Source organism: Cereibacter ovatus (genome assembly GCF_900207575.1).
GTDB classification, from domain to species: Bacteria; Pseudomonadota; Alphaproteobacteria; order Rhodobacterales; family Rhodobacteraceae; genus Cereibacter_A; species Cereibacter_A ovatus.
In genome coordinates, this window is sequence record NZ_OAOQ01000017.1 from 1 (window position 1) to 55,492 (window position 55,492).

A 55,492-nucleotide genomic window follows, 5' to 3' on the forward strand; every position below is an offset into this window, starting at 1 on the left:
CGTCAGCGAGCCACGGCGCTTCAGCGCTTCGTTATAGGCCGGCCAGTTCCTGGTCTTGTAGCTCGGGGGGGTCGGTCTGCTCATGCGGCCCTGCTACCACGCCGGATAACACCAGATGAATCCCTCACGTGATTTGTGCAACAGAGCCACTCCGGATGTAAAAAACCCTCTACCGCGCTGGCGGTAAAGGGTTTCTTCGTTCAAAATTTCCGGTCCGGAAGTTAAACCGTCAGAACGGGATCTCGTCGTCAAGGTCGGGGCGGCGGGCGCTGCCGCCCATTCCGCCGCCCGACGGGGCGGAACCGCCGCGGGCCGGGGCGGGGTTGCCGCCGCCATAGCTGTCGTAATTGTCATAACCGCCGCGATCGTCATAGCCACCGCCGGCGCTGCTGCTGGCGCCTTCGGACCGGCCGCCCAGCATTGTCATCGTGCTGCGGAACGGGCGCAGCACCACTTCGGTGCTGTAGCGGTCCTGCCCCGACTGGTCCTGCCATTTCCGGGTTTCAAGCTGGCCCTCGATATAGACGGTCGAGCCTTTGCGCAGATACTGCTCGGCGACGCGGGCAAGGTTTTCATCGAAGATCGCGACAGAATGCCATTCCGTGCGCTCTTTCCGTTCGCCCGACTGCTTGTCTCGCCAGTTTTCCGAGGTGGCGATCCGCAGGTTCACCACCTTGCCGCCGTTCTGGAAGCTGCGCACCTCGGGGTCGCGGCCGAGGTTGCCGATGAGAATCACCTTGTTGACCGAGCCCGCCATGCTTCCTCCGAATCCTTCTGGCCCGGGCAGTCTCGCCCGGATTGGTTAAGAAAGTGCCTATACTGCCCCGGCCAAAGCCGCAACGCCCGAGGCACCGCAGCCAGCCCGTCAAAACGGTAGCAAACCGGGGGCGAATCCCTGTAGTGTCCCCGCCGGGACAGATGAAGGTTATCCTATGCGTCATTGGATCGGTGCTTTGGGCGCAGTGGCCGTCGGTTTCGGTCTGGCCGCTGTGCCGGAAATGGCCACGGCCGAGGGGCTGACTTTGTCACGCTCGACCATGAACCGGGCCGGGGTCTTCAAGTCGCAGGCGAAGCTGCTCGATGGCCGGCTGGCGAAACAGTATGAGGGCTCGGCCCGGCTGAAGCCGAAAACGCCGGAAAGCCTGCTGCCCCAGCCCACGGCGCGCTATTCGGGCCGCTACAAGGGCGAGTATCTTGAGGCGGCCAAGGCCGCCGCCCGCCGCCATGGCGTGCCCGAGGATCTGTTCCTGCGGCTGGTTCAGCAGGAATCGGGCTGGAACCCCGGCGCGGTCTCGGTCAAGGGCGCGACGGGGCTGGCGCAACTGATGCCGGGCACGGCGCAGCTTCTGCGGGTGGACATCAACGATCCGCTGCAGAATCTGGATGGCGGGGCGCGCTATCTGAAGATGATGTTTTCGAAGTTCGGCAACTGGCAACTGGCGCTGGCGGCCTATAACGCCGGCCCGCAGGCGGTTGAAAAGCACGCAGGCATCCCGCCCTATGCCGAGACGCAGAACTATGTGAAGGTCGTCTGGGGCGGGTGAGGGGGTCCGAAGCCCCCCTTGGGGGTGTGGGGCTGTCCTTTGGATCGAAAGCCGAACTGACGGTCGCGAACTCTGTCGCCGCCCGCCGATGATGGGCTTGCCTGGCGACAAGGGCCGCCTGTTGGGCATCAAGCCAAGCGTCCTCGGTCGTGCTGCCCGCATGGTGCTGATCGCCATGCCAGGTTGACGGCACCACGAACGTCTGGCGGGCACGGCCGAGCTTGTCGTGTCACCCATCTGGGGGCCTGATTGTGGGCGACGCGACGGGCCACCCCATGCCGTAGGGCCATCGTGACCGGAGCCGACCTTCGCCCCTTATTACCCCGCGGCCCTGGCTGAACCCGGGGCGTCGAACGAGGTGCTACGCCGCCCGATCACCCGCCTTGAACTGGCCCCGGCCGAGGGGCCGCAACGGAGTGTCCGGGCGTTGCCGGGCAATCCGGTTCCGCCCGGGGACCACCGCCCATCCGGTATCAGATCCCAGGAAGCCCGGTATCAGCCGCGGTGAACAACAACACGAAGGGCATTGCCCGTTCAGTCCAGCCGGCCATCCGCGGCGATGCGGGTCTTGCCGCCCAGATGGGGGTGCAGAACCGCCGGCAGATCGACCGAGCCATCCGCCTGCTGGCCGTTTTCCAGCACCGCGATCAGGCAGCGCCCCACGGCCAACCCCGACCCGTTCAGCGTATGGACGTGTTCCGGCTTGCCACCCGCCGCAGGGCGGAAGCGGGCGTTCATCCGCCGCGCCTGAAAATCGCCGCAGACCGAGACCGAGCTGATCTCGCGGTAGGTGTTCTGGCCGGGCAGCCACACTTCGATGTCATGGGTCTTTTGCGCACCAAAGCCCATGTCGCCCGTGCAAAGCACGATGGTCCGATAGGGCAGGCCCAGCTTTTCAAGGATGGCCTCGGCGCAGCGCGTCATGCGGTCATGTTCGGCCAGCGAGGTGTCGGGCGTGGTGATCGACACCATCTCGACCTTTTCGAACTGGTGCTGGCGCAACATCCCGGCGGTGTCCTTGCCCGCGCTGCCGGCTTCCGACCGGAAACACTGGCTATGTGCGGTCATGCGGATGGGAAGCGCCGCCTCGTCCAGAATCTCGGCCGCCACGGAGTTGGTCAGCGTGACTTCCGAGGTCGGGATCAGCCACCAGCCGTTGGTGGTCTGATAGCTGTCCTCGGCGAATTTCGGCAACTGCCCGGTGCCGAACATCGCCTCGTCCTTGACCAGAACCGGGGTCCAGCATTCGGTCAGGCCGTGTTCGTTTACATGCGTGTCCAGCATGAACTGCGCCAGCGCCCGGTGGACACGGACCACCGCGCCCGTCAGCATCACGAACCGGCTGCCCGAAAGTTTCGCGGCAGTGGCGAAATCCATCCCCGGCTTCACGGCCGGAATGTCGAAATGTTCGCGCGGGGCAAAGTCGAAGGCGCGCGGGTTGCCCCAGCGGCGGATTTCCACATTTGCGGTCTCGTCCGGGCCATCGGGCACATCGGCCAGCGGTGCGTTCGGGATCGCCACCAGCATGTCGCGCAGGCGGGCATCCTCGGCGGCGGCTTCCTCGTTCAGGCGGGCCACTTCGGCCTTCTTCTCGGCCACAAGGGCGCGCAGGCGTTCGAACTCGGCCTCGTCGCCGCGGGCCTTGGCGGCGCCCACCTCTTTCGAGGCGCGGTTCTGTTCGGCCTGTGCGGTCTCGGCGGCCAGGATCTTCGCCCGCCGAGCCTCGTCCAGCGCCAGGATCTCGGCCGACAGCGCCGGAAGCCCGCGCCGCGACAGCGCGGCGTCGAAACGGTCGGGGGTCTCGCGGATGGCGCGGATGTCGTGCATGGGATCACCTTGGCTTGAGGATCGCGCCCCTAATGCCCGATCCAACGGCCAAGGTGAACCGGAATGTGCAACGCCACCCGCTGCGTGGGGCTGCGTCACCCGCGCCTGCCCCTTGGATCGCGCCCGGGCGCGCATATATCGCCCGCCATGGCGCTTGCTTGCCATCGCGGCACCCCGCGGCTAGGGTGCGCCCGCCAAAGTCCGGGCCCAGCCCCGGGTGAACCCAAGAGGACGATTCATGTTCGTGACCCCCGCCTTCGCCCAGGCCGCCGACCCCGGTGCCCTCGGCGCCTTCACCAGTTTTGTGCCGCTGATCCTGATCTTCGTGATCATGTATTTCCTGCTGATCCGTCCGCAGCAGAAAAAGCTGAAGGAACACAAGGCCATGGTAGAAGCCCTGCGCCGCGGTGACCAGGTTCTGACCGGCGGTGGCATCGTCGGCAAGGTGGTCAAGGTGCATGACGACGGCATTGTCGAGGTCGAGATCGCCGAGGGCGTGAAGGTCCGCGTGATGAAGGCCACCATCGTGCAGGTCATGTCCAAGACCGAACCGGCTGCCGCCTGATCCGGGGGGCGGTCAAGATGCTGTATATCCCGCTGTGGAAGCGCGTGATGGTCCTGGGCGTCTGCGTCCTTGCGATCCTTTACGCTGCACCCAACCTGTTCTACGACCGCGTCGAAACCCACAATGACGCGGTCGCGGCCATTGAGGCGTCGGGTGGCGTGGCCACCCCCGAACAGCAGGCCGCGGCGGGATTGTGGCCGGACTGGCTGCCCTCGAACATCGTGAACCTTGGCCTTGACCTGCGCGGCGGCGCCCATCTGCTGGCCGAAGTCAAGGTCGAGGATGTTCATGCCGCGCGCATGGACATGCTGTGGCCAGAGCTGCGCGACGCGCTGCGCGTCCTGCGGGCCGAGGTCGGCAACATCCGCCGTCAGCCCGCCCCGCCCGGCGAATTGCGGGTGGCAATCTCGCGCGCCGAGGGCATGACCGTCGCGGTCGAGGCGGCGCGCAAGCTGGCGCAGCCGATCATCTCTTTGACCGGCATGGGCCAAAGCGACATCGAGGTGGCGGCGCAGGGCGATGTGCTGGTGGTGCGTCTGACCGATGCCGAACGCACGGCGATGGATGGCCGCACGATCCAGCAAAGTCTTGAAATCATTCGCCGCCGCGTCGACGAAGTCGGCACACGAGAGCCGACGATCCAGCGGCAGGGCGAAGATCGCATCCTGATTCAGGTGCCCGGCATCGGCTCGGCTGCCGAACTGAAATCGCTGATCGGCACCACGGCAAAACTGACCTTCCATCCTGTCATCAGCCGCACCTCTGATCCGGGCGCGGATGCCGGCGGGAACCTGCTGCTGCCCGCCGCCGACGAACGCGACATCTATTATGTGCTGGAACGGGTTCCGGTGGTCTCGGGCGACGAGCTGGTGGATGCCCAGCCCTCGTTCGACCAGAACAACCGCCCCGCCGTCAGCTTCCGCTTCGATCCCACGGGTGCGCGGGCCTTTGGCGACTACACGGCGGCCAATATCGGCAAGCCCTTCGCCATCGTTCTGGATAACGAGGTGATTTCCGCCCCGGTGATCCAGTCGCATATCGCGGGCGGTTCGGGCATCATCACCGGCAGCTTCTCGGTCGAGGAATCGACCGAACTGGCGGTGCTGCTGCGCGCGGGCGCCCTGCCGGCCGAGATGACCTTTCTGGAAGAACGCACGATCGGCCCGGAACTGGGGCAGGATTCGATTGACGCGGGTTCGCTTGCCGCGCTGGTCGGGATGGTGGCCGTGGTGCTGTTCATGGTCGCGAGTTACGGGCTGTTCGGCGTCTTTGCCTCGGTCGCGCTGGCGACGAACATTGCGCTGCTGTTTGCGGTGCTGTCGGTGATCGGTGCCACGCTGACCCTGCCGGGGATCGCCGGGATCGTCCTGACGCTGGGCATGGCGGTCGATGCCAACGTGCTGATCTTCGAACGCATCCGCGAGGAGTTGCGCCAGGCGAAATCGCCCGCCCGTGCGATCGAACTGGGGTTTGAAAAGGCGCTGTCGGCGATTGTCGATGCCAACGTGACCACCTTCCTTGTAGCCGTCATCATGTTCATGGTCGGCGCGGGCCCGGTGCGCGGCTTTGCCGTCACGCTGGGGATCGGCATCATCACCTCGGTCTTTTCGGCACTGTTTGTCACCCGCCTTGTCGTCGCGGCCTGGGTCAACCTGCGCCGACCCAAGACCATCACCGTCTGAGGAGGCCGCGATGCGCCTGAAACTTGCGCCGGAAAAGACCAATATCGACTTTTTCCGCTTCGCGCCCGTGACCTTCGGCCTGTCCGTCGTCTTTATGGTCCTGTCGGTTGTCTTCTGGCTGACTTTCGGGCTGAACTTCGGGATCGACTTCCGCGGTGGCACCACGATCCGCACCGACTCGGCGCAGCCCGTCGATGTCGGCGCCTATCGGCAGGCGATCGAGCCGCTGGGCCTTGGCGACGTGTCGATCACCGAAGTGTTCGACCCGGGCTTCGCCGCCGATCAGCATGTCTCGCAGATCCGCATCCAGGCTCAGGAAGACACCGAGGCCGTCACCCCCGAAATGGTTCAGGCGGTCGAGCGGGCCCTGAAAACGGTTGATCCGTCGATCACCTTCCCCTCGATCGAATCGGTCGGCCCCAAGGTCTCGGCCGAACTGGTCTGGGCTGCGGTTCTTGCCGTCGTCGCCGGATCGGCCGGGATCGCGGTCTATATCTGGCTGCGGTTCGAATGGCAGTATGCCATCGGATCGGTCGCGGCGCTGATCCATGACGTGCTGGTGACCATCGGTGTCTTTTCGCTGTTCCAGATCAAGTTCGATCTGACGACGGTGGCGGCGCTGCTGACGATCCTGGGCTATTCGATCAACGACACGGTGGTGGTGTTCGACCGCCTGCGCGAGAACCTTGTGAAATTCAAGACCATGCCCTTGCGCGACGTGATGAACCTGTCGGTGAACGAAACGCTCAGCCGGACGCTGATGACGACGACGACGACCCTGATCGCGCTGATCTCTCTTCTGGTGCTTGGCGGCGACGTGATCCGTGGCTTTGTGTTCGCGATCACCTTCGGCATCGTGATCGGCACCTATTCCTCGGTCTATATGGCCAAGAACATCGTGCTGTATCTGGGCGTGGACCGGGGGGGCCCGAAGAAGGACGGGCCCTCTGGCACCCGCTTCGCCGAGGTTGACGCCTGATCTGCCGGCCGGAACCTCCGGCCGCTTCCGAAGGGGCCCCCACCATGCGCCTGACCGAGATCACCTATGACACCGCGCCGCCGATCGAGGGCTATGGACCCGGCTTCTTCCGCATCGGCGGCCAGCGGCTAAAGGGCGCCTGTCTGATCTCGCCCTGGGGGCCCGGCCCCTGGGGTGGGCTTGACGATACGGCGACGCCGCTTGCGCTGGCGGGGCGGATCGATGTGCTGTTCGTGGGCATGGGGGCCGATGTGGCCCATGTTCCGGCGACCTTCCGTGCCGAACTGGAACAGGCGGGACTGGGGGTCGAGGTCATGGCCTCGGCTGCCGCCTGCCGCACCTACAATGTGCTGTTGTCGGAGGGGCGCCGGGTGGCGGTGGCACTGCTGCCGGTCTGACCCTTGCGGATGGGGTGCCTTTTGCTGCCGGGAAAGATGCGCTAGGGCAGGACGATGGATCTGACAGTCACCGACCTTGCCTGCGCCCGCGGCGGCGTCACCGTGCTTTCGCGCGTCAGCTTCCGGCTGGGCGCAGGCCGGGCGCTGATCCTGCGCGGCCCGAACGGCATCGGCAAGACCACGCTGCTGCGCACCGTCGCGGGCCTTCAGCCGCCTGTGGCGGGAATGGTGTCGATGTCGCCCGAGGCGGTGGCCTATGCCGCCCATGCCGATGGCCTGAAGGCCACGCTGACCGTGGCCGAGAACCTGTCGTTCTGGGCTGCGATCTACGGCACGACCGACACGGCAGCCGCGATGGCGCGGATGAACCTTGCGGCGCTGGCCGACCGGCAGGCGCAGAACCTGTCGGCCGGGCAAAAGCGGCGCCTTGGTCTGGCGCGGCTTCTGGTGACGGGCCGGCCGCTGTGGGTGCTGGACGAGCCGACGGTGTCGCTGGATGCGGCGTCGGTCGCGCTGTTCGGGGCGGCGGTGCGCGATCATCTGGCGGCCGGGGGCGCGGCGCTGATGGCAACCCATATCGACCTTGGTCTGGACGAGGCCGAGGTTCTGGACCTTTCGCCCTTCCGGGCCGAGGCGCCGGTGGCGCAGGCCGAGGACGATCCTTTCGCCGGGGTGACGGCATGATCGCGCTTTTGATCCGCGATCTGCGCCTTGCGTTGCGCGCCGGCGGCGGCTTCGGCCTTGGGCTGGCGTTTTTCCTGCTGGTTGCGGTGCTGGTCCCGCTGGGCGTCGGGCCGGAATCCGCGACGCTGGCGAAGATCGCCCCGGGCATCCTGTGGGTGGGGGCGCTGCTGGCCTGCCTGCTGTCGCTCGACCGGATCTTCGCGCTGGATTACGAGGACGGCTCGCTTGATCTGCTGGCGACGGCCCCGATCCCGCTGGAAGGCGTGGTGGCGGTGAAGGCCGCCGCGCACTGGATCGTGACCGGCCTGCCGCTGACGCTGATCTCGCCGCTGCTGGCGCTGCTTCTGAACCTGCCGCCTGCGGGCTACGGCTGGCTGCTGGCGTCGCTGGCGCTGGGAACGCCCGCGCTGTCGGTGATCGGAACCTTCGGTGCCGCGCTGACGGTGGGGTTGAAGCGTGGCGGACTGCTGCTCAGCCTGCTGGTCCTGCCGCTTTATGTGCCGACGCTGGTGTTCGGCGCCGAGGCCGTGCGCCGCGGCGCCGAGGGCATGTCGGTGGCGACCCCGCTTCTGTTGCTGGCGGGGATTACCGCCGGTGTGGCGGCCCTGCTTCCTTTCGCCTCAGCCGCTGCCGTTCGGATAAATCTACGCTGACCCAAGAGCCGGCTTGAATCCGGCGTTCCAAGAGCCTAGCTGACGAGCCATGTCGATCTGGGAATACGCCAATCCGAAGAAGTTCATGGAGACCTCGGCCATCGCCCTGCCGTGGGCGGCCGCGGCAACAGCGGCCTGCCTTGTCGCGGGCCTTGTCTGGGGCTTTTTCTTCACGCCCGACGATTACAAACAGGGCTCCACGGTCAAGATCATCTATCTGCATGTGCCTGCGGCCCTGATGGCGATCAACGCCTGGCTGATGATGCTGGCCGCCTCGCTGATCTGGCTGGTGCGCAGGCACCATGTCTCGGCGCTGGCTGCCAAGGCCGCAGGGCCGGTGGGCCTGACCTTCACCCTGATCGCGCTGGTGACCGGCGCGGTCTGGGGCCAGCCGATGTGGGGCACCTGGTGGGCGTGGGATCCAAGGCTGACCTCGTTCCTGATCCTTGCGCTGTTCTACCTGGGCTATATCGCGCTTTGGCAGGCGGTTGAAAATCCCGATACCGCAGCTGACCTGACGTCGGTTCTCTGCATCGTCGGCTCGGTCTTTGCGGTTCTCAGCCGGTATGCGGTGAACTTCTGGAATCAGGGCCTGCATCAGGGCGCCACCCTCAGCCTCGACAAGGAAGAGAACATCTCTGACGTGTTCTACTTCCCGCTCTTGCTGTGCATCGGGGGCTTCGTGCTGATGTTCCTGACCCTTGTCCTGCTGCGGACCCGGACAGAAATCCGCGTCCGCCGCGTGCAGGCCCTTCTGGCACGCGAAAGGATGGCCTGATGCTTCCCGATCTGGGCAAATATGCGCTGCCGGTTCTGACAGCCTATGGCGCCAGCCTCGGCTTGATCCTTGCGATCGTGCTGCTGACGCTGTGGCGCGGCACGCGCGTCCGCCGCCTGCTGCGCGACGTGGAGCAACGGCAGGGGCGCACCGATGTCTAAGCCCCTGATGCTGCTGCCCCCGGTGATCTTTGCCGGCCTTGCGCTGATGTTCTTCGTCGGCATGCAGCGCGAAAACCCCGACGAACTTCCCTCTGCGCTCGCCGGCAAGCCCGCCCCCGCCGTCCGCCTGACCCCGCTTGGCGACGCCCCCGCCTTCACCGACGCCACCCTGCGCGAGCCGGGCGTGAAACTGGTGAACTACTGGGCCAGCTGGTGCGCCCCCTGCCGGATCGAGGCGCCGACGCTGGAAAAACTCGCCTCCGAAGGCGTCACCATCCACGGCGTGAACTACAAGGACAAGCCTGGGAACGCACAGGCCTTCCTTGCGGAACTGGGCAACCCCTATGCCACGATGGGCGCCGACGAAAGCGGCCGGATGGCTTTGGACTGGGGCGTATACGGCGTTCCGGAAACCTATGTGATCGACGCCGAGGGCCGGATTGTCCTGCGTTTTGCAGGCCCCGTGACCGAGCAGACACTGGAAACCACGCTTCGCCCCGCGATGGCGCAAGCCGCCGCTGCGAACTGACGCGCCCGCGCCCCCGCTTTCATTCTGGCAAAAATATCCCCGCCGGAGGCTCCGACCTCTGCGGCCTGCGCTGCCATGTCCGGGGTTCCGCCCGCAGAAACACCAACGCCCCGGCCTTTCGACCGGGGCGCCAGGTGCCGTTCAAGGCCCGTCTCAGGCTTGGGCCAGATCGCGCAGCACATAGTGCAGCACGCCGCCATGTTCGACATATTCGATCTCGATTTCGGTATCGATCCGGCATTTCAACTGGATCGCCTTCACCGTGCCGTCGCCATAGGTGATGGTGCAGGGCACCAGCGACAACGGCTTCAGGTCGCCGTCGAGACCCTCGATCGTCACCACCTCGTCGCCCTTCAGGCCAAGGCTCTTGCGGGTCTGGCCTTCGGTGAACTCGAACGGGATCACCCCCATGCCCACCAGGTTCGAGCGGTGGATGCGCTCGAAGCTTTCCGCGATCACGGCCTTGACGCCCAGCAGCGCCGTGCCCTTGGCCGCCCAGTCGCGGCTGGAGCCCGCGCCGTATTCGATGCCCCCAAAGATCACCAGCGGCGTGCCCGCCGCCTGATAGGCCATCGAGGCGTCATAGATCGAGGTCTGCACTCCGTCCGGCCCAAGGGTATAGCCGCCTTCCACGCCGTCCAGCATCTCGTTCTTGATGCGGATGTTGGCGAAGGTGCCGCGCATCATCACCTCGTGGTTGCCACGGCGGGCCCCGTAAGAGTTGAACTCGCGCGGGGCGACGCCGCGGTCCACCAGATATTTCCCGGCCGGCGTGGTGTCCTTGAACGAACCCGCGGGCGAGATGTGGTCGGTGGTGATCATGTCGCCCAGAAGCGCCAGAACCCGCGCGCCGGTGATGTTGGTGATGACCCCCGGTTTCTTGGACATGTTCCGGAAATAGGGCGGGTTCTGGATATAGGTCGAGCTTGGCGGCCAGTCGTAGGTTTCGCTGTCGGTGGTCTCGACCGCCTGCCATTTGGCATCGCCCTTGAACACGTCGGCGTATTTCTTCAGGAATGCCTCGCGGGTCACGCAGCGGTCGACCAGTTCGGCGATCTCGGCGTTGGTCGGCCAGATGTCCTTCAGATAGACCGGGCCGTTGGTGCCCATGCCGATCGGTTCCGACGTCAGGTCGATGTTCATGTCGCCGGCCAGCGCATAGGCCACCACCAAGGGCGGCGAGGCGAGGTAGTTCGCCCGCACGTCCGGGCTGATCCGGCCTTCAAAGTTGCGGTTGCCCGACAGCACCGCCGTGGCCACCAGATCGCCCTCGGCGATCGCGGCCGAGATCTCGGGTTGCAGCGGGCCAGAGTTGCCGATGCAGGTGGTGCAGCCATAGCCCACAAGGTTGAAGCCGATGGCGTCCAGATCCTCTTGCAGGCCGGCGGCTTCCAGATATTCCGAAACGACCTGCGATCCGGGGGCAAGCGAGGTCTTGACCCAGGGCTTGCGGTTCAGACCCAGCGCGCGGGCCTTGCGTGCCACCAGACCGGCGCCGATCAGCACATAGGGGTTCGAGGTGTTGGTGCAGGACGTGATCGAGGCGATCACCACCTTGCCCGAGGACATGGTGTAATCCTCGCCCTTCACCGGCACTTCCTTGCCCTGCGGGCGCTTGAAGGTCGCCTCCATCTCTTTCGCGAACGAAGCCTTGGCCTCTGTCAGCGGCAGGTAGTCCTGCGGGCGTTTGGGGCCCGAGATGGCCGGCACGATCTCGGACATGTCCAGATGCAGCGTGTCGGTGTAGATCGGCGCGTAACCTTCGTCGCGCCACATGCCGTTGGCCTTGGCGTAGGCTTCGACCAGCGCGATGCGGGCTTCGTCGCGCCCCGTTTGCCGCAGATAGCGCAGCGTCTCGGCGTCGATCGGGAAGAAGCCGCAGGTTGCGCCGTATTCCGGCGCCATGTTGGCGATGGTGGCGCGGTCCGCCAGCGGCAGATGGTCCAGACCCTCGCCGTAGAATTCGACGAACTTGCCCACCACGCCCTTCTTGCGCAGCATCTGCACGACCTTCAGCACAAGGTCGGTCGCCGTGGTGCCCTCGACCATCTGGCCGGTCAGCTTGAAGCCCACGACTTCGGGGATCAGCATGGAAACCGGCTGGCCCAGCATCGCGGCCTCGGCCTCGATCCCGCCCACGCCCCAGCCAAGGACGGCAAGGCCGTTGACCATGGTGGTGTGCGAATCGGTGCCGACCAGCGTGTCGGGGTAGGCGACCTCAAGCCCGTCCTGATCGCGGTCGGTCCAGACGGTCTGGGCGAGGTATTCCAGGTTCACCTGATGGCAGATGCCGGTGCCCGGCGGCACCACGCGGAAGTTGTTGAACGCCTTCTGCCCCCATTTCAGGAAGGTGTAGCGTTCCATGTTCCGCTCATATTCGCGGTCCACGTTCATCTGGAAGGCGCGGGGGTTGCCGAATTCGTCGATCATCACCGAATGGTCGATGACAAGATCGACCGGGTTCAGCGGGTTGATCTTCTGCGCATCGCCGCCAAGGCCCAGGATGCCGTCGCGCATCGCGGCAAGGTCCACCACGGCCGGAACGCCGGTAAAGTCCTGCATCAGCACGCGGGCCGGGCGATAGGCGATTTCGCGCGGGTTCTTGCCGCCATTGGCGCCCCATTCGGAAAAGGCGCGGATGTCATCGACGCTGACCGTCTTGCCATCCTCGAACCGCAGCATGTTTTCCAGCACCACCTTCAGCGCGGCGGGCAGGCGCGAAAACTGCCCAAGGCCGGCCGCTTCGGCCGCCGGGATCGAGTAATAGGCATAGCTCGCCCCGCCGACGTTCAGGGTCTTGCGGGTGTTCTGGCTGTCGTGTCCGACGGTGACGGTCATACGATCCTCCTGGCGCCGTGGCGAGGGTTGGGCTTAAGCTTCAAGCGGTTCTGCCCCAGAGGGCAAGGTCGTGCAAGAGTGATGGCATTCATGTATGCCATTGTATGCCGAAAATCCAGAGGGTTCCTGCGGCTTTTTCACCGGTGCGGCTCGCAAAACCTTGATTGGCCCGTTCGTCGCAGGCAGGGCTAGAACCAAGGCTGGAGAACAGGGAGACCTCATGCAGATGCGATGGACGCTTGGCGCCGCCTTGGCGCTTTCTGTCGGGTTTGCCGCCGGCGCTTCCGCGCAATCGCAATCGCAGTCGCACGCTGGCGTGGTGGTCGAACTTTACACCTCGCAGGGGTGTTCGTCCTGTCCGCCGGCCGACGAATTGCTGGCGCTGCTGGCCGACGATCCGCGGGTGATCCCCTTGGCGCTGCATGTGGATTACTGGGACTATATCGGCTGGACCGACCGGTTTGCCGATGCCCGGTTCACCCAGCGGCAGAAGGCCTATGCCCGCGCGGCGGGTAGTCGGACCATCTACACGCCGCAGATGATCGTGGGCGGCATCGACCGGGTCGAGGGCAACAATCCCGAAGCGGTGGCCGCGCTGATCCTGCGCCATCTTGATGCCCCTGCCCGGGTTCGCCTGCATCTTCAGCGCGAGGGCGAGTTGCTGCGCATCCGCGCCGAGGCCGATCCGCCGCTGGACGGATCGGTGCGGGTGCAGCTTGTGCGCTATCTGCCGGCGCAGACGGTCGAGATCGAGACCGGCGAGAATGCCGGCCGCACCGTCACATACCGCAACATCGTCACCTCATGGGAGGTTCTGGGCGATTGGGGCGGGCAGGCGCCGCTGGCAATCGACGCCCCCACGCCGGGACCAGAGCCGCTGGCCGTGGTGCTTCAGCACGAAGGCCCGGGTGCGATCCTTGCAGCGGCGGCGCTGCGCTGACGGAAAGGGGCGGGCAGGGCGGCCCCCCATCCCCCGACATGACCGAAGGGCGGGCCGTCACCGGCCCGCCCTTCGGTCATGTCCCGTCTGTCACCTGCGACGCGAACGGATCATGCCCACGATGTCATAGACCTGATCCAGAATCGGCCGTGCGATGGCGTCGGCGCGGTCGGACCCGTCGGCAAGGATGCGGTCGATCTCGGCCCGGTCCTGCATCAGGCGGTTCATCTCGGTCGTGATCGGCGACAGCACCGAGACCGCCAGTTCCGCCAGCTTCGGCTTGAAGCTGCCGAACTGGGCGCCGGCGTATTCGGTCACCACCGCCTCGGCCGAGGTGCCGGCAAGGGCTGCATAGATGTTGACCAGATTGCGCGCCTCGGGGCGCTCTTTCAGGCCGTCCAGCGTGTCGGGCAGCGGTTCGGGGTCGGTCTTGGCCTTGCGGATCTTCTGCGCTATGGCGTCGGCATCGTCGGTCAGGTTGATCCGGCTTTGATCCGAGGGGTCGGATTTCGACATCTTCTTCGTGCCGTCGCGCAGGGACATCACGCGGGTCGCGGCCCCTTCGATCACCGGCTCGGTCACGGGGAAGAAATTCACGCCATAGTCGTTGTTGAACTTCTGCGCGATATCGCGGGTCAGTTCGATATGCTGCTTCTGATCCTCGCCCACCGGGACATGGGTGGCCTTGTAGGCCAGAATGTCGGCGGCCATCAGCGCCGGATAGGCAAACAGCCCCAGCGAGGCGTTTTCCGAATTCTTGCCCGCCTTGTCCTTCCACTGCGTCATGCGGCCCATCCAGCCCATCCGCGCCACGCAGTTGAAGATCCAGCCCAGTTCGACATGCGCCGTCACCTGGCTTTGGTTGAACAGGATCGAGCGGGCGGGATCGACGCCGGCGGCCATGAAGGCTGCGGCGGCCTCGTAGGTCTGCTGGCGCAGCTTGGCGGGGTCTTGCCAGACGGTGATCGCGTGCATGTCCACGAGGCAGTAGATCGTCTCGACCCCGTCCTTCTGCATCTCGACAAACCGCTTCAGCGCGCCGAGATAGTTGCCCAGCGTCAGCCCGCCCGAGGGCTGGATGCCGGAGAAGATCCGCGTGGGGAAGACCTGAGGCGTTTGGACCGGCTCGGTCATGGTTGGCTCCGTCTGGTAAATGATACGCTTTGGCCTTATCCCCGAGGGCGGGGAGCGTCAATGTGACGGCCCGCGCGACACGAGGCCCCTATGCGTCACGATTATTCTGCGCCACCGATCAACCCGCTGCCCGGCGTGGTCTGGCTTCTGGCGTTGCCGATCATCGCGATGGAGGCGGTTCTGGGCCTTGGCCAGACCGGCCTTGTCGGCGGTGCCGCGGCCGAGGGCTGGCGGCTGGATGCATGGCAGCGGTTCGCGTTCTCGCCCGATCTGATGCGCGCCATGATCGAGACCGGCACCTATCCGTGGCAGGCCATGGTGCGGCTGGTCAGCTATCCCATTGTCCATGCCAGTTTCCTGCATGCGCTGATGGCGGTGGTGATCCTGCTGGCGCTGGGCAAGATGGTGGCCGAGGTGTTCCGGCCATGGGCGGTGCTGGCGGTGTTCTTTGGCTCGGCGCTGGCGGGGGCGCTGGCCTATACCGCGCTGCCCTTCGTGCGGGCGCCGCTGATCGGGGCCTATCCTGCGGTTTATGGCATGATCGGCGCCTTTACCTTCCTTCTGTGGGTGAAGCTGGCGGCGACGGGCGGCAACCAGTATCGCGCCTTCAGCCTGATCGGGCTTCTGCTGGCGATCCAGCTTCTGTTCGGCCTGTTCTTTCAGGGTGGGTATGACTGGGTGGCCGATCTGGCGGGGTTCGCCACCGGCTTTCTGCTGTCGTTCGCTGTCAGCCCGGGGGGCTGGGCGCGGGTGATGGCAAAGCTGCGCCGGCGCTAGATCCGACGCGCAGGGCGGGGCCGCTAGCCCCGCCGCCGCAGCGACCGCAGGTCCGACAGCCGGAACGCGCCGATGACCGCACCCACGCCAAAGTAGGTCACGATCCCCGCCGCCACCAGCGCCGCCAGCGCCGGATAGCGCCAGCCGTGCTGGATCAGGAACGGCCCCAGCGCCTGACCGGCCGCCCACAGCACGCCCCCCATCACGCCCGCGGCCAGCAGGATACGCGGCAGCCGGGCGCGGAAACGGTCGTCCAGCCGCGAGGCATCGCCCATGCCGCGGGTGCCGGCCCAAAGCTGCCAGACCATCACCCAGCCCGCGACCGAGGTCGCCAGCGCCGCTGCCATGAAGCCCATCACCGGCATCAGACCCACGGCAAAGCCCACATTCACCACCATCGAGACGACGGCGTAATGGAACGGGCGCCGCGTATCCTCGCGCGCGTAGTAAAGCGGCTGAAGCACCTTGTGCAGCACGAAGGCGGGCAGGCCCACGCCATAGGCCGCCAGAGCCAGCGCGGTGTTGGTCGCATCCAGATCGCCAAAGGCGCCGCGCTGAAACAGCACCTGCGTCAAGGGCAGCGCGATCACCACCAGCGCGACAGCGGCCGGAATGGTCAGCATCAGCGCAAACTCCGCCCCGCGGTTGAACGAGGCGCGGCTGCCAGAGTCGTCCCCCGCGCGCAGGCGGCGCGACAGGTCTGGCAGCAGCACGGTGCCGATGGCGATGCCGACGACGCCCAGCGGCAACTGATACAGCCGGTCGGCATAGGACAGCCACGCCACCGCGCCTTCGGTGAAGCTGGCGACCTGACGGCCCACCAGCAGGTTCACCTGCACCACCCCCCCCGCCAGCACCGCGGGCGCGGCGATCACCGCCAGCCGTTTCAGATCCGGCGTCAGCCGCGGCAGATGCGGCCACAGCGTAAAGCCCGCCCGGCTGGCTGCGATCCATGTGAACAGAAACTGCGCCAGCCCCGTCACCGGCACCGTCCATGCCAGCGTATATCCCATGTCCCAGCCCAGCCTGTCGGCCAGCAGCATGGCGGCGATGAACATCAGGTTCATCAGCACGGGCACGAAACTGGCTTCGGTAAAGCGGCCAAAGGCGTTCAACACCCCCGACAGCAGCGCGACAAGCGAGATGAACAGGATGTAGGAAAAGGCGATCTGGCCGAAATCCACCGCCAGATCAAAGCGCGCGTCGCCCACAAACCCAGAGGCCATCGCCAGCACCAGCCAAGGCATCGCCAGCGTGCCCAGCAGCGTGAAGGCCACCAGCACCCCGGCAAGGCCGGAAAAGGCATCGCGGGCAAAGCCTTGGGCATCCTCGCCGCCTTCCAGCTTCTTGGCGAACATCGGCACGAAGGCCATGTTGAAGGCGCCTTCGGCAAAGAAGCGGCGGAACATGTTGGGCAGTGAAAAGGCGATCAGGAACGCCTCGGCCACCGGGCCGGCGCCCAGATAGGCCGCCATCATCATGTCGCGGGCAAACCCCGCGCCGCGGCTGACAAGCGTCCAGCCGCCAACGGTCAGAAACCCACGGGCCAGCGAGATCGGCTTCACTTCAGCGCCCGTTCCACACCGTCCAGGATCGCCTGACGCAGCTTCTTTTCCAGCGTCTCCTGCCGGGTCTTCTGGTAAAGTTTCAGCCCGAACATGTCCTTGACATAGAAGGTATCGACCACCTGCGCCCCGAAGGTCGCGATCACCGCCGAGGCGATGTAGATGTTGTTGGCCGCCAGTGTCCGGGTCAGATCGTAAAGCAGGCCGGGGCGGTCGCGGGTATCGACCTCGATGATGGTGTAGATGTCGGACCCGTCGTTGTCGAAGGCGACGTGCGTCGGAAACCGGAACTGGCTTTCGCGCTTTCTGACCTTGTCGCGGCCTGCCAGTGCATCGCGGGCCACCACCTCGCCTTTCAGGGTCTTGTCGATCATCGTCGACAGCCGGGGCAGGCGGGCGATCTCGTAGGGGCTGCCCTCGGCGTCCTGCACCCAGAACACCGCCGTGGCATAGCCGTCCTTGGTGGTATAGGTCCGCGCGTCGACGACGTTGGCCCCCACCAGCGCCAGCGCGCCGGAGAGCCGCGAGAAGATGCCCGGATGGTCGGCCAGTGCGAAACAGGCCCGCGTCGCGTCGCGGTCGGGATCGGGGTCCAGATCGATGCGGATCTCGTCGGCGCCAAGGCCCTTCAGCATCCGGGCGAAAACCGAATGGGTCGCGGTCGGCAGCGCCTGCCAGTAGGGCGCGTAATGGCGGGCAAGCTCGGTCCGCAGATCCTTCTGGTCCCAGTCTTCCAGCGCCTCGCGCAGGGCGCGTTTGGCCTCGTCCTCGCGGTTTTCGCGGTTCAGCGTTTCCAGCCCCGCGTCCAGCGCCGTTACCGTTTCGCGGTAAAGCTTGCGGATCAGCTGCGCCTTCCAGTTGTTCCACGTCCCCGGACCCACGCCGCGGATGTCGCAGACCGTCAGCACCGTCAACAGGTCCAGCCGCTTTTTCGACTTCACCAGCTTGGCAAAGTCGCGCACCGTGCGCGGGTCGCCAATGTCGCGCTTTTGCGCCATGTCGGACATCAGCAGGTGATAGCGCACCAGCCATTCGACGGTTTCCGCCTCGTCCGCGTTCAGCCCCAGACGGGGCGCCACACGCCGGGCGATCTGGGCGCCAAGGATGGCGTGATCCTCGGGGCGGCCCTTGCCGATGTCATGCAGAAGCAGCGCCACATACAGCACCCGCCGGTTCACGCCGCCTTCGGTCAGGATGCGGCGCGACAGCGGCAGTTCCTCGTCCAACTCGCCGCGTTCGATCTGCGCCAGCGTCGAGATGCACTGGATCGTATGCTCGTCCACGGTGAAGTGGTGATAGACGTTGAACTGCATCATCGCGACGATGCGTTCGAATTCGGGGATGAAGGCGCCCAGAACGCCCAACTCGTTCATCCGGCGCAACGCACGTTCCGGGTTGCCGTGCTTCAGCATCAGGTCAAGGAAGATGCGGTTGGCCTCGCGGTCGTGCTGCATGTCTTCGTCGAACAGATGCAGGTTCGCGGCGATGATCCGCATTGCGGCCGGATGGATCAGCAGGCCGGTGCGCAGGGCTTCTTCAAAGATCCGCAGAAGGTTCAGCTTGTCGGCCAGAAACGCCCTTGGGTCGGCAATGTCGATCCGCCCGTTCAGCAGCCGGTAGCCGGGCTTCAGCCGCTTCTTGCGCCGGAAGATGCCCAGCAGCGAGGGTTCGCTTTTCGCGTGCCGCGCTTCAAGCTGGGCAAGGAAGACGCGGGTCAGTTCGCCCACGCGGGTGGCGTGGCGGAAATAGTCCTGCATGAAGATTTCGACCGCGCGGCGGCCGCGGGCATCTTGATAGCCCATGCGCGCCGCCACCTCGACCTGCATGTCGAAGGTCAGCGCGTCGGTCGCCCGGCCGGTCAGGTAATGCAGATGGCAGCGCGCGGCCCACAGGAAGCCCTCGGCGCGCTCAAAGGTCTCGAATTCCTCGCGCGTCAGCAGCCCCGCCGCCACCAGCCCCGCCGGCGAGGCGACGCGGTTCAGGTATTTGCCGATCCAGTAAAGCGTTTGCAGGTCGCGCAGGCCGCCCTTGCCCTCTTTCACGTTGGGCTCCAGCACATACCGCTGGCCGCCCTGCCGCCTGTGGCGCTGGGCGCGTTCTTCCAGCTTGGCCTCGATGAACTGGGCGCCGGTGGCGCTGAACAGCTCGTCCCACAGCCTTTCCCCCAGATCCTCGGCCAAGGGGGCGTAGCCGGCAAGGAAGCGGTGTTCCAGCAGGGCGGTGCGGATGGTGATGTCCTCGCGCGCCATGCGGATGCAATCGCGCACGGTGCGGCTGGCATGGCCCACCTTCAGCCGCAGATCCCAGAGCATGTAAAGCATGCTCTCGATCACCATTTCGGCCCATGGCGTGATTTTCCACGGCGTCAGGAACAGCAGGTCGACATCGGACTGGGGGGCCATTTCAGCCCGGCCATAGCCGCCCACCGCCAGAACGGCGATACGTTCGGATTCGGTGGGGTTGGGCAGCGGGTGCAGCCGGTCGCAGGCCACCCGCAGCGCGGTGGTCACCAGCCCGTCTGTCAGCACCGCCAGCGCCCGGATCAGGCTGCGGGCTTCGCGCGGCCGGGCCTCGAAGGCTTCGGACAGGGCGCGGTTGCCGGTGGCCTTGGCCTCGGTCATGTGCCGGACCGCGATGGCGCGCGCGGCGCGCGGGTCACCGGGCGAGGTTGCGTCGATTTCGGCCAGAATGGCGCTGGTCAGCGCCTCGGGGTCGATGATGCGGGGACGGGGCAGGATCAGCCCCTGCGAAAGGGGATCCTGCCCGGCGCCGGCTTCAGGAGCCGGCACCACCGAAGCTTCGCGGCGCGGGGTCAATCACTACCACCTGATTGTTGCGGATCTGCGCGACGGCCAATCCGCGTTCGTTGCCGCCGTCGCTCAGCAGTCGGAATATGCCGTTCACGCCGACGAATCCAGAGCCTTGGGTCAGCGCCCGCGGCCCCAGATCGTCGCCCCGCTTGACCAGCGCCCCCACCGCGGCGATGCCGTCATAGGCCAGCCCCGAGATCGGATGCGGCGCCTCGCCATAGGCCGCGCGATAGCGGCTTTCATACTGGCCATAGACGCCCGGATCGGGCAGCGCGAACCAGCCGCCCTGAACGCCCGGCAGCGACAGCGTGGCCGACGGAATGTCCCAGCGCGTCAGGCCGATGAAGCGAGCGGTGTCTTCGGGCAGGCCGTTTTCGCGCAGAAGTTGGGTGACCAGCGGCAGCGCGCCGGCGGTGTCGGCGGTCAGGAACAGCGCCTGCGCGTTGCTGGCCCTTGCGCGGTCGACGATGCCGGGGGTGGCCGAGACGATGCCGTTTTGCGAGAATTCGTAATCCGCGGTCGCGACCAGTGTGCCGCCGGCGCGGGCGACCCCGCGTTCGATCGCGGCGCGGCCGGTCTGGCCGGCGGCGGTGCGGTCATGCACGACCATGATCCGCCCGGCGCCCTGCCGGACGGCATGGCGCGACAGCCGGTCGGCGGTGTTCTGGAAGGTGGGCCCCAGCACGAAGACATTGCCGCCGGCAATGTCGGTGTTGTTCGAGAAGCTGAGAACGCTGACCCCGCGCGGGGCGACGGCCACGCCCGCGGCATTGGCCTCTTGCGCGAAAACCGGGCCGAGGATGATCTTTGCGCCATCGTCCACTGCCTGCGTGGCCATGGCGGCGGCTTGTGCAGGCTGACCGGCGGTGTTGTAGATCCGCAGGTCGATCCTGACATTGCCAAGGTCGGCCACCGCCAGCCGCGCGGCGTTCTGAAGGCTGCGGGCCAGAACCTCGTCGCTGGCCTGTCCCGACCCCGACGGCACCAGAAGCGCCACCGGAACCGGCTGCGCGCGGTCGACGGCGGGTCCGCCGCCGGTCATGGCCACAGGCTCGCAGGCGGCGACGGCGAGAGCTGCCATCGCCAGAGCGGCGCGGCCCAGCGACTTGCGGGCGCGGCTGAGAACGGACAACATGCTTCTCCTCATCCCGTTGGGTGTTCAGGCGACAATAGCGCCGCCACCCGGGATGGCAACTTGCGAAGGAGAGACGCCATGGCCATCGGCGAAGCCGAGCCGGAACCGGCTGCGACAGGCCCGCGCCCGCTTGCGCCGGGGCTGCATTTCGTGGCGACGCCGATTGGTGCCGCCCGTGACATCACCCTGCGCGCCCTTGATATCCTGCGGGCGGCGGATGTGCTGGCGGCCGAGGATACCCGCACGCTGCGCCACCTGATTGAGATCCACGGCATCCCGCTGGCTGGCCGGCCGCTGGTGGCCTATCACGACCATAACGGAGAAGCGGTGCGCCCGCGCCTGATGCGGGCGTTGGAGGACGGCCGCTCGGTTGCCTATGCATCCGAGGCCGGCACCCCGCTGGTGGCGGACCCAGGCTACCAACTCGCCCGTGCCGCAATCGCCGCAGGCCACAAGGTGCTGACCGCGCCGGGGCCCTCGGCGGTGCTGGCTGCGCTGACCGTTTCGGGGATGCCGACGGATCGGTTTCTGTTTGCAGGCTTCCCGCCGCCGACCCAGGCCGCGCGCGCCCGGTTTCTGGCCGAGGTCGCGCATGTCCCGGCAACACTTGTTTTCTACGAATCACCCAAACGCATTAGCCGAACATTAGGGGATATGGTGGAAAGCTTCGGAAACCGGGAGGCGGCTGTCTGCCGGGAACTGACCAAGCGATTCGAGGAAGTGACACGCGGCCGTCTGGTGGATCTGGCGGCAGAATTTTCGGATCGTGCGGTGAAAGGCGAAATCGTGCTGGTGGTGGATCGCGAAGCGCCGGTTCGTGCCGGGCAGGCGGATCTGACGGCGGCGCTTGCTGTGGCGCTGGCCAACATGTCGGTGAAGGAAGCGGCGGCGTCGGTTGCGGCAGACCTGGGGTTGCCGCGGCGCGAGGTGTATCAGGCTGCATTGCGGATGGCGGAGGACGAATGAGCGGAAAGGTTTCCTACCTGGCGGGGCAGGCCGCGGAAGACGCTGTCGCCCGTGTCTATGACCGTTCCGGGCGGTCGATCGCGGCCCGGCGCTGGCGCGGGATTTCGGGCGAGATCGACCTGATTGCCCGTGAAGGCGCCGAGGTCATCTTCATCGAGGTGAAGAAAAGCGTTACCCATGCCGGGGCGGCGGTGCGGCTGTCCCGCCGGCAGATGGACCGGATCTGGGGCGCGGCATCGGAATTTCTGGCCGGTGAGCCTGCGGGACAACTGACCGCCAGCCGGTTCGACGTGGCGCTTGTCGATGGCCATGGCCGCGTCGAGATCATCGAGAACGCCTTCGCGGCCTGATCCGGTTGCAACCGTCCCGGCGCTGCGCCATCAAGGACCGCAGTTGCAGGAGACGCGCATGAGCCTGAAAGTCGCCCTTCAGATGGATCCGATCGGGTCGGTGAATATCGACGCCGACAGCACCTTCCGCATCGCGCTTGAAGCGCAGTCCCGCGGGCACCGGTTGTTCTTTTACACGCCGGATCGGCTGGCCTATGACGATGGTCGGGTAACGGCGCGCGGTTTCTGGATCGAGCTTCGCCGTGAAGTCGGCAACCATGTCAGTTTTGGAGAGGAAACCGAGGTTGATCTGGGCCGGTTCGATGTGGTCTGGCTGCGGCAGGATCCGCCTTTCGACATGGGCTATATCACCACGACCCATATTCTGGAGCTGTTGATGCCCGGGGTTCTGGTGGTCAACGATCCGTTCTGGGTGCGCAATTCGCCCGAGAAGCTTCTTGTGCTGCGGTTTCCCGATCTGATCCCGCCTACGACCATCGCGCGCGATCTGGCCACGATCCGCGCTTTCAAGGAACGGCATGGCGATATCATTCTGAAGCCGCTTTATGGCAACGGCGGGGCGGGTGTGTTCCGGCTTGATCCCAACGACCGCAACCTGTCGTCGCTGCACGAGCTGTTCATCTCGATGAGCCGCGAGCCGCTGATTGCGCAGAAGTTTCTGCCGGCGGTCGAGCGCGGTGACAAGCGGATCATTCTGATCGACGGCGAGCCGATCGGGGCGATCAACCGGGTTCCGCAGGCGGGCGAGACGCGGTCGAACATGCATGCCGGGGGGCGGCCCGAGAAGGTGGGGCTGACCCCGCGAGATCTTGATATCTGCGCCGCCATCGGGCCGGTCTTGCGCGAGAAGGGCCAGGTTTTTGTTGGCATTGATGTGATCGGCGACCATCTGACCGAAATCAACGTCACGTCCCCGACCGGCCTGCAAGAGCTTGAGAGGTTCGATGGCACCAATGGTGCCGCCCGGATCTGGCAGGTGATCGAGGCGAAGCGTCGGGGTGAGGGCTGACCGCTGGAGCGGACCAGCGAATGGATCACCGACGGAGCGTGCAGCAAGACGCTTTCGACGGCCAGCGACGACCGCTAAAGGCGACCAGCAAACCGAGCACCAACGGAGGGTGATCGCGACGACGTGCCCGGGGTGGGGCGGGGCGGCGCTTTGTCCAGCGGCGCCCGGGTCGGGGCGGATGGTGATCGAGAGGTCGCATGGCTGGCGTCAGATCGGCCGAGGCGTCCGGGGCATCCGGCCGGATCGCTGTTGTCATGGCGTCCTGGGCGACAGGCCCCGCAAAGGCATAGTCCCGATCGGGGCACCCCGGCAGCGAGCTGTTGTCAGGGGGTTCGTGGCCGGGCGAGGATGATTCGGTAGCTGACCGCCTCGGCGATGTGGGGCATGCGAACATCGGCCGATCCGTCCAGATCGGCGATGGTCCGCGCCACGCGCAGGATGCGGTGGTAGCCGCGCGCCGACAGCCCGTAGCGGTCGGCCACCCGGCCAAGCAGCGTGCGGCCCTCGGCATCGGGGCTTGCGACCTGTTCCAGCGTATCGCCCTCGGCATCGGCATTGGTGCGTGCCGTTGGATGGCTGGTGTAGCGCAGGCTTTGGATCTGGCGCGCGGCGCTGACGCGGGCCGCGACGGTGGCCGAGCTTTCGCCCGGCTCGCGGGCTTCGATCTCGGTCCAGGAGGTGGGGGGCAGTTCGATCCGGATGTCGAATCGATCCATCAGCGGGCCCGAGATCTTGCCCAGATAATCCTCGCCGCAGGTGGGGGCACGGGTGCAGGCGCGGGCGGCATCGGCAAGGTGGCCGCAGCGGCAGGGGTTGGCCGCCGCGATCAGCAGGAAGCGGCAGGGGTAGCGCAGGGTGGCGTGGGCGCGGGGCACGACGATCTCGCCGGTTTCCAGCGGTTCGCGCAGGGCTTCCAGCACGTCGCGGGCATATTCGGGAAATTCGTCCATGAACAGGACACCGTTATGCGCCACGCTGATTTCGCCCGGGCGGGCGGCGCGTGTGCCGCCGATGATCGCGGCCGAGGTCGCGGTGTGGTGCGGGTAGCGGAACGGGCGCACGCGGCTGATGCCGCCATCGGCCAGAAGCCCTGCCACCGAATGGACCATCGAGGTTTCCAGCGCCTCGGCCGGCGACAGCGGCGGCAGGATGCCCGGCATCCGGCGGGCAAGGAACGACTTGCCGTTGCCGGGCGGGCCGATCATCAGCATGTGGTGCCGCCCGGCCGCCGCGATTTCCAGTGCGCGCCGGGCGCGTTCCTGGCCGCGCACCTCGCTCAGGTCGGGTTGGCCGGGCGGGGGCGGGATTTCGCCGGCCTCGGCCGGGGTGATTGCGGTTCTGCCGGTGAAATGGCGCACCACCTCATCCAGCGAGGTTGCGGCCAGCACCTGTGTTGCCGCGACCCATGCGGCTTCGGCGCCGCAGGCGCGCGGGCAAAGCAGCGTGCGATCCTGTTCCGCCGCCGCAACCGCCGCGGGCAGCGCCCCCGTCACCGGCACAAGACGCCCGTCAAGCGACAGCTCTCCCAGTGCCAGCGTCCGTTCCACGGCGTCGGCGGGCACGATCTGAAGCGCGGCCAGCAGCGCCAGTGCAATCGGCAGATCGAAATGAGAGCCCTCTTTCGGCAGGTCGGCCGGCGAGAGGTTCACCGTGATCCGGCGCGAGGGCAGCGCGATGGACATGGATGCCAGCGCCGCGCGCACGCGTTCGCGGGCCTCGGACACCGCCTTGTTCGGCAGGCCGACGATGGCGAAGGCGGGCAACCCGGCCGAGATCGCGCACTGAACCTCGACGCTGCGGGGCTCGATCCCTTCGAAGGCTACGGTGAATGCTCGCGCGACCATGGCGTTCCCCCTGTCGATCTGACTAGGGGGAACTGGTTGATGAACCGTTAAGGTTTACAGACCCTGCCGTGCGACGGCCGGGGCCGCGCGCTCAGGGCACCAGCAGCGCGCCGCGGGCGCCGATCACATGGGCGGCAAGGCGGGCGCCGGCGCGCACTGCCTGCACCAGCGGTGCGCCGGTCAGATGCGCGGTCAGAAAGCCCGCGTTGAAACTGTCGCCGGCCGCCGTGGTATCCACCACCGCCTTCACCCGTTCGGGTGCGTGCCATTCCGCGCCCGTGGCGCCAAGGGTCAGGATCGGCCCCGCGCCGTCCTTGACCACCACCAGCCCCGCCCCGGCCAACCCCGCGGCAAGGGCGGCCGTGTCCGCCGCCAGCAGCCGGGCGGCGCTTTGCCCGCGCCAATAGGCAAAGCTGCGTTCCCCGTTCGTCAACTCGATCAGGTAAAGCCTTACCGTCCGGTCGGGCAGGCGGGCGATATGGCCGGTGCCCAGACCCGCGGCCTGAAGAAAGGCCAGCATCCGGTTTGAGATCGCATCCGTCCCCACCGTGGTCAGGTAATCCCCCTGCCAGTCGGGCGGCAGGGCGCGGCGCAGATACCATGCCGTGTTCAGCGTATCGCCGGCAAAGCCCATGGCAAAGGTGCCCTTGGCGGTGGGGCCATCTCGATCATGCATTCGCCCATGGCGACGATGCGATGGCGGATCGGATGAAGCGGGCCTGCATCCCCCCGACCCGAGATCTGCGACACGGAGGTGGCGCGCTGGGGCCGGATCGACAGAAAGCCCAGTTTCGACAGCCGATGGAACGCATCGCGCACTGGCTGGCGCGAAACGCCGAACTGTTTGGCCACCTCGATCTCGGACAGTCTGGTGCCCGGCGGCAGGTCCAGTTCGATGATCCGGTCGTGCAGCAGATCGAACACCTGATCGGTGACCGAGGGGCGGGCGGCGGGCCCTGGCGTGGGACGCGTGAACGCATCGGACATGTGCTCTCCGCTGACAGAAATGGCATACCAGAATATTGGTCAGGGGCGGCGAAAGGCTGCCATTTTCCGAACGCTTGACGCTGGAAGGGGGCGGAAGGCAATGGGCTTGCCGGACGCGGATCGGCTGTTTCCGATCGGGGCCGCGCGCGGGGGCTTTGCGGCACGGTGAAGGATCTGCCGATCGTCTTGCCGCATGGCCATACCGATCCGCGGTGGTTTGCCGAGAACCAGCCCGTTTCCGATCCCGCCCGGCTTTTCGTGACGCCGGATCACTTTGTTTTCCGGATGCTGCATTCGCAGGGCGTGCCGCTTGAGGCGATGGGCGTGCCCCGCGCCGATGGTGGCCCGACCGAGACCGACGGCCGCAAGATCTGGCGGGTGTTTGCGCAGAACCATCACCTGTTTCGCGGCACGCCGTCGCGGTTGTGGCTGGATCACGCCTTCTCTACCGCGGCCTTCCGCGGCCAGATGCTGACCGAAATGGCCCGGATGAGCCTTGATGACGGCCTTGTGCTTCAGATCCATCCCGGCGCGTTCCGCACCCATTCCGGCCCGGTGCTGGATCGCTTCGGGCGCGACAAGGGCTTCGACATCTCCCCCCCTCCGCACCGATTATGTCCGCGCTCTGCGGCCGCTTCTGTCGGCGGTGGGGCGTGACCCGCGGCTGACGGTGATCGTGCGCTATGTGATGAACGACAGCCTGCATTGGGCGGAACCCGCGGCCGTCACCATCATGGCGTGGTTCATCTGCCTTGGTGCCGCCGTCGGCGCGCGCGAGGGGTATCACCTGTCCTTCGACGTGCTGCTTTGCTTTCTGCCCCGGCAGGTCGCGCCGTGGCTTCACACTGTTTCGGATCTGTTCGTGACGGGCTTTGGCTTCGGGATGTTCTGGTGCGGCTGGTCGCTGGCGGCGCGGGCCGCGAACGATCTGATGCCCGGCCTTGGCATCAGCCGCGCGTTCGAGATCCTGCCGCTGATCACCGGGGGCGTGCTGCTGGTGAAGCGCATCCTGCGCCGGCTGGCCGGCCTGCACACCGCGCGCTTTGGCGAAGATGCCCCCCCAAGATCCCGAACAGACCCCTGACGTTGGAGCTTTCATCCTTTGCGGAAGTTTCGTCTTCCTTCTGCGGATCGGCACGCCGGTCGCCTTCTGTCTGGGCGTGTCCAGCTTTCTGACCGTGCCTTGCCTTGGGCTGCCGCCGGTGGAGGCTTGCCCGCTGTATCGTCCATCTGGGCCTTGGCGCCTTCTTCCGCGCCCATGGGGCGATCTGTGTCGATAAGGCGATGAAAGCCTCGGGCAGGGACTGGGCCATTCTGGGCGTCAGTCTGCAAACGCCCACCATGCGCGACGCGCGGGCGCCGCAGGGTTTCGTCTATCACGCCGTCGAGCAGGGCCCCGCGGGCGCGGCCCTGCGCCGGGTCAAGGTGGTCCGATCGGTTCTGGTGGCGACGGACGATCCCGAAGCGGGCACCGGGGTGGCGGGGGTCCGCATCACCCGATCGGTTCTGGTGGCGAAGGACGATCCCGAAGCGGTGCTGTTCGCCATGACCGATCCCGCGGTCCGGATGTCAGCCTGACCGTGACCGAAAAGGGCTATGCCACAACCCGGCCACCGGCGCGCTGAACCTCGATCACCCCGCCATCCTGCACGACCTGACCCATCCGCGGCCCCGGTCTGCCCCCGGCTATCTTGTCCGCGCGCTTCAGCGGCGGCGCGCGGCGGGGCAGCGGCCCTTTGCCGTGCTGTGCTGCGACACCCTGCCGGAAAACGGCCGGGTGGTGCGCGGTGTGGTGCTGGATCTGGCCCGCCGGATCGATCCGGGACTTGCCGACTGGATCGCGTCCAAGTGCCGTTTCCCCTCGACCATGGCCGATCCGGTCTTTGCCGCCGTCGTGCGCCGGCTGTGGCGCGATGCGATCATTCCTGCGCTGACGCCCCCGCCGGGGGTGGATCTCTCGGCCCATGCCGAGCAGGTGTTCGCGCGCTAGGCCAACCCCGCGATCCGGCACCGCACATGGCAGACCGCGATGGAAGGCTGCCAGAATCTGCCCCAGCGCATTCTTGGCTGGCGGGCCGAAAATCTTGCCGCGGGGCGGGCGTCGCCGGGGCTGATGCTCGCGGTGGCGGGGTGGATGCGCTATGTTTAGGGCCGCGACGAACAGGGCCGGCCGATCGAGGTGAAAGACCCGCTGGCCGGCGATCTTGCCGCCCGCGCGGCCGAAGGGGTGTCCGCGCTTTGGTCGCTGCGGGCGATGTTTGCCGCGGCGCTGGCCGATGCGCTGATGCCGGGCGTCGTGACGGCGGCCCATGCGCGGCGGATGGCGGTGGGCGCCCGCGGCGCGGTGCAAGAGATTTCCGGGGCGTAACTTCAGCCTTCCCCCGGAAAGGACGAAGGGGGCCCGCGGGCGCCCCTTCCGATTCCGGCCTGTCGCGGCGGTCAGTCCTTTGCGCGCTCGACGTAGCTCAGGTCTTCGGTGTTGATCACGATCCGGGTGCCGGCCGAGATATGCGGCGGCACCATCACCCGCAGCCCGTTGGTGCACATCGCAGGCTTGTAGGACGAGGACGCGGTCTGGCCCTTCACCACGGGTTCGGTCTCGGTGATCTCGACCACCACCTTCTGCGGGAACTCGATCGAGATCGCCACATCGTTGTGGGTTTGCAGATAGACGCGCATCCCTTCGGTCAGGAACACCTTGCCGTCGCCCACCACATCGGGCGAAACCACGACCTGATCGTAGCTTTCCGGCTCCATGAAGTGATAGCCCTCGGCGTCTTCATACAGAAAGTCGTATTCACGCTCGTCGACATTGGCGCGCTCGACCTGTTCGGTGGTCTTCCAGCGTTCCGACACCTTGGTGCCGTCCGAGATCCGGCGCATGTCGACCTGCGTCACCGGCGTGCCCTTGCCGGGGTGGAAGTTCTGGGCGGTCAGAACGACATACAGCCGGCCGTCGATATCGACGACATTGCCCTTGCGAAGGCTTGAGGCGATGACTTTCACGGGTTTATTCCTTGTGATAGGCGAGGGCGCGTCGGAATGCGCGCGGGATTGGCCGTGCGCCTACCCCATTCCCGCCGGAATTTCCAGCCGAAAGCCGCGCCATGCCCGCATCGCCCTGGTGGCAGCCCCACCGCCACGCCGACCGCCGCCCGCTGCTGCTGGCACGAAACCGCATCCAGACCGCGCTGCGCGGCTGGCTGCTGGCCGAGGGCTTTACCGAGGTTGACCCCGCCGCCCTTCAGATCAGCCCCGGCAACGAGGCGCATCTGCATGGCTTTGCCACCGATGCCATCGGCAACGACGGGGCGGCGCGACGGATGTATCTGCACACCTCGCCCGAATTTGCGATGAAAAAGCTGCTGGCGGCGGGTGAAACCCGCATCGCGGCCTTTGCCCATGTCTGGCGCAATCGCGAAAGGGGGCCGCTGCATTCGCCCGAATTCACCATGCTGGAATGGTATCGCGTGGGCGAGAGCTACGAGGTGCTGATGGACGATTGCGCGGCCTTTCTTCGGCTGGCGGCGCAGGCGGCGGGGGCGGATCTGCTGCGCTTTCGCGATGCCACCTGCGATCCCTTTGCCGTGCCCGAACGGCTGTCGGTTGCCGAGGCGTTTCAGCGCCATGCCGGGATCGACCTTCTGGCCACGCTGGACCCTTTGGGCGAACCCGATGCCGCGGCGCTGGCGCAGGCGATGGCGCGGGCAGGGCTGAAGGCCGCGGCGGACGACACATGGTCGGACATGCTGTCCCGCGTTCTGGTCGAAAAGGTGGAACCGCATCTTGGACATGGCCAGCCCACGATCCTTGACCGCTATCCCGCGGCCGAGGCGGCGCTGGCCCGCCGCGCCCCCGATGATCCGCGCGTGGCCGAACGGTTCGAGCTTTATGCCTGCGGGGTGGAACTGGCCAACGGCTTTGGCGAATTGACCGACCCCGCCGAGCAGCGCCGCCGCTTTCAGGCCGAAATGGCCGAAAAGGCCCGCGTCTATGGCGAAAGCTATCCGCTGGACGAGGAGTTTCTGGCCGCGCTGGCGTCGATGCCGCAGGCGAGCGGCATCGCCATGGGCTTTGACCGGCTGGTGATGCTGGCCACCGGCGCCCCCCGCATCGACGAGGTGATCTGGGCGCCAGTGCCGTGACGGGCAGGCGGGCGCGCGGGCTGGTGCGGTCGGTGCCCCGACGGGGGCGGCCTCAGTAGACCAGCCGGCTGGCCGCGCCGAACAGCGGCGTCGTCGCGGCGATCGCCCATGCAAGGACAATCCCCAGACCCAGCCCCACCGTCGCAGGCCCGCTGCGCCGGCCGACCCAGCGCCCCATCAGGCCGAACACCAGCAAAAACAGCAGGAACACCGGCGCCACGGTGAAGGACAGGCCCAGCTTCTGCGGCGCCGCCGCCATCGCCCCGCCAAGCGCGATCAGCGGCACCACCGCCAGCAAGCCCCGGCGCCAGAACCGCGCCCCCTTCGCCAGATGGGCATGTGCCAGCATGAACGGCACCGTCCCCGCCGCCAGAACCGCCATCAAGCCCAGCCGCGGCCCGGTGGGCAGGAAGGCTGCCGCGTAACGATCCATCGCCAGCGCATACAGCAGGCTGCCCGCCAGCAGCAGCGCCAGCGCCGCAGGATCGATCCGCCAGTCCAGCCGGCGGTAATGCGCCAGCAGCGCCAGCTGCACCGCGCCCCAGACCCCGAAGAACAGTGCGATCCGGCCGAAACCGGCAAAGCCCAGCACGGATTCGCCCAAGGCCACGGCGGCCAGCGCGGCGGGCAGCGCGGGTGCCGCCAGCAGGATCAGAAAGAACCGCCAGCCGACCGAGGGCGCCGGGCGCCGGGCCGTGGGCAGCAGCGCCGAGGCAGGCCCGACCAGTGCCACCAGCGCCGTCAGCAACACCACAATCCACGGCCCGGTCACCGCAACCGCACTTGCCCCCGGTGCCAGCCAGTCGCGCAACTCGCGCAGCGTGGTGGGCGACCACAGCACGCCGGCATGGCCGACCCACGGCGCCACCGCGGCGCGGCGCTCGATGCCATCGGCCTTCACGGTCTGGCCTTCCTGCGGGCTGGGGGTGACCTGCGCCAGTGCCTCAAGCGCCACCTCGCGCAGGCGGCCTTCGCGCTGCCCCGACAGGATCAGAAGCCGCGCCGGCGCCTGTGGCGTGATCTCACGCGAAAAGGCCGAGATCAGCGCCACGCTTTTTATCCCCGGCCGCTGGGCGGCGACACGCACAAGGATGTCGGTCGCCATCGAATGGCCGATCAGCGCCGCGGGGCCGCGCAGGCCGGGCAGCGCCTCGGCGGCGTCGATCACCTGAAGCGTCTGGCGCACAAGCTGGACGGTGGTGCCGCTGGAGCCGGCCTCGTTCGGGAAGGCATCGGGCGACATCGGCAGCCGGCTGCGGCCCTGCCCGTGGAAGTCGAAGGCCACCACCGCCATGCCGGCGCGGGCGAGTGTCAGCGACATCGCCTCCATCATCTGGCGCGATCCGCCGAAGCCGTGGGCGATCACCGCCAGCGGCGCATCGCCCGCGGTATCGGTGGCGCGGTAAAGGGTTGCGGGCGTGTCACCCACCGCCAGATCGGTGATGGTTATGCCATGCCGGGCCCGTTCCAGCATCGCCAGCGCGACCACGGCCGCAATGGCGGCGACAAGGGCGATCAAAAGCCTTCTGCGGCGGGCGGCAGGGGACAAGGGCAACCTCCGGAACGGGACGATCCCGAAGGTTGCCCTTGCGAGGCGGCGAAGGTCAAGCCGCCTTTCCGCCGGAAAGCCGCCGCGGACGGCGAAGGGCGGCGACTGTCCGAAGCGTCGGCTCAGGCGGCTTCGAACCGGGGGAACAGAACCTCGTTTTCCAGATGCATGTGATCGACCAGATCCTCGGCGAACTTGCGCACCCCGGCATAAAGCGCGTGCCAGGACCGGCAGGCGCCTTCGGGTGGGGTGAAGCCGCGGGTCAGATGCTCCAGCCGGCGCAACTGCTCGCCATGCCGGTCGTGGTCGTCACGCATCACCGCAATCGGGCCTTCCAGCGTGGGTGCCCCCATCCGCATCATCGGGAACAGGATCTGTTCCTCTTTCTGCATGTGGTCTTCCATCTCGTCGCGCATGTCGTCCAGAAGCAGCATCAGGCCATGGGGCGCCTCGTCATGGTCGCCATGGACGGCCTCGACCTTTTCGGCCAGCGCGATCAGCTCGGCCAGTTCGCGGCGGTGGGTCTCGTGGTAGCGGTCAAGGATATGGGCGATCAGGGCGGGCGTGTCCTGCGGTGCGGTGGCGCCGGCCGCGTCAGCCAGGGCCTGAAGCTCGGCCAGAAGCGTTTCCGGGGCAAGGTTGCGGGTTGTGGCGGCCTCGGCCAGCGTCAGGCCGCCGCCGCAGCAGAAGCTGATGCCATGGCGGCGGAACAGGCCGGCCGCGCCCGGAAGCTGGGCTGCGACATCGCCCACTTCGGCATCGAGGGAAAGGAGAAGGTCGGACATCGGGGCCTCTTGCTTGTCTTGCACCGCGGCCGTCCTAGCCCTGCGGCGGGGCACGAACGTTGCGCGGGCGCACATTGGGGGCGATCGCCGGCCCAAGATGCGACGCAGGGGCCTTTGACGGCGCGGGGGCGCTGGCCTAAGCCCGCGACAGCGAAACGGACCGCGACGGAGGGCACCATGGACGCCGAGGAACTGCGCAAACGGCGGGCGATCATCGAGACCTGCCTTGAGATGAACCGCTCGGGGGTGAATCAGGGCACGTCGGGCAATGTCTCGGTCCGTCATGGCGAAGGGTTGCTGATCACCCCCACCGCCATGGCCTATGAGAGGATGCAACCCGAAGACATCGTCTACATGGCGATGGACGGCACCGTGACCGGCCTGCACAAGCCATCCAGCGAATGGCGCTTTCACCGCGACATCCTTGCCGCGCGCCCCGAAGCCAATGCCGTGGTTCACGCCCATCCAACCGCCTGCACCACGCTGGCGATCCTGAACCGAGAGATCCCGGCCGTCCATTACATGATCGCCGCCGCGGGCGGGCCCACGATCCGGGTGGCACCCTATGCGGTCTATGGCTCGGAAGCGTTGTCGCGCCATGCGGTCGAGGCGCTGAAGGGTCGGCTGGCCTGCCTGCTGGAACATCACGGCATGATCGCCATCGGTCCCAGCCTTGCGCGGACGATGTGGCTGGCGGTCGAGGTCGAGACGCTGGCGCGGCAATACATGGGCTGTCTGCAACTGGGCGAAGTGCGGCTGTTGTCCGACGACCAGATTGCCGAGGTGGCGCAGAAATTCGCAGGCTACGGGCTTCAGGAATAGCGGCCCGAAAATGGCCCCCGGTTGAACGCTGTGGGGCCGATCGCCTTTGCTGTGGGGGTAGCCCGTCACCGGACAGGGCGCCGGTGGAACGCCCCGCGCGCCTTGGCGCCGGGCGCGGATGGGGCGCCCCCTTGTCGGGGGGCGCCCGCAGGATCAGCCGCGCCGAACGGTTTTCAGGCCGGTCAGCATCGGGCGGATCAGATCTTCGCGTTTCCACAGCTTGTAGAAGGCGATGGCGGCCAGATGCAGCACCACAAGCCCAAGGATCACGTTGCCGATCGTCTCATGCAGGCCCACGGCCTTGCGCGACACCCATGACGGCACATACGAGGCCAGCGGCCCGACGTTGATGAAATCATCGGGGTCGGCCACAAGGCCGGTCACCACCTGAAGCATCAGCATCAGCAGGATCGCCACGATGAACAGCCCGCCCAGCGGGTTGTGCCCGCGCCAGTAGGATGGTTTGCGGCGCCATGCCTCGGCGGCGTAGCCAAGAATATCGCGCGGGCCATAGACGAAGTTCGAGAACCGCGCCGGCGCGGGGCCGACCAGCGCCCAGATCAGGCGGAAGGCAAGCAGCCCGAGCACGACATAGCCCGCGTAAAAATGCAGCGTCATGATGTCCGGGCCGAAGTGGCCAAGGCCCCATGCCAGCACCACCGCCGCCGCAAGGGCCCAGTGGAACAGCCGCAGCAGCGGATCCCAGACCTTGACGGTCTCGACGGCGGGTGTGTCGGGGGAATGAGTGTCCGGGCTGCTCATGGCGTCAGTCCTTGGCGCGGAAGTCGTCGTGGCACGACTTGCAGGTGGCGCCGACCTTGCCCACCGCAGCGGCCAGTTCCTTCTGCCCGGCGCCGGCGGCCGGTTCCAGTGCGGCGATGGCCTCGAAGAAGGCCACGCCCTTGGCCTGATAGGCGCTCATGTCCGTCCAGATCGCGGCCTTGGCATGGCTGCCCTTGGCTTCGCCTTCCGCGGTGCCCGCGGCATAAAGATCGCCGGGGTTGTATTTCGTCAGCGCGACAAGGTCGGCGGCATGGGCGGTGGCGGCGGCGGCGTCATAGGGCATCTCGCCCTTGGCCATCGCGGCCAGCGGCCCGAATTCCAGCGCCACAAGCGAGAAATAGCCTTGGCGGGCCTCGACGACCTTTTCGGCATCGGCCGCCATCGCGACAGCGGGAAGGGAGGCCACCAGGGTGGACAGAAGAACTCGTTTCATTGGCTTTTCCTTGCTACAGGCCCGCAACGGGCAGGCGAACGTCACACGGTGACGCAACCGAAATCCGTCGTTGTGGGGGATCATTTCAACTGCGGCGGCTTGCCGCAGGTGGCAAAAGTTGGTGATAAAAACATTTAAAGACAATGCCTTGATATCAGATTTTGAAGTTTGAATATTTTGTCATCCCGGCCGCTTTCGCGCGACGGAAACCGCGGCGGGGTTACAGATAGCTTTGGATCGGCAGGTGGCCCACCACCCACGACACCGCCCGCAGCCGCATGGGCGAGTCCGGCTCGAACCGCACCAGTTCATCGGTCTCGCCGCGGATCACCGACCAGCAAAGCCGCCCCGAGGCCAGCGACAGCCGGTGCGCCTGATCGGGCGCGGTCTCGCGGTCGAACATGGCAGAGAGTTCGGCAAAGACCTCTGGTTCCTCGAACAGAACGCCCAGCTCGGTGTTCATGAAGGCCGACCGCAGATCGAAGTTCAGCGATCCCACCACCGCCTGCCGCCCGTCGATCAGGAACACCTTGGTGTGCAGCAGATCGCGCCGCCCGGTCGGACGGGGCAGGGGGCCGAACTCGAACAGCCGGGCGCCGGCTTGCAGCAGCGGCAGGCGGTAGTGGCGGTAGGCGCCATGGACCAGCACCATGTCGGTCACCGACAGCGCGTTCGTCATCACCGAAAGCCGCACCCCGCGCCGCGCAAGGCCGGCCAGCAGGTCGCAGCCATCGTTGCCCGGCACGAAATAGGGCGTGACAAGGCGCACCTCTTGCTTCGCTTCGCGCAGCAGCGTGTTGATCGCATCCGTCATCCACGGGCCGGATCGGTGCCCCAGCGCCTTGTCGGGCGGATCGGCCAGCAGCGCCACCCGGTCGGTCCAGCGCAGGCGCCCGGTGAACAGCGCCGCGCCGTCACGCCCGTGCATCGTGCGCGCGACGAAACTGCGGGCCGCCCCGGATCGGTTGTGGCGGGCCATGCGGCGGCGGAACGCGGTCATGTTGACCTTGAAGCCGGGCCACAGCGTCAGGATCGGCAGTGCAAGGCCCAGGTTCCAATAGCTGTCGAACAGGCCCTCGACCTCGGTCACCACCGGGCCGGCCAGCATCACATCGGCATCGCGCGACATCGGCCCGCCGCTTTCCACGGCATCGTAATAGGTGTCGCCCACGTTGCGCCCGCCGACGATGGCCAGCCGCCCGTCCGCGATCCAGGCCTTGTTGTGCATCCGTCGGTTGAAGCGCGACAGGCCCAGCAGCATCTCGAACGACCGTCGCGCGATATGGCCGCGGTTGCGGGTCGGGTTGAACAGGCGAACCTCGACATTGGGGTGCTGGTTCAGCGCAAGGAAGGCGCGGTCAAAGCCCTGCACGTTCACATCGTCCAGAAGCAGGCGCACCCGCACACCGCGTTCGGCCGCGGCCAGAAGTTCCTCGATCAGCAGCCAGCCGGTCAGGTCGGTGCGCCAGATGTAATACATCAGGTCAAGGCTGCGCCCCGCCATCCGCGCCGACAGCGCCCGCGCGGCATAGGCGTCGCGGTTCTCGATCAGGGCCAGCAGCCCGGAACGGCCGGGATGGGCGGCCTCGATCGGGGCGAAGATCCGGTCCAGTGCGGTGGCCGGCCCGGTCTTTGGCAGCGCAAGCGTCACCGGGCCGCGGGCTTTGCGCGCGAACCGTCGCCACGAATGAAAGGTCAGCGCCGAAAGCGCGGCGACTACCGCCGCCGCAAGCGCCAGCCAGACCAGCACTCCGGTCCAGCCGTCGATCATGATGCGGCCGCGATGCGATCGGACAGGCGCAGCCGTGCCTTGATCGGCAGATGATCCGAGGCTTTCCGCGCAAGCGGGCTGTCGTGGGTTCCCACATCCAGAAGCTGGCCATGTCGGCAGGTCATCAGGCGGTCAAGCGCAAGGATCGGAAACCGGGAGGGAAAGCTTCTGACCATGACCCCGTCGGTAAAGTGCCGCGCAAGATGGCCCATCGCCGCGCCCGTGCCGCGCCATTCGTTCAGATCGCCCATCAACAGGATGGGCCGGGGGTCGCATTCCTCGATCCGTTCCAGCAGGTGGCGGGTCTGCGCGGCCCGCGACCCGGGCAGCAGCCCCAGATGCGCGGCGATCACGCGCAGCGGGCGCCCGGCCACCGAAAGGTCTGTCATCAGCGCGCCGCGCGGCTCGAACCCGGGCAGGACGATCTTCTGCACCCGTTCGACCGCGGCGCCGCGCACCAGAAGCAGGTTGCCATGCCAGCCATGGGCGCGGCCGCGGTCCTCGATCTCGACCGCCTCAAGGCCGGTCAGATGTTTCAGATGCGGCAGATCCAGAAGCCCAGCCCGGTCTCCGAAACGGCGGTCGGCTTCTTGCAGCGCCACGATGTCGGCGCCCAGTTCGGCGATGACAGCGGCTGTGCGGCCAAGGTCACGGCGGCGGTCGGTGCCCACGCCCTTGTGGATGTTGTAAGAGGCGACTTTGATTTCGACGGAGGTCATCTGCATCTCGCGGGCGGCTTCGGCTTTGTCGCAAGATGGGAATGAGGCGACCGTTCCGAAACCCCCGCCAAGGGCGGGGGTTCCCCCCTTGGCATCGCCGGCCGGCTGCCGGTCAGTGTGTCCTGATCTGCGTGGTCCTGTCGATGGTTTCTTGCCAGATTTCGGTCAGGCGCGCGACCTCGGCAGTGTATTGATCGACGGCCGTTTGCCACCAGACGGCGCGCAGATGGGCCATTTCCGAAAGGTTTCGGCAATGCATCATCTGCTGCTGGGTCTTGACCGTCTCGCACATCCGGTCGGCGCTGAACTGCACCGCCTCATTGGCGATCCGGGTCCAGAACTCCATCACGGCGGTGGGTCCGGTGGCGAAGGCAAAGTCGGTTTTCCACGCATCGCCGGGCGAGGTGGGGGGGGCGTCGGCGACCTGGGGTCTCTTCGGGAAAGTCATCTTGAGAGTCCTTGTCTCGGAGCGTCTGTCGCAGAGGGCAGAGTTTCATCCTGCGGCGGATGCGTCAATGATCATGGTCAACCGGCGGTTCCGGCGGCGCCGCGCCGCGTTGACAGGCGCGCACATCGGGCCAAGCTGGGCATGGTCGAGACGGGGGGCGGGGGGCATCATGCAGGATCAACGCGATGTGGTGCGGTTCCTGTCCGATCCGGCAACCTATGGTGGCCAGCCGGTCGAGGTGGTCGAGACCCATGGCGCGCAGGTGTTTCTGGTCGGCGATACCGCATGGAAGATGAAGCGCGCGGTCCGCTATGATTACATGGACCTGTCGACCCTTGCGCAGCGCCACGCGATGCTGCTGCGCGAGCTGGAGTTGAACCGCCCCACCGCGCCGCAGATCTACCGCGAACTTGTGCCGGTGGTGCGGGGGCCGGGCGGGCTTGCCCTTGGCGGTCCGGGCACGCCGGTCGAATGGCTGTTGCGGATGTGGCGCTTTCCGGCCGGGGACGAGCTTTTGTCGGTGGCGCTGCGCGGCGGGCTGGACGACGGTCTGGCCGCGGCGCTGGGCCATGCGGTGCAGGCGTTCCACCGCGCGGCGCCGCTGCGGCCTGCCGATGGCGCGCATCTGATCGCCGAGATCCTGGACGAGCTGGATCGGGTCTTCGCCGACATGGGCGACGCGCTGGGCGGGCCACGGGTCGCGGCCTTTCATGCCGGGGCGCGGGCGATGCTGGCGCGGGTGGCGCCGCTGCTGACCGCGCGCGGTGCGGGCCATGTCCGGCGCTGTCATGGCGATCTGCATCTGCGCAATCTGGTGCTGATCGACGGCCGCCCGGTGCCGTTCGACGCGCTGGAATTCGACGAGAGGCTGGGCACCTGCGATGTGCTTTACGATCTGGCCTTTCTGCTGATGGATCTGGATCACCGCGGCCTGCTGCGGCCGGCCAACATCGCGCTGGCGGCATGGTTGCTGGATGCCGATGGCGCCGAGGATGCGGGGCTGGCCGCGCTGCCGCTGTTTCTGGCGGTGCGGGCGGCGATCCGCGCCATGGTGCTGGTGCAGACCGACCGCGCGCGGGGGCAGGGCGATTCGGTCGCCGAAGCGCGGCGCTTTCTGGATGAGGCGCTGGCCGCGCTGGCGCCGCCGCCCGCGCGGCTGATCGCGGTGGGGGGGCTGTCGGGCAGCGGCAAGACCGTGCTGGCGCGCGGCCTTGCGCCGATGCTGGGCCTGCCGCCCGGCGCGGTGCATCTGCGCACCGATCTGGAACGCAAGGCCATGGCCCATCAGCCGGAAACCGCGGCCCTTCCCGCCGCTGATTATGCGGCCGGGGCGCGGGGCGCGGTCTATCTGCGGATGCTGGCGCGGGCCGGGGTGATGCTGCGCGCGGGCTGGCCGGTGCTGGTCGATGCGACCTTTCTGGACCCCGCCGACCGTCAGGCCGCGGCCGATCTGGCGGCCCGGCTGGGGGTGCCCTTCACCGGCCTGTGGCTGACCGCCCCGCCCGAGGTGCTGCTGGCCCGTGTCCGCGCCCGGCGCGGCGATGCTTCCGACGCGGACGAGGTGGTGGTCAAGGCGCAACTGGCCCGCGATCCGGGGGCCGGGATCTGGACGGCGCTGGACGCCGCAGGCCCGCCAGCGGCCGTGCTGCAATCCGCGCGGGCCGTGCTGGCGCCCTAGCCCCAGGCCTTGGCCTGCGGGCGGCCCAGGCCCATCAGATCCACCGCACGCGCGGCGATCTGTTCGACGATGGCTTGGACGCTGTCGGGCTTCAGATAGAAGGCGGGCACTGGCGGGGCCACGATGGCGCCCATTTCGGTCACCGCGGTCATGTTGCGCAGATGCGCAAGCGTCAGCGGGCTTTCCCGCACCAGCAGCACCAGCCGCCGCCGTTCCTTCAGCTGCACCGAGGCCGCCCGCGTCAGCAGGTTGTCATCCAGCCCATGCGCGATCGCCGCCAACGACCGCATGGAGCACGGCGCCACGATCATCCCCGCCACCGGCGACGACCCCGAGGCAATGGCCGCGCCCACGTTCATGATCCCATGCACCCGCGTGGCCAGCCCGCGCAGCGCCTCGGGCGCCTCGGGGCCGATTTCCTCGACCAGCGTGCGTTCGCCGGCCTTTGAAATCACCAGATCGATCTCGGCCCCCAGCGCCGCCAGATGCCGGGCCACGGCCGGCGCAAGGGCCGCGCCGGATGCGCCGGATACGCCCAGAACGACCCTCACGATTTGATCCTCAGCTTGGCGAGCAGTTGGTCTGCGAAGGCCTCGGCCTCGGGCGACTGGGCCATGACCTCGCCCCATTCGCGATGGGTTTCGGGGCCGATCTTGTTCGTCGCGTCGATGCCGATCTTGCCCGCCAGCCCCGGCTCGGGCGAGGCGAAATCCAGGTAATCCATCGGGGTCTTTTCCAGGATCATCACATCGCGCGACGGGTCCATCCGGGTGGCCAGCGCCCAGGCCACATCGTCCCAGTCGCGCGGGTTGATGTCGCCATCCACCACGATCACCATCTTGGTGTAGGAAAACTGCGCCAGCATCCCCCACAAGGCCAGCATCACCCGCCGCCCCTGACCGGGATAGCGTTTGTCGATCGAGACGATGGCAATGCGGTAGGAACAGGCCGCGGGCGGCAGGTAAAGGTCGCGCACCTCGGGGATCTGCTGGCGAAAGACCGGCATCGCCAGTTCGTTGAACACCTCGCCGATCACCGAAGGTTCATCCGGCGGGCGGCCGGTGTGGGTGGTCAGGTAGAACGGGTCTTTGCGGTGGGTGATCGCGGACACCCGCATCACCGGGAAATCCTCGACCGAGTTGTAATAGCCGGTATGGTCACCGAACGGACCTTCGGGGGCCATGTCCTCGGGGTGGACCCAGCCTTCCACCACGATCTCGGCATTGGCGGGCACCATCAGCGGCACGGTGCGGCCCTGCACCAGCGGCGTCCGCGCGCCCCTCAGCACGCCCGAGAAGGTCAGTTCCGACACAGGTTCGGGCAGCGGCAGTGCCGCCGACAGCAAAAGCGCCGGGTCGCAGCCCAGTGCAAGCGCCACCGGCATCGGCTGGCCCGCGCGCATCCATGTCCGGTAATGGCCCGCGCCGCCGCGATGCGCCAGCCAGCGCATGATCAGCCGGTCGCGCCCGATCACCTGCGCGCGGTAGACCCCGGCGTTATAGTGCAGCGTGTCTTCGGTGTTGGTGCCATGGGGGCGGGTCAGCACCACCGGCCATGTGACCAGCGGGCCGGCATCGCCGGGCCAGCAGGTCGGCACCGGGATCATGCCCAGATCGACGGCCTGTCCTTCATGCACCACCTCTTGCACCTCGGCCGAGCGCACGACCTTGGCCCGCGTGTTCAGCGCCGCCTGCAACTGCGGCCAGCGCGACAGCGCGTCCCGCATCCCGGCCACCGGCGCGGGCGCCCGCAGCGCGGCCAGAAAGGCGCCCAGTTCGGGGATCTGGTCCAGCGACAGGCCCAGACCCGCCGCCACCCGTTCGCGCGTGCCAAAGAGGTTGGCCACCAGCGGCATGGTGGCGGATGTATCGCGCAACTTCTCAAACCGAAGCACCGGGCCGCCGCCGCGCAGCACCTTCGAGGCCACCGCCGTGGTTTCATGCCGCAGCGAGACCGGATCGGCGATCCGGGCAAGGTCGCCCTGACGGGCGCACCAGTCAAGAAAAGCCCGGAGATCCGGGAAGATGGGCAGGCTGCGCATGAAACCTCACTGTCTTGGGCTTGCGGCCTAGCAGCGCGGGCCGGCCAATTGCTTGACATATATCAATATGGGCCTGCGGCATGGATGTTAAGGCGTCCCCCGATCCGATCGGAACAGGTGTGCCATGACCAGTCTGCCTACGCTTGCCCCGCCGCTTTCGCGGCTGGTGGGGCTTTTGCCGAAGCCCCCCGCTTCGGTCGCGCTGACGCTGCTCGCCCGCCGCATCGCAGCGCGCCACCCCGAAATCGTCAGCCGCCTCGGCACCCATGTGAACGCAAGTTTCGCGCTGGACCCGACCGACCTGCCGGTGGTGATGATTCTCACATTGCCCGCAGGCCAGCCGAAGATCCGGCTGGCGCGGGATGGTTCGGGTGCGGATTGCCGCATCGCGGGCAAACTGTCGGCGCTGCTGGCGCTGGTGCATGGCGCGGTGGATGGCGATGCGCTGTTCTTCTCGCGCGATCTGGTGATCGCGGGGGATACGGCGGCGGCGCTGGCGCTGCGCAATGCCATCGACAATGCCGAACTGGACCTGCTTGAGGAAATCCAGCATGTGGCCCCGCCGCTTGCGCGTGCGCTTGCGCCCGTCGCCGCGGCCATCGAACGTCAAACCGGCGTGGCGCTTCGCCGCGCCTCCGGAGTGCTCTGATGGAACTCGTCTGCCCCGCCGGCACCCCTGCCGCGCTGCGCGCCGCTGTGGAAGCCGGCGCCCACTCGATCTATTGCGGCTTTGCCGATGAAACCAACGCGCGGAACTTTCCCGGCCTGAACTTCTCGCCCAAGGAACTGGCCGAGGGTGTGGCCTTCGCCCACAAGCATGGCGCGCATGTTCTGGTGGCGATCAACACCTTCCCGCGGGCGGGGGACGAGACGCTGTGGCATCGCAACATCGCCGCCGCCGAAGCCGCCGGCGCCGATGCGGTGATTCTGGCCGACATGGGGCTGCTGGCCCATGCCGCCAAGCACCATCCGAACCTGCGCCGGCACCTGTCGGTGCAGGCGGCGGCGGCCAATGCCGATGTCATCAACTTCTACGCCCGCGAATTCGGGGTGAAGCGCGTGGTGCTGCCGCGCGTGCTGACCGTGGCCGAGATCGCCGCGATCAACAAGGAAACCCCCGACGTCGAGACCGAGGTCTTCGTGTTCGGCGGCCTGTGCGTCATGGCCGAGGGGCGCTGTTCGCTGTCGTCCTATGCCACCGGCCAGTCGCCCAACATGAACGGCGTCTGCTCGCCCGCGGCGCAGGTGGAATATGTCGAAGAGGGCGATCAGCTGGCCGCGCGTCTGGGCGATTTCACCATCCACCGCGTTGGCAAGGACCAGCCCGCCCCCTATCCGACGCTGTGCAAGGGCTGCTTCACCTCGGGCGATCAGGTGGGCCATATCTTCGAGGATGCGGTCAGCCTGAACGCGCAGGACATCCTGCCGCAACTGGCAAAAGCCGGTGTCACCGCGCTGAAGATCGAGGGCCGCCAGCGGTCGCGGTCGTATGTCGCGCAGGTGGTGCGCAGCTTCCGCGCCGCCGTGGATGCGCTGGCCGCGGGCCAGCCGATGCCGCAAGGCGCGCTGGCCGCGCTGTCCGAGGGGCAGGCGACCACCACCGGCGCCTATGCCAAGACCTGGAGGTAAAAGGCGATGGATCTGACAATCGGACCGAACCTGTTCTTCTGGGAAGCCTCGCAGGTGCGCGACTTCTACGCGAAGATCGCCGACGAATCCCCCGCCGCCCGCGTCGTGGTGGGCGAGGTCGTCTGTTCAAAGCGGCTGCCGTTCTGGCAGGGGGAAATTCCGGTCGCGGTCGACCGGCTGAAGGCCGCCGGCAAAGAGGTGTGGATCTCGTCGCTTGCGCTGGTCACGCTGAAGCGCGAACGGCAGTTGACGGAAGAACTGATCGACGCCGGCGCCGGTATCGAGATCGCAGATCTGACCGCGCTGGCCTATATTCCGGCGGGTGTGCCGTTCTCGGTCAGCCCGCTGATCAACGTCTATAACATCGGCACGCTGGACTGGCTGGCCTCGCGCGGGGCGGCACGGATCTGCCTGCCGAACGAACTGCCGATGGAGTCGATCGCCAAGCTGGCCCGTGCCGGCAAGGAACGCGGTGTCGCGGTCGAAGTCTGGGGCTTTGGCCGCCAGCCGCTGGCGATTTCGGGGCGGTGCTACCATGCGCGGCTGCATGACCGGATCAAGGACAGCTGCCAGTTCATCTGCAACGCCGACCCCGACGGGCGCGAGGTCGATACGCTGGACGGCGAGCAGTTCCTGGCGGTGAACGGGGTGCAGACGCTGTCCTGCGCCACATCCTTCGCGGGCCGCGAGATCCCGGCGCTGCTGAAGGCCGATGTCGCCTCGTTGCGGCTGTCGCCTCATACTGGCGACATGGTGGCGCTGACCCGCGCCTTCGATGCCGCGCTGAAAGCAGGTGCCTGCACCGACGAGCTTGAGGCCGCCGCCCGCGCCGTCGCCCCCGGCGGGCAACTGGCCAACGGCTATCTGCACGCCCGCGCCGGCGCCGAATGGGTCGACGCCTGAGATTGCGAAACATTCTCAAGGCGGAACAAAGGCTTGCCTGATCCCGCCTGTTGCTGATAAAGCGGCCGCCTTGCAAGGGCGGCCGCTTTTGCATCCGGCGCCATTTGCATCTTGCGCCGCCCGCCCATGACCATCCGCCATGACCACCCGGAGTCCTCGCATGTCTCAGACCGTGAAGCTTGCTGTGGGAAGCCTGCTTGTGGGCCTGCTGGTTCTGGGGCTGAAGACGCTGGCGTGGTGGATGACCGGATCGGTCGCGCTGCTGTCGGATGCGATGGAAAGCACGGTGAACGTGGTTGCGGCCATGGTCGCGCTGATCGCGGTGCGGGTGGCGGCTATTCCGGCCGATGCGAACCACCCCTACGGCCACCACAAGGCGGAATTTCTTAGCGCGGTGCTGGAAGGCGTGATGATCGTCATTGCGGCGCTGCTGATCCTGCGCGAGGCGAGTCTGGCCTTTCTTGACCCCAAGCCGCTGATTGCGCCCTTTGACGGGCTGGTGGTCAATGCGGTTGCGACCGCCGTGAACGGCATCTGGTGCTGGGTGCTGCTTTCGGGCGGGCGGCGGCTTCTGTCGCCGGCGCTGGTGGCGGACGGGCGGCATCTTCTGGCCGATGTCGTCTCGTCTGTGGGGGTGACGCTGGGGGTGTTGGCCGCGATCCTGACCGGCTGGCACTGGCTGGACCCGGCGCTGGCGGCGCTGGTGGCGGTAAACGTGCTGTGGTCGGGGTGGAAGGTGATGTCGGCCTCGGTCAGCGGGTTGATGGACGAATCCCTGCCCGACGAGACACTGGCCCGCGTGCGCGAGGTGATCTCGACCGAGGCCGTGGGCGCGGTCGAGGCGCATGACCTGCGCACCCGCCATGCGGGCCGCGTGACCTTCATCGATTTTCACCTTGTCGTCACCGGCGCCACCACGGTGGCCGCCGCCCATGACATCTGCGACCGGATCGAGGCGGCGCTGCATGCGGCGGTGCCCCACAGCCGTGTCAGCATCCATGTCGAACCCGAACACAAGGCCAAGCACAACGGAATCGTGGTGCTGTAGCCCGGCCGGGCTTGATCCGCGGGGGGCATGGTTATATTCGACGGAATGAATATAACGCGGCCGCCCGCGGCCCAGTATCGGACCCGAGCCATGACCCGCCTGATCCTTGCGGCGCTTCTGCTGCTTTTGCCCCTGCCCAGCCTTGCCCAGCCGCTGGCCCTGACCACGGTGACAGACTGGAAGGCGGTCTATGGCCGGATCGAGGCGAAGGACCGCATCCCGGCGCGGTCGCGCCTTGGCGGCACGCTGGTCGCGCTGTCGGTGGCCGAAGGCGACATGGTCCGCGCGGGGCAGGTGCTGGCCGAGGTGGTGGATGAAAAGATCGGCTTCCAGCTTGCCGCCATCGATGCCGTGCGCGAGGCACTGGAAGCGGAACTGGCCAATGCGAAAACCGAATTGCAGCGCGTGAACGATCTGCTGGCGCGCGGCGTGTCCACCACGCAGCAGGCCGATGCGCTGCGCACGCAGGTGCAGGTGCTGACCGGCCGGCTGGCCGCGAACCATGCCGAACGGCAGGTGCTGGAACAGCAGGCGGCCGAGGGTCGGGTGCTGGCGCCGATCACGGGCCGGGTGCTGACGGTGCCGGTGGCCGCCGGCGCGGTGGTGCTGCCCGGCGAGGCGGTGGCCACCATCGGCGGCGGCGGCTTTTTCCTGCGCCTTGCGGTGCCCGAACGCCATGCCACCCTGCTGGCCGAGGGCGATGCCATCGTGATCGAAGGGGCCTCTGGGCCGACCTCGGGGCGGCTTGCCCGGCTTTACCCGCTGATCGAAGGCGGCCGGGTCATCGCCGATGTCGAAGTGCCGGGCCTGCCCGACGCCTTCGTGGATGCCCGGGTGCTGGTGCGTCTGCCGGTGGGCCAGCGTCAGGCGCTTCTGGTGCCGGAAGCCGCTGTCAGTTTCCGCGGCGGGCTGGATTTCGTCCGCGCCGGCGGGGCCGAGCGTGCGGTGGTTCTGGGCGGCCGCCATGTGATCGACGGCCAGCCCATGGTCGAGGTGCTCAGCGGCCTGCGTCCCGGCGACGAACTGGAGAGCGGCCATGAATGACCGCCAGCCGCGCCTTGGACTGGCCGGGCAGATCACCCGCTCTTTCATCGGCTCGTCGCTGACGCCGCTGTTCATCCTTGCCGCGCTGGCGGTGGGGCTGATCGCGCTGGTGTCGCTGCCGCGCGAGGAAGAACCCCAGATCTCGGTGCCGATGGTCGATATCCACATTCAGGCCCCGGGGCTGCGGGCCGAAGATGCGGTAAAGCTGGTGACCGAACCGCTGGAAACCATCGTCAAGGCCATCGACGGGGTCGAACATGTCTATTCCCGGACCGAAGACGATCAGGCCATGGTCACCGCCCGGTTCGAAGTCGGCACCTCGTCCGATGCTGCCGTCCTGCGCGTGCATGACAAGGTGCGCGCCAACATGGACCGCATCCCCGCGGGCATCCCGGAACCGCTGATCGTCGGGCGCGGCATCGACGATGTGGCGATCCTTGCGCTGACGCTGGTGCCGGTGGCGCCGGATGTCTCGGCCAACGATCTGACCCGCGTCGCGCGCGAATTGCGCACCGAACTGGCCCGGATCGAGGATGTGGGCCTGACCTATCTGGTGGGCGAGGTGCCCGAGGCGATCCGCGTGGCGCCCGACCCGGAACGGCTGGCGCTTTACGGCGTGACGCTGCAAGGGCTTGCCGCGAAGCTTGCCGGCGCCAATGTTGCGCAGGATGCGGGCCTTCTGCGGCAGGACGGCCAGCAGGTGGCGCTGATCGCAGGGCGCACGCTGACCACACCGACCGAAATCGCGAACCTGCTTCTGACCACGCGCGACGGTCGTCCGGTCTATCTGGGCGATGTCGCCAGCGTGGACCTCGTCACCGACGGCGCCGAGTCGATCGTGGCCAATGTCACCCGCGCGGCCGATGGCAGCGTGACACGCACACCCGCCGTGACGCTGGCGCTGGCCAAGCGCGCCGGCGCCAATGCCGTGGTGGTGGGCGAGGCCGCGCTGGCCCGCGTTCAGGCGCTGAAGGGCAGCCTGATCCCCGACAGCATCAATGTCACCATCACCCGCGACTATGGCGAGACGGCGAACGAAAAGGCCAACGAACTGCTGTTCCACCTTGGTCTTGCGACGCTTTCGATCATCGCGCTGGTCTGGGTCGCCATCGGCTGGCGCGAGGCGGCGGTGGTGGCGGTGGTGATCCCGGTCACGATCCTGCTGACGCTGGCTGCGGCCTGGCTGATGGGCTACACGCTGAACCGGGTGTCGCTGTTCGCGCTGATCTTCTCGATCGGGATTCTGGTCGACGATGCCATCGTGGTGATCGAGAACATCGCCCGCCACTGGGGCCTCGATCGCACGAAACCCCGCGCACAGGCCGCCATCGAAGCGGTGGCCGAGGTCGGCAACCCGACCATCGTCGCCACGCTGACCGTGGTCGCGGCCCTGCTGCCGATGCTGTTCGTCGCCGGCCTGATGGGCCCCTACATGAGCCCCATCCCTGCCAATGCCTCGGCCGCGATGGTGTTTTCCTTCTTCGTGGCCGTCATCATCACCCCCTGGCTGATGCTGAAAATCGCCGGCCGCGCCCCCCTTCATGGCGAGGATCACGCCACCCCCGGCGGCCGCCTTGGCCGGCTTTACCTCGCCGTGGCCCGCCCGATCCTGCACACCAGACGCCGCGCGCTGGCCTTTCTGCTGGCGACGGTGGTGCTGTCCTTCGGCTCGCTCGGGCTGATCTATACGCAGGATGTGACGGTGAAACTGCTGCCCTTCGACAACAAGTCGGAACTGGCGGTGGTGATCGACCTGCCCGAAGGGGCCTCGGTCGAGGAGACCGACCGCGTGGCACAGGATGCCGCCCGCGCGGTGCTGACCCTGCCCGAGGTCGTCTCGGTCCAGACCCATGCCGGGGCCGCAGCCCCCTTCAACTTCAACGGCCTCGTCCGGCACTACTACCTGCGCGGCCGCCCGAATGAAGGCGACATCCAGGTCAACCTGGTGCCCGGCCAGGACCGCGACCGCGCCAGCCACGCCATCGCACTGGAGATCCGAGAGCGGCTGAAGGCTCTGCCCCTGCCCCCCGGCACGGTGCTGAAAACGGTGGAACCGCCGCCCGGCCCGCCGGTGATCGCCACACTTCTGGCCGAAGTCTACGGCCCCACCCCCGATGCCCGCCGCGACACCGCCGCCCGCATCCGTCAGGCCTTCGACAGCGTGCCCTTCATCGTCGATGTCGACGACAGCTTCGGCACACCGCCCACCCGCCTGCGCGCCACCATCGAACCCGATGACCTCGACTTCTTCGCGGTGCAGGAGACGGATGTGTTCGACACCATCCGGCTTCTGAACGGCGAAACGGTGGTGGGCTATTCCCACCGGGCCGAGGGCCGCCACCCGATCCCGATTCAGCTTGCCCGGCCCAGAGGCGACCGGGTGCTGGACGAACGCTTCCTGTCCACCCCGATCCCGGCCAACCTTCTGCCCGGCGCGCGGGGCGTGGTGGAACTGGGCGATGTGGTTCGGATCTCGGAAGAACGCGCCTCCTTCCCGATCTTTCGCCACAACGGCCGCCCGGCCGAGATGGTGACGGCCGAACTGGCCGGCACGTTCGAAGCGCCGCTTTACGGCATGCTTGCCGTCCAGCGCGCACTGGATGCGATGGACTGGCCCGAGGGAACCAAACCCGTGATCTCGCTGCACGGCCAACCGCAGGACGACACGACGCCGACACTGCTCTGGGATGGCGAATGGGAGGTGACATGGGTCACCTTCCGCGACATGGGCGGCGCCTTCGGCGTGGCCCTTCTGGGGATCTACATCCTTGTCGTGGCACAGTTCGGCAGCTTCCGCCTGCCCTTGGTGGTGCTGACGCCGGTGCCGCTGACCTTCCTCGGCATCATGGTCGGCCACTGGCTGTTCGCGGCGCCATTCTCGGCCACCTCGATGATCGGCTTCATCGCGCTGGCGGGCATCATCGTGCGCAACTCGATCCTGCTGGTGGATTTCATCCGCCACGCCGAAGGCGGCCGCGTCACCCCCGCCGTCCTGCTCGACGCCGGCGCGATCCGCTTCAAACCGATCCTGCTTACGGCGCTGGCGGCGATGATCGGTGCGGCGGTGATCCTGGCCGACCCGATCTTCCAGGGCCTCGCCATTTCGCTGTTCTTCGGCCTGATGAGTTCGACCCTGCTGACGGTTCTGGTGATCCCCGCCATCTACCGGGTGTTCCGAACCTGACCGCACAGACCCTGCGGCGCCCCGTATAATTCATTCTGGCACAAATATCCTGCGGGGGTCCGGGGGCGCAAAGCCCCCGGCGCTGCCCACCCGCACCGAACAGGACGAGTCGTCGCACCCATCCGCGGCATTGATCGGCATCAAAGAGACTCGTTTCCAAACCGACCAGCCTTTGGTCAGATGAAGCAACGAAACGAGGTCAAAATGACCACCCTGACAACCACCGCGGTCCGCAGTCTGATCGGGCTTTTCGGCGGCCGGCGCGCATCACGCCCCGCGCCTGCGCCTTGGATGCGCCACCGCCCCACCGAACACGAGTTGGAACGGCTGCGCATCGCCGAAAGCCACGTCCCCTACAGGTTCTGAGCCGCCATACCGTCTGGCACCCCGTCGGGATTGCGCCGGTTCCAGCGGATCGACGACCAGAGCGAGATGCCGATCAGCCCCGCGCCGCCCAGCCCGGTGATGACCTCGGGGATGTGGGTCAGCGTCTGGACATACATGATGACCGACAGGATCAGGATCGCGTAGAACGCGCCATGTTCCAGATAGCGGTATTGTGCCAGCGTGCCGCGCTCGACCAGCATGATGGTCATGGACCGGACATACATCGCGCCGATGCCAAGGCCGATGGCGATGACAAACAGGTTCTGTGTCAGCGCAAAGGCCCCGATCACGCCATCGAACGAGAACGAGGCGTCCAGCACCTCAAGATACAGGAACGCGCCGAAACCGCCCTTGGCCGCGGCATCCAGCGCCTGCTGGCGGTGATCCAGAAACCCGCCGATCACCTCGACCAGCAGGAAGGTCAGCAGCCCGAAAATCGCGGAATTCACGAACATCTGCTGCTCGGCCTCGTCCAGCAGGCGTGAAAACGCCAGAACGGTCGTCAGCACCACCGCCACCTCGATCCCCCGGATCGAGGAATAGCGGCTGGCCTGTTCCTCGATCCAGCGCACCCAATGCACGTCCTTTTCCTGATCGAAGAAATAGGTCAGGCCGACCATCATCAGGAAGGTGCCGCCGAAAGCCGCGATCGGCAGATGTGCCTCGTTCATGATCCGGGCGTATTCCGCGGGCTGGCTTGCGGCCATGACCAGCGCCTGCCACGGGCCGATCTTCGCCGCGATCACCACGATCAACAGCGGGAACACGATCCGCATCCCGAACACCGCGATGATGATGCCCCAGGTCAGGAATCGGTGCTGCCATTCGGGCGTCATCGATTTCAGCTTGTTGGCGTTGACGATGGCATTGTCGAACGACAACGAGATTTCCAGCACCGCCAGCACGCAGCAGATGAAGAAGATCGTGGCAGTGCCCTGGAATGTGCCGGTCGTCTGCCAGCCCAGAAAGCCGCCAAGCGCAAGCCCGATGGCGGTGAAGGCGAAGGCCCAGGTGAAATAGGACAGGGTGGATTTTCCAGGGGTTCCGGTCATGGCCGTGTCTCTGCAAGGGGGGTGCCCAGGGCGCCTTTGCCCGGGCAGGTGATGGTATGCTGGTTCAACATGGTCGAAGACCGCGTCCCGGCGGCAAGTGACGCTGAAGGTGCCGACATCACGAAAGCGCCGCATGCTTTCGCCAGAGGGGCCCGGACACCGATGATCGCCCGTCGCAGGGCTGGCGGGAATATGCGCATCCGGCCCGCCCGCGCAAGGGCTGCTGAACCGGGGCGCGTGTGAAAGCCTTGCCATATGGCGCGTTGATCATTACTTTACGCCAAAAGGAAGCCCGCATGTTCGCACTTCGCCCCGCCGAAAAGACGCCAGCCGCACCCGGTTCCGCCCGCATCACCGATGCCGAGGCGGCGGCGATGGCGCGGGCGGTGGTCAACCTGTTCCGGCTGTGGGATGTTTCCGACCGCGAGGCGGCTGTGCTGCTGGGCGAGTTGTCGCCGCGGACATGGGCGCGCTGGAAGGCGGGGGCGCCGGGGCGGATCTCGCGCGATCAGAAGACGCGGCTTTCGGTGTTGATGGGGATACACAAGGCGCTGCGGCTGATCTTCCGTGAACCGGATCGCGCCTATGGCTGGCCGCGCCGGCCGAACGCGGCCTTTGGCGGTGCCACCGCGCTGGAGGTCATGCTGGGCGGCGAAATCACCGATCTGATGCGGGTTCGCGATTACCTTGATGCCGAGCGCGGGGGCTGGTGATGGTGCGGCAACGGGTGGTGTGGAACCGGACTCACCGGATCATCCGCTCGCGCTTTCCGCCGATCGACCTGTTCGAGGATATCGCCGATCCGGCGGACTGGGAGGCGATCGCCTCGGCCGAGGCCAAGACCAACCCCCGGCTGCGCGACAGTCTTGGTCGGCTGGATCTGGTGCCGGTGCCGCGGCGCGTGTCGGGGCCGGGGGCGTCCTTCGCGATGGCGCCCTTTACCCATGTCTCGGTGGACCGGCCCAGCCGGTTTACCGATGGCAGTTTCGGGATCTACTACGCCGCCGACAGTCTCGAGGTGGCCTTGGTCGAGGTCGCCCACCACCACGGCCGCTTCATGGCCGCCACGGCCGAAGCGCCGGGCTGGGCGTCCGAGTTCCGCCAGATTCTGGGCTGGCTGGATGCCGAGCTTGAGGTGGTCGAGCCGCACCAGACCGATCTGCTGCACCCGCAGGATTACCGCGCCGCGCAGGAATTCGGCGCGCGGGTGCGGGCCGAGGGCGCACAGGGCATCCTTTATCCCAGCATCCGGGCGGGGTCGGGGTGTTGTGTGGCGCTGTTCTGGCCCGATGTTGCGGGCAGCCCTGTGCAGGGCGATCACTTTGCGTTCGAATGGGACGGGGCCCGCGTCTCGCGCATCCACAACCTTGCCACCGGCGAGTTGCTGGCATTGTAGCGCGCAGCAGGCGGCCCTTGGGGAGGGCAGGGGGACGGCCAGACCGGCATCCCCCCGCACATCGTTCGGGGTCAGACGTCCAGTTCTTCCACGAAACGCGCGTTTTCCTGAATATACTGGAACCGAAGTTCGGGCTTCTTGCCCATCAGCCGTTCCACCAGATCGCCGGTTTCGCCCGGTTCGTCCTCGTCGATCGACACCCGGATCAGCTTGCGCGTCGCCGGGTTCATCGTCGTGTCCTTCAGATCCTTGGCGTCCATCTCGCCCAGACCCTTGAAGCGTTGCACGTCGATCTTGCCCTTGCCACCCAGACCCTTGGCCAGCCACAGTTCCTTTTCGGCATCGTCGGCGACGTAAAGCCGCTTTGCCCCCTGCGTCAGCCGGTAAAGCGGCGGACAGGCCAGATACAGGTGCCCGCGGTCGATCAGCGGCCGCATCTGGGTGAAGAAGAACGTCATCAGCAGCGATGCGATATGCGCGCCATCCACATCGGCGTCGGTCATGATGATGACCTTGTCATAACGCAGTTCGTCGATGTTGAAGCGCGTGCCCATGCCGGTTCCCAGCGCCTGACACAGGTCGTTGATCTCGGCGTTCGCGCCCATCTTGCCCGAGGCCGCACCCAGCACGTTCAGGATCTTGCCGCGCAGGGGCAGCAGGGCCTGCGTGGTGCGATCCCGCGCCATCTTGGCCGATCCGCCGGCCGAGTCGCCCTCGACGATGAACAGTTCGGTGCCGTCGCGGGCAGTTGCGGAACAATCAACCAGCTTGCCGGGCAGGCGCAGGCGCTTGGTGGCCGATTTGCGCTGGGTTTCCTTTTCCTGCCGGCGGCGCAGGCGTTCCTCGGCGCGCAGCACAAGGAAATCAAGGATCGCGCCGGCCGATTTCGTGTTCGCCGCCAGCCAGTTGTCGAAATGGTCGCGCACCGCGTTTTCGACAAGTTTCGCCGCTTCCTCGGTCGCAAGGCGGTCCTTGGTCTGGCCCACGAACTGCGGCTCGCGGATAAAGACCGAGATGGTCGCGCAGCCGCCCGCCAGCATGTCGTCACGGGTGATCTGGTCGGCCTTGCGGTTCTTCACCAGATCGCCATAGGCGCGGATGCCCTTCAGGATCGCGGACCAGAAGCCCGATTCATGCGTGCCGCCTTCGGGGGTCGGCACGGTGTTGCAATAGGACTGGATGAAGCCGTCGCGCGCCGGCGTCCAGTTGATCGCCCATTCGACCGAGCCGGGAACGCCGAACTTTTCCTGAAAGCCGACCTTTCCGGCAAAGGGCTTTTCGGCATAGGTCGTGGCGCCCGAAAGCTGTTCGGCCAGATAGTCGCCAAGGCCGCCGGGAAAGTGGAACACCGCCTCTTGCGGGGTGTCGCCATCGGGGATCGCGGATTTCCAGCGGATTTCCACGCCCGAGAACAAATAGGCCTTCGACCGCGCCATCTTCATCAGGCGGGCGGGCTTGAATTGCAGATGGCCAAAAATCTCGGGATCGGGGTGGAAGGTGACGGTGGTGCCGCGGCGGTTCGGGGCGGGGCCGACCTTCGTCACCGGCCCCTGCGCGATGCCGCGGGCAAAGCTTTGCACCCAAAGCTCGCGGTTGCGCGCCACCTCGACCCGCATCGTGTCCGACAGCGCGTTGACCACCGAGGCCCCCACGCCATGCAACCCGCCCGACGTCTGATACGCCTTGCCCGAGAACTTGCCGCCGGCGTGCAGGGTGCACAGGATCACCTCCAGCGCCGATTTTCCGGGGAATTTCGGATGCGGATCAACCGGGATGCCGCGGCCGTTATCGCGGATCGTGACCGAATGATCGGCGTGCAGTTCCACCTCGATCCGGGTGGCGTGACCGGCCACCGCCTCGTCCATCGAGTTGTCCAGCACCTCGGCCACCAGATGGTGCAGCGCGCGTTCGTCGGTGCCGCCGATATACATGCCGGGGCGCTTGCGCACCGGCTCCAGCCCTTCGAGCACCTCGATCGAGGATGCGTCATAGGTTTCCGGCTGGCCGGAGAGAAGGTCGTTGGCCATGGCTGCTCGATTCTGTCTGGGCGTTTGACGCAGCAGTAGAGCATCCCGGGGCAGGGATGCGCAAGATCTTGGGGGCGGCAGGGCCGGGGGGCGGCTTATTCCGGCTCGGCCAGACGGTGTTGCATCATCTGGCGAAACGCTGGGCGCGACTGGCAGCGGTCCAGCCATGCCGCAACCGCCGGATGGGCGTCAAACAGCGGGCGGTGGGATTCGGCATAGCGCACCACCTCGGCCGTGTTCAGGTCGGCCACGGTAAAGCGGTCGCCCACAAGGTGATCGGCGCTGGCAAGGTGCCGTTCCAGCCGGGCGAACGGGCGGCGCAGGCGTTCGGCGGCGATGCCGATGGCGGCCTGACCTTCGGGGGTGATGTCGCCGCCGGCGCGCTGGATCATCTGGATCTCAAGCGCGGGGCCTTCGATGGCGGTGGCGGCGAACAGTGCCCAGTTCACCATCAGCGCATCCTCGGCCTCGGTGCGCGGACCCAGAGCGCCGCCGTGAAGGCGTGCGATATGCAGCGTGATCGCCAGCGATTCGGTCAGCGTCAGCCCGTCCTCTTCCATGCAGGGGATCTGGCCCAGCGGATTGACCGCCAGATAGGCCGGCGAGGCGGTGTTCAGCGGCGCATCCGGTGCCGTGGCATCGGCCAGCCGTCCGGCCTGAATCACCGGCACATGCTGGAACGGCAGGCCCAGTTCGCCCAGCAGCCAAAGCGGGCGCGAGGCCCGCGAGCGATAGACGCCGTAGATCTTCAGCATGGTCTTCTCCTTCGGTCGGGGCGAAGTCTAGTTCGCCTTGGGGCCGGGGAAAAGACCGGCCGCGGCGCTGGCGGCTCCGGGGGATCCCGCATTGGCGGCGGCGGGGGCTTGTGGCAGGACTGTCGCGGCAACGACAAAGACCGGACACTGGATGCGGCGACAGGAAACGGATGGCATGGCGCCCGGCTTCCCCGAAACGGGGATGGCCGAGGGACTTCTGCATCTGATCTATGAGGTTGCACTGAACCCGGAACACCTTCCTGCGCTGGCCGACCTGTGGGAGAGGTGTCTGGATGCGGGCCCGGCCTTAGATCCGGCGGATCTTGCCGGACATCTGGCGCGGGCGCGGCGGTTTCTGGATCAGCTTCCCCCGCTTGCGCCCGGTGACGATGGCCGGTTGCCGCTGGATGCGGTGTCGCGCGCGGCTGCCTTCCTGTCGGACGGGATCGCCCGGATCTTCGACTGCAACGGCGCTGCGACCGCGGCGTTCGGCATCTCGGCCGATGTGCCGCTGGCGGCGCTGCCGTTCGATCCGGTGGATGTGGTGACGCTGTCCGAGACGATCCGCCGTGTCGCCCGCCGGTCCGAGTCTGCCGGGACGCTCCGGTTGCGCCCGCAGGGCGGGGGCACGCCCATCGTGCTGCGGATCAGCCCGGTCGACCGCCGCGAGGGCCGCCCGATGGCGCTGGTCGTGTCCGCCGCGCCGGTCTGGCCCGACGGCTTCGACGTCCTGCTTCA

55 protein-coding genes and 2 pseudogenes (1 of these 57 cut by a window edge) are annotated in these 55,492 nt (G+C 67.1%); 34 read left to right on the plus strand and 23 right to left on the minus strand.

What is annotated here, in order from left to right:
- Positions 1–229: 229 nt before the first annotated feature.
- Positions 230–757 (minus strand): single-stranded DNA-binding protein, encoded by a 528-nt coding sequence (gene ssb / locus CRO07_RS14535; protein WP_097031398.1) that lies wholly within the window; start codon positions 755–757, stop codon positions 230–232.
- Between the two features lie 175 nt (positions 758–932).
- On the opposite strand from ssb, the gene CRO07_RS14540 reads away from it, so the two are divergent.
- A complete protein-coding gene (locus CRO07_RS14540) occupies positions 933–1,544 on the plus strand; it encodes a lytic transglycosylase domain-containing protein (RefSeq protein ID WP_097031399.1) in 612 nt (203 codons plus the stop codon).
- Between the two features lie 534 nt (positions 1,545–2,078).
- Here the strand turns inward: CRO07_RS14540 and serS are convergent.
- The gene (gene serS / locus CRO07_RS14545; RefSeq protein WP_097031400.1) at positions 2,079–3,371 is read right to left on the minus strand and encodes a serine--tRNA ligase; all 1,293 of its coding nucleotides are present in this window, start codon (positions 3,369–3,371) and stop codon (positions 2,079–2,081) included.
- 238 nt (positions 3,372–3,609) lie between these two features.
- Between serS and yajC the strand changes: the two genes are divergently transcribed.
- The 9 genes from yajC to CRO07_RS14590 are packed head-to-tail and all read left to right on the plus strand — an operon-like array spanning position 3,610 to position 9,800.
- Positions 3,610–3,936: a preprotein translocase subunit YajC gene (gene yajC / locus CRO07_RS14550; protein ID WP_097031401.1), complete on the plus strand. Its 327-nt coding sequence runs from the start codon at positions 3,610–3,612 to the stop codon at positions 3,934–3,936.
- 17 nt (positions 3,937–3,953) lie between these two features.
- Positions 3,954–5,618 (plus strand): protein translocase subunit SecD, encoded by a 1,665-nt coding sequence (gene secD, locus CRO07_RS14555; protein ID WP_097031402.1) that lies wholly within the window; start codon positions 3,954–3,956, stop codon positions 5,616–5,618.
- Positions 5,619–5,628: 10 nt separating this feature from the next.
- Entirely contained in the window at positions 5,629–6,597 is a 969-nt protein-coding gene (gene secF / locus CRO07_RS14560) for a protein translocase subunit SecF (RefSeq protein WP_097031403.1), read from the plus strand.
- A 44-nt stretch (positions 6,598–6,641) separates the two neighbouring features.
- Complete coding sequence (locus CRO07_RS14565; protein ID WP_097031404.1) at positions 6,642–6,995, plus strand: Mth938-like domain-containing protein; 354 nt, start codon at positions 6,642–6,644, stop codon at positions 6,993–6,995.
- A 54-nt stretch (positions 6,996–7,049) separates the two neighbouring features.
- Positions 7,050–7,679, plus strand: a complete 630-nt coding sequence (gene ccmA / locus CRO07_RS14570) for a heme ABC exporter ATP-binding protein CcmA (protein ID WP_097031405.1) — start codon at positions 7,050–7,052, stop codon at positions 7,677–7,679.
- Positions 7,676–8,332, plus strand: a complete 657-nt coding sequence (gene ccmB, locus CRO07_RS14575; protein WP_097031406.1) for a heme exporter protein CcmB — start codon at positions 7,676–7,678, stop codon at positions 8,330–8,332. Before ccmA ends, ccmB begins: the two co-directional genes overlap by 4 nt.
- Before the next feature lie 49 nt (positions 8,333–8,381).
- Positions 8,382–9,110, plus strand: a complete 729-nt coding sequence (locus tag CRO07_RS14580; RefSeq protein WP_097031407.1) for a heme ABC transporter permease — start codon at positions 8,382–8,384, stop codon at positions 9,108–9,110.
- Positions 9,110–9,271, plus strand: a complete 162-nt coding sequence (ccmD, locus tag CRO07_RS14585) for a heme exporter protein CcmD (RefSeq protein WP_097031408.1) — start codon at positions 9,110–9,112, stop codon at positions 9,269–9,271. The genes CRO07_RS14580 and ccmD overlap by 1 nt, the downstream gene beginning before the upstream one ends.
- Positions 9,264–9,800: a DsbE family thiol:disulfide interchange protein gene (locus CRO07_RS14590; RefSeq protein WP_097031409.1), complete on the plus strand. Its 537-nt coding sequence runs from the start codon at positions 9,264–9,266 to the stop codon at positions 9,798–9,800. The genes ccmD and CRO07_RS14590 overlap by 8 nt, the downstream gene beginning before the upstream one ends.
- Before the next feature lie 153 nt (positions 9,801–9,953).
- Here the strand turns inward: CRO07_RS14590 and acnA are convergent, their stop codons facing one another.
- The gene (acnA, locus tag CRO07_RS14595) at positions 9,954–12,638 is read right to left on the minus strand and encodes an aconitate hydratase AcnA (RefSeq protein WP_097031410.1); all 2,685 of its coding nucleotides are present in this window, start codon (positions 12,636–12,638) and stop codon (positions 9,954–9,956) included.
- Between the two features lie 220 nt (positions 12,639–12,858).
- On the opposite strand from acnA, the gene CRO07_RS14600 reads away from it, so the two are divergent.
- A complete protein-coding gene (locus CRO07_RS14600; protein ID WP_097031411.1) occupies positions 12,859–13,578 on the plus strand; it encodes a DUF1223 domain-containing protein in 720 nt (239 codons plus the stop codon).
- A 90-nt stretch (positions 13,579–13,668) separates the two neighbouring features.
- Here CRO07_RS14600 and trpS read toward each other — a convergent pair whose 3' ends face one another.
- The gene (trpS, locus tag CRO07_RS14605; protein ID WP_097031412.1) at positions 13,669–14,712 is read right to left on the minus strand and encodes a tryptophan--tRNA ligase; all 1,044 of its coding nucleotides are present in this window, start codon (positions 14,710–14,712) and stop codon (positions 13,669–13,671) included.
- Positions 14,713–14,802: 90 nt separating this feature from the next.
- Here trpS and CRO07_RS14610 point away from each other — a divergent pair, with 90 nt between their 5' ends.
- Entirely contained in the window at positions 14,803–15,489 is a 687-nt protein-coding gene (locus CRO07_RS14610) for a rhomboid family intramembrane serine protease (RefSeq protein ID WP_097031413.1), read from the plus strand.
- Between the two features lie 23 nt (positions 15,490–15,512).
- Here the strand turns inward: CRO07_RS14610 and murJ are convergent, their stop codons facing one another.
- From murJ to CRO07_RS14625, 3 genes are read right to left on the minus strand one after another with little or no spacing between them, the layout of a single operon-like run.
- The gene (murJ, locus tag CRO07_RS14615) at positions 15,513–17,054 is read right to left on the minus strand and encodes a murein biosynthesis integral membrane protein MurJ (RefSeq protein WP_097031414.1); all 1,542 of its coding nucleotides are present in this window, start codon (positions 17,052–17,054) and stop codon (positions 15,513–15,515) included.
- The gene (locus tag CRO07_RS14620; protein ID WP_097031467.1) at positions 17,051–19,846 is read right to left on the minus strand and encodes a [protein-PII] uridylyltransferase; all 2,796 of its coding nucleotides are present in this window, start codon (positions 19,844–19,846) and stop codon (positions 17,051–17,053) included. Before CRO07_RS14620 ends, murJ begins: the two co-directional genes overlap by 4 nt.
- On the minus strand, positions 19,830–20,999 hold the full coding sequence (locus tag CRO07_RS14625) for a penicillin-binding protein activator (RefSeq protein ID WP_097031415.1): 1,170 nt from the start codon (positions 20,997–20,999) through the stop codon (positions 19,830–19,832). The genes CRO07_RS14620 and CRO07_RS14625 overlap by 17 nt, the downstream gene beginning before the upstream one ends.
- Before the next feature lie 78 nt (positions 21,000–21,077).
- Between CRO07_RS14625 and rsmI the strand changes: the two genes are divergently transcribed.
- Genes rsmI through gshB form a run of 3 tightly spaced genes read left to right on the plus strand, consistent with a single transcriptional unit; the run spans position 21,078 to position 23,324 of the window.
- Positions 21,078–21,965, plus strand: a complete 888-nt coding sequence (gene rsmI / locus CRO07_RS14630) for a 16S rRNA (cytidine(1402)-2'-O)-methyltransferase (RefSeq protein ID WP_097031416.1) — start codon at positions 21,078–21,080, stop codon at positions 21,963–21,965.
- Complete coding sequence (locus tag CRO07_RS14635; protein ID WP_097031417.1) at positions 21,962–22,315, plus strand: YraN family protein; 354 nt, start codon at positions 21,962–21,964, stop codon at positions 22,313–22,315. The genes rsmI and CRO07_RS14635 overlap by 4 nt, the downstream gene beginning before the upstream one ends.
- 58 nt (positions 22,316–22,373) lie before the next feature.
- Positions 22,374–23,324: a glutathione synthase gene (gene gshB / locus CRO07_RS14640; protein ID WP_097031418.1), complete on the plus strand. Its 951-nt coding sequence runs from the start codon at positions 22,374–22,376 to the stop codon at positions 23,322–23,324.
- A gap of 323 nt (positions 23,325–23,647) precedes the next feature.
- Here the strand turns inward: gshB and CRO07_RS14645 are convergent, their stop codons facing one another.
- From CRO07_RS14645 to CRO07_RS19490, 3 genes and pseudogenes are all read right to left on the minus strand, one after another.
- A complete protein-coding gene (locus CRO07_RS14645) occupies positions 23,648–25,168 on the minus strand; it encodes a YifB family Mg chelatase-like AAA ATPase (protein WP_097031419.1) in 1,521 nt (506 codons plus the stop codon).
- Positions 25,169–25,259: 91 nt separating this feature from the next.
- A pseudogene (locus tag CRO07_RS14650) lies at positions 25,260–25,852 on the minus strand (PfkB family carbohydrate kinase).
- A 123-nt stretch (positions 25,853–25,975) separates the two neighbouring features.
- A pseudogene (locus tag CRO07_RS19490) lies at positions 25,976–26,155 on the minus strand (GntR family transcriptional regulator); the annotation flags it as partial.
- 165 nt (positions 26,156–26,320) lie between these two features.
- On the opposite strand from CRO07_RS19490, the gene CRO07_RS19495 reads away from it, so the two are divergent.
- From CRO07_RS19495 to CRO07_RS19520, 6 genes are all read left to right on the plus strand, one after another.
- Complete coding sequence (locus CRO07_RS19495; protein ID WP_235841017.1) at positions 26,321–26,812, plus strand: hypothetical protein; 492 nt, start codon at positions 26,321–26,323, stop codon at positions 26,810–26,812.
- Positions 26,802–27,239 (plus strand): TRAP transporter small permease, encoded by a 438-nt coding sequence (locus CRO07_RS19500; protein WP_235841018.1) that lies wholly within the window; start codon positions 26,802–26,804, stop codon positions 27,237–27,239. Before CRO07_RS19495 ends, CRO07_RS19500 begins: the two co-directional genes overlap by 11 nt.
- Positions 27,240–27,343: 104 nt before the next feature.
- Positions 27,344–27,733: a mannitol dehydrogenase family protein gene (locus CRO07_RS19505; protein WP_407919636.1), complete on the plus strand. Its 390-nt coding sequence runs from the start codon at positions 27,344–27,346 to the stop codon at positions 27,731–27,733.
- 76 nt (positions 27,734–27,809) lie between these two features.
- Positions 27,810–28,145, plus strand: coding sequence for a mannitol dehydrogenase family protein (locus CRO07_RS19510; protein WP_407919637.1), 336 nt, complete (start codon positions 27,810–27,812; stop codon positions 28,143–28,145).
- Positions 28,146–28,184: 39 nt separating this feature from the next.
- Complete coding sequence (locus CRO07_RS19515; RefSeq protein WP_097031424.1) at positions 28,185–28,304, plus strand: hypothetical protein; 120 nt, start codon at positions 28,185–28,187, stop codon at positions 28,302–28,304.
- 30 nt (positions 28,305–28,334) lie between these two features.
- Entirely contained in the window at positions 28,335–28,523 is a 189-nt protein-coding gene (locus CRO07_RS19520) for a hypothetical protein (RefSeq protein WP_097031425.1), read from the plus strand.
- 71 nt (positions 28,524–28,594) lie between these two features.
- On the opposite strand, the gene efp is transcribed toward CRO07_RS19520, so the two are convergent.
- A complete protein-coding gene (gene efp / locus CRO07_RS14690; RefSeq protein ID WP_097031426.1) occupies positions 28,595–29,161 on the minus strand; it encodes an elongation factor P in 567 nt (188 codons plus the stop codon).
- A gap of 101 nt (positions 29,162–29,262) precedes the next feature.
- On the opposite strand from efp, the gene epmA reads away from it, so the two are divergent.
- Positions 29,263–30,300, plus strand: coding sequence for an EF-P lysine aminoacylase EpmA (gene epmA, locus CRO07_RS14695; protein ID WP_097031427.1), 1,038 nt, complete (start codon positions 29,263–29,265; stop codon positions 30,298–30,300).
- Positions 30,301–30,352: 52 nt separating this feature from the next.
- Here epmA and CRO07_RS14700 read toward each other — a convergent pair whose 3' ends face one another.
- Together CRO07_RS14700 and ric are read right to left on the minus strand one after the other, a co-directional pair.
- On the minus strand, positions 30,353–31,849 hold the full coding sequence (locus CRO07_RS14700) for an alpha/beta fold hydrolase (protein WP_235841020.1): 1,497 nt from the start codon (positions 31,847–31,849) through the stop codon (positions 30,353–30,355).
- 122 nt (positions 31,850–31,971) lie between these two features.
- Positions 31,972–32,634 carry an iron-sulfur cluster repair di-iron protein gene (ric, locus tag CRO07_RS14705; RefSeq protein ID WP_097031428.1) on the minus strand — a complete coding sequence of 221 codons (663 nt, stop codon included), beginning with the start codon at positions 32,632–32,634 and terminating at the stop codon, positions 31,972–31,974.
- A gap of 177 nt (positions 32,635–32,811) precedes the next feature.
- On the opposite strand from ric, the gene CRO07_RS14710 reads away from it, so the two are divergent.
- Entirely contained in the window at positions 32,812–33,456 is a 645-nt protein-coding gene (locus CRO07_RS14710) for a class II aldolase/adducin family protein (RefSeq protein ID WP_097031429.1), read from the plus strand.
- 153 nt (positions 33,457–33,609) lie between these two features.
- Here the strand turns inward: CRO07_RS14710 and CRO07_RS14715 are convergent, their stop codons facing one another.
- The 5 genes from CRO07_RS14715 to CRO07_RS14735 all read right to left on the minus strand — a co-directional run bounded on the left by CRO07_RS14715 (position 33,610) and on the right by CRO07_RS14735 (position 37,610).
- Positions 33,610–34,218, minus strand: coding sequence for a cytochrome b/b6 domain-containing protein (locus CRO07_RS14715; RefSeq protein WP_097031430.1), 609 nt, complete (start codon positions 34,216–34,218; stop codon positions 33,610–33,612).
- A 4-nt stretch (positions 34,219–34,222) separates the two neighbouring features.
- Complete coding sequence (locus CRO07_RS14720) at positions 34,223–34,672, minus strand: c-type cytochrome (protein WP_097031431.1); 450 nt, start codon at positions 34,670–34,672, stop codon at positions 34,223–34,225.
- Between the two features lie 220 nt (positions 34,673–34,892).
- Positions 34,893–36,443: a phospholipase D-like domain-containing protein gene (locus CRO07_RS14725; RefSeq protein ID WP_097031432.1), complete on the minus strand. Its 1,551-nt coding sequence runs from the start codon at positions 36,441–36,443 to the stop codon at positions 34,893–34,895.
- On the minus strand, positions 36,440–37,168 hold the full coding sequence (locus CRO07_RS14730) for an endonuclease/exonuclease/phosphatase family protein (protein ID WP_235841022.1): 729 nt from the start codon (positions 37,166–37,168) through the stop codon (positions 36,440–36,442). Before CRO07_RS14730 ends, CRO07_RS14725 begins: the two co-directional genes overlap by 4 nt.
- 106 nt (positions 37,169–37,274) lie before the next feature.
- Positions 37,275–37,610: a phasin family protein gene (locus CRO07_RS14735; RefSeq protein WP_235841025.1), complete on the minus strand. Its 336-nt coding sequence runs from the start codon at positions 37,608–37,610 to the stop codon at positions 37,275–37,277.
- Between the two features lie 169 nt (positions 37,611–37,779).
- On the opposite strand from CRO07_RS14735, the gene CRO07_RS14740 reads away from it, so the two are divergent.
- On the plus strand, positions 37,780–39,288 hold the full coding sequence (locus CRO07_RS14740) for a bifunctional aminoglycoside phosphotransferase/ATP-binding protein (protein WP_097031472.1): 1,509 nt from the start codon (positions 37,780–37,782) through the stop codon (positions 39,286–39,288).
- Here CRO07_RS14740 and CRO07_RS14745 read toward each other — a convergent pair.
- Both CRO07_RS14745 and CRO07_RS14750 read right to left on the minus strand, forming a co-directional pair.
- Complete coding sequence (locus CRO07_RS14745) at positions 39,285–39,839, minus strand: UbiX family flavin prenyltransferase (protein ID WP_097031433.1); 555 nt, start codon at positions 39,837–39,839, stop codon at positions 39,285–39,287. The two genes, CRO07_RS14740 and CRO07_RS14745, sit on opposite strands and share 4 nt — an antisense overlap.
- On the minus strand, positions 39,836–41,329 hold the full coding sequence (locus CRO07_RS14750; RefSeq protein ID WP_097031434.1) for a UbiD family decarboxylase: 1,494 nt from the start codon (positions 41,327–41,329) through the stop codon (positions 39,836–39,838). The genes CRO07_RS14745 and CRO07_RS14750 overlap by 4 nt, the downstream gene beginning before the upstream one ends.
- Positions 41,330–41,453: 124 nt before the next feature.
- On the opposite strand from CRO07_RS14750, the gene ubiT reads away from it, so the two are divergent.
- From ubiT to CRO07_RS18760, 7 genes are all read left to right on the plus strand, one after another.
- A complete protein-coding gene (ubiT, locus tag CRO07_RS14755) occupies positions 41,454–41,978 on the plus strand; it encodes a ubiquinone anaerobic biosynthesis accessory factor UbiT (protein ID WP_097031435.1) in 525 nt (174 codons plus the stop codon).
- Positions 41,978–42,958, plus strand: coding sequence for a ubiquinone anaerobic biosynthesis protein UbiU (gene ubiU / locus CRO07_RS14760; protein WP_097031436.1), 981 nt, complete (start codon positions 41,978–41,980; stop codon positions 42,956–42,958). Before ubiT ends, ubiU begins: the two co-directional genes overlap by 1 nt.
- A 6-nt stretch (positions 42,959–42,964) precedes the next feature.
- Positions 42,965–43,861 (plus strand): ubiquinone anaerobic biosynthesis protein UbiV, encoded by an 897-nt coding sequence (gene ubiV, locus CRO07_RS14765; RefSeq protein WP_097031437.1) that lies wholly within the window; start codon positions 42,965–42,967, stop codon positions 43,859–43,861.
- A gap of 160 nt (positions 43,862–44,021) precedes the next feature.
- On the plus strand, positions 44,022–44,909 hold the full coding sequence (locus tag CRO07_RS14770) for a cation diffusion facilitator family transporter (protein WP_097031438.1): 888 nt from the start codon (positions 44,022–44,024) through the stop codon (positions 44,907–44,909).
- A 90-nt stretch (positions 44,910–44,999) separates the two neighbouring features.
- Positions 45,000–45,953, plus strand: coding sequence for an efflux RND transporter periplasmic adaptor subunit (locus tag CRO07_RS14775; protein WP_097031439.1), 954 nt, complete (start codon positions 45,000–45,002; stop codon positions 45,951–45,953).
- Complete coding sequence (locus tag CRO07_RS14780; RefSeq protein WP_097031440.1) at positions 45,946–49,137, plus strand: efflux RND transporter permease subunit; 3,192 nt, start codon at positions 45,946–45,948, stop codon at positions 49,135–49,137. Before CRO07_RS14775 ends, CRO07_RS14780 begins: the two co-directional genes overlap by 8 nt.
- A 204-nt stretch (positions 49,138–49,341) precedes the next feature.
- Complete coding sequence (locus CRO07_RS18760) at positions 49,342–49,503, plus strand: hypothetical protein (RefSeq protein ID WP_097031473.1); 162 nt, start codon at positions 49,342–49,344, stop codon at positions 49,501–49,503.
- Here CRO07_RS18760 and CRO07_RS14790 read toward each other — a convergent pair.
- Positions 49,491–50,576, minus strand: coding sequence for a DUF475 domain-containing protein (locus CRO07_RS14790; RefSeq protein WP_097031441.1), 1,086 nt, complete (start codon positions 50,574–50,576; stop codon positions 49,491–49,493). The two genes, CRO07_RS18760 and CRO07_RS14790, sit on opposite strands and share 13 nt — an antisense overlap.
- A 296-nt stretch (positions 50,577–50,872) precedes the next feature.
- Here CRO07_RS14790 and CRO07_RS14795 point away from each other — a divergent pair, with 296 nt between their 5' ends.
- The gene (locus tag CRO07_RS14795; RefSeq protein WP_097031442.1) at positions 50,873–51,289 is read left to right on the plus strand and encodes an MbcA/ParS/Xre antitoxin family protein; all 417 of its coding nucleotides are present in this window, start codon (positions 50,873–50,875) and stop codon (positions 51,287–51,289) included.
- Positions 51,289–51,972, plus strand: a complete 684-nt coding sequence (locus CRO07_RS14800; RefSeq protein ID WP_097031443.1) for an RES family NAD+ phosphorylase — start codon at positions 51,289–51,291, stop codon at positions 51,970–51,972. The genes CRO07_RS14795 and CRO07_RS14800 overlap by 1 nt, the downstream gene beginning before the upstream one ends.
- 71 nt (positions 51,973–52,043) lie before the next feature.
- Here CRO07_RS14800 and parE read toward each other — a convergent pair whose 3' ends face one another.
- The gene (parE, locus tag CRO07_RS14805; protein WP_097031444.1) at positions 52,044–53,999 is read right to left on the minus strand and encodes a DNA topoisomerase IV subunit B; all 1,956 of its coding nucleotides are present in this window, start codon (positions 53,997–53,999) and stop codon (positions 52,044–52,046) included.
- Between the two features lie 95 nt (positions 54,000–54,094).
- Positions 54,095–54,754: a glutathione S-transferase family protein gene (locus CRO07_RS14810; RefSeq protein WP_097031445.1), complete on the minus strand. Its 660-nt coding sequence runs from the start codon at positions 54,752–54,754 to the stop codon at positions 54,095–54,097.
- Positions 54,755–54,905: 151 nt separating this feature from the next.
- Here CRO07_RS14810 and CRO07_RS14815 point away from each other — a divergent pair, with 151 nt between their 5' ends.
- Positions 54,906–55,492, plus strand: partial view of a LuxR C-terminal-related transcriptional regulator gene (locus CRO07_RS14815; RefSeq protein ID WP_235841028.1) — the beginning only. Its footprint extends 1,135 nt past the window's final position; only the first 587 of its 1,722 coding nucleotides appear in the window; its start codon is at positions 54,906–54,908; its stop codon lies beyond the right edge, outside the window.

Bases quoted from the DNA above. Each gene is read 5' to 3' on its own strand.
- ssb (WP_097031398.1), bottom strand. From the start codon at position 757: ATGGCGGGCTCGGTCAACAAGGTGATTCTCATCGGCAACCTCGGCCGC.
- CRO07_RS14540 (WP_097031399.1), top strand. From the start codon at position 933: ATGCGTCATTGGATCGGTGCTTTGGGCGCAGTGGCCGTCGGTTTCGGT.
- serS (WP_097031400.1), bottom strand. From the start codon at position 3,371: ATGCACGACATCCGCGCCATCCGCGAGACCCCCGACCGTTTCGACGCC.
- yajC (WP_097031401.1), top strand. From the start codon at position 3,610: ATGTTCGTGACCCCCGCCTTCGCCCAGGCCGCCGACCCCGGTGCCCTC.
- secD (WP_097031402.1), top strand. From the start codon at position 3,954: ATGCTGTATATCCCGCTGTGGAAGCGCGTGATGGTCCTGGGCGTCTGC.
- secF (WP_097031403.1), top strand. From the start codon at position 5,629: ATGCGCCTGAAACTTGCGCCGGAAAAGACCAATATCGACTTTTTCCGC.
- CRO07_RS14565 (WP_097031404.1), top strand. From the start codon at position 6,642: ATGCGCCTGACCGAGATCACCTATGACACCGCGCCGCCGATCGAGGGC.
- ccmA (WP_097031405.1), top strand. From the start codon at position 7,050: ATGGATCTGACAGTCACCGACCTTGCCTGCGCCCGCGGCGGCGTCACC.
- ccmB (WP_097031406.1), top strand. From the start codon at position 7,676: ATGATCGCGCTTTTGATCCGCGATCTGCGCCTTGCGTTGCGCGCCGGC.
- CRO07_RS14580 (WP_097031407.1), top strand. From the start codon at position 8,382: ATGTCGATCTGGGAATACGCCAATCCGAAGAAGTTCATGGAGACCTCG.
- ccmD (WP_097031408.1), top strand. From the start codon at position 9,110: ATGCTTCCCGATCTGGGCAAATATGCGCTGCCGGTTCTGACAGCCTAT.
- CRO07_RS14590 (WP_097031409.1), top strand. From the start codon at position 9,264: ATGTCTAAGCCCCTGATGCTGCTGCCCCCGGTGATCTTTGCCGGCCTT.
- acnA (WP_097031410.1), bottom strand. From the start codon at position 12,638: ATGACCGTCACCGTCGGACACGACAGCCAGAACACCCGCAAGACCCTG.
- CRO07_RS14600 (WP_097031411.1), top strand. From the start codon at position 12,859: ATGCAGATGCGATGGACGCTTGGCGCCGCCTTGGCGCTTTCTGTCGGG.
- trpS (WP_097031412.1), bottom strand. From the start codon at position 14,712: ATGACCGAGCCGGTCCAAACGCCTCAGGTCTTCCCCACGCGGATCTTC.
- CRO07_RS14610 (WP_097031413.1), top strand. From the start codon at position 14,803: ATGCGTCACGATTATTCTGCGCCACCGATCAACCCGCTGCCCGGCGTG.
- CRO07_RS14625 (WP_097031415.1), bottom strand. From the start codon at position 20,999: ATGTTGTCCGTTCTCAGCCGCGCCCGCAAGTCGCTGGGCCGCGCCGCT.
- rsmI (WP_097031416.1), top strand. From the start codon at position 21,078: ATGGCCATCGGCGAAGCCGAGCCGGAACCGGCTGCGACAGGCCCGCGC.
- CRO07_RS14635 (WP_097031417.1), top strand. From the start codon at position 21,962: ATGAGCGGAAAGGTTTCCTACCTGGCGGGGCAGGCCGCGGAAGACGCT.
- gshB (WP_097031418.1), top strand. From the start codon at position 22,374: ATGAGCCTGAAAGTCGCCCTTCAGATGGATCCGATCGGGTCGGTGAAT.
- CRO07_RS14645 (WP_097031419.1), bottom strand. From the start codon at position 25,168: ATGGTCGCGCGAGCATTCACCGTAGCCTTCGAAGGGATCGAGCCCCGC.
- CRO07_RS19515 (WP_097031424.1), top strand. From the start codon at position 28,185: ATGGAAGGCTGCCAGAATCTGCCCCAGCGCATTCTTGGCTGGCGGGCC.
- epmA (WP_097031427.1), top strand. From the start codon at position 29,263: ATGCCCGCATCGCCCTGGTGGCAGCCCCACCGCCACGCCGACCGCCGC.
- ric (WP_097031428.1), bottom strand. From the start codon at position 32,634: ATGTCCGACCTTCTCCTTTCCCTCGATGCCGAAGTGGGCGATGTCGCA.
- CRO07_RS14710 (WP_097031429.1), top strand. From the start codon at position 32,812: ATGGACGCCGAGGAACTGCGCAAACGGCGGGCGATCATCGAGACCTGC.
- CRO07_RS14715 (WP_097031430.1), bottom strand. From the start codon at position 34,218: ATGAGCAGCCCGGACACTCATTCCCCCGACACACCCGCCGTCGAGACC.
- CRO07_RS14720 (WP_097031431.1), bottom strand. From the start codon at position 34,672: ATGAAACGAGTTCTTCTGTCCACCCTGGTGGCCTCCCTTCCCGCTGTC.
- CRO07_RS14725 (WP_097031432.1), bottom strand. From the start codon at position 36,443: ATGATCGACGGCTGGACCGGAGTGCTGGTCTGGCTGGCGCTTGCGGCG.
- CRO07_RS14730 (WP_235841022.1), bottom strand. From the start codon at position 37,168: ATGCAGATGACCTCCGTCGAAATCAAAGTCGCCTCTTACAACATCCAC.
- CRO07_RS14735 (WP_235841025.1), bottom strand. From the start codon at position 37,610: ATGACTTTCCCGAAGAGACCCCAGGTCGCCGACGCCCCCCCCACCTCG.
- CRO07_RS14740 (WP_097031472.1), top strand. From the start codon at position 37,780: ATGCAGGATCAACGCGATGTGGTGCGGTTCCTGTCCGATCCGGCAACC.
- CRO07_RS14750 (WP_097031434.1), bottom strand. From the start codon at position 41,329: ATGCGCAGCCTGCCCATCTTCCCGGATCTCCGGGCTTTTCTTGACTGG.
- ubiT (WP_097031435.1), top strand. From the start codon at position 41,454: ATGACCAGTCTGCCTACGCTTGCCCCGCCGCTTTCGCGGCTGGTGGGG.
- ubiU (WP_097031436.1), top strand. From the start codon at position 41,978: ATGGAACTCGTCTGCCCCGCCGGCACCCCTGCCGCGCTGCGCGCCGCT.
- ubiV (WP_097031437.1), top strand. From the start codon at position 42,965: ATGGATCTGACAATCGGACCGAACCTGTTCTTCTGGGAAGCCTCGCAG.
- CRO07_RS14770 (WP_097031438.1), top strand. From the start codon at position 44,022: ATGTCTCAGACCGTGAAGCTTGCTGTGGGAAGCCTGCTTGTGGGCCTG.
- CRO07_RS14775 (WP_097031439.1), top strand. From the start codon at position 45,000: ATGACCCGCCTGATCCTTGCGGCGCTTCTGCTGCTTTTGCCCCTGCCC.
- CRO07_RS14780 (WP_097031440.1), top strand. From the start codon at position 45,946: ATGAATGACCGCCAGCCGCGCCTTGGACTGGCCGGGCAGATCACCCGC.
- CRO07_RS18760 (WP_097031473.1), top strand. From the start codon at position 49,342: ATGACCACCCTGACAACCACCGCGGTCCGCAGTCTGATCGGGCTTTTC.
- CRO07_RS14790 (WP_097031441.1), bottom strand. From the start codon at position 50,576: ATGACCGGAACCCCTGGAAAATCCACCCTGTCCTATTTCACCTGGGCC.
- CRO07_RS14795 (WP_097031442.1), top strand. From the start codon at position 50,873: ATGTTCGCACTTCGCCCCGCCGAAAAGACGCCAGCCGCACCCGGTTCC.
- CRO07_RS14800 (WP_097031443.1), top strand. From the start codon at position 51,289: ATGGTGCGGCAACGGGTGGTGTGGAACCGGACTCACCGGATCATCCGC.
- parE (WP_097031444.1), bottom strand. From the start codon at position 53,999: ATGGCCAACGACCTTCTCTCCGGCCAGCCGGAAACCTATGACGCATCC.
- CRO07_RS14810 (WP_097031445.1), bottom strand. From the start codon at position 54,754: ATGCTGAAGATCTACGGCGTCTATCGCTCGCGGGCCTCGCGCCCGCTT.